The organism is Reichenbachiella ulvae (assembly GCF_025833875.1).
GTDB classification, from domain to species: Bacteria; Bacteroidota; Bacteroidia; order Cytophagales; family Cyclobacteriaceae; genus Reichenbachiella; species Reichenbachiella ulvae.
This window is the reverse complement of the sequence record NZ_JAOYOD010000001.1, coordinates 2,191,517-2,249,187: the sequence shown is the minus strand read 5'-3', so window position 1 is coordinate 2,249,187 and position 57,671 is coordinate 2,191,517. Positions and strand designations below refer to the sequence as shown.

The following is a 57,671-nucleotide window of genomic DNA, read 5'->3' as shown; positions in this document are numbered from 1 at the left end:
TTTATCCATCCGAAATAGGGTCAAATTGAGTCCTGATGGAAAAACAGTAGTGAGAGGACACCACAACAGTGAAGCCTATCTATGGGATACTAATTCTGGAAGAGTGAAACTGGAGCTGAAAGGACATGACAAGATGGTGGTCGATTATGTGTTCACGAAAGACTCCAGATTTGTATACACGGCTGGAGGAGATAGAGTGATTCGCCTATGGGATGTGCAGACGGGAGAGGAGCTGAGGCGATTTGAAGGTCACAGAGACCTTGTCTTCAATCTTGCTTTGAGTGAAGATGGTCATTCATTGGCGTCTGGTAGCTGGGATGGCTCAGCGATACTATGGGATACCGGAACGGGCGAAATTCTGAATCAATATCGATTCCCTAATAACTCACCTTACACGATGGCCTTCGCTTATCATGATCAGTATTTGCTGATTGGTACTTTGGACAAGAAGTTGCAATTGATAGAATTAGATTCAGGCGAACCCTTCATAAGTTACATCGGTCATACAGATGTGATCACTGATCTGGAAATTCGCGGAGAAGAAATTATCAGCTCTAGTCTTGATGGGATGATCAAAAAATGGGAACTGAAGACGGGTTTTCAATCTATGAAATTCAAGGGGCATACTGGTGCAGTGTATGATGTGTGCTATGATACGCATGGACTATATATGGCTTCAGGAGGATTGGATAAGGTCGTGCGTGTGTGGGACTTGAATACGGGTAAGGAACTAAAGCAATTGGAAGGGCATACTGGTGCGGTGACGGGCGTGCAATTCATCAATGACGATCGAGTTTTGGTGAGTAGCAGTCTGGACGGTACGACTCGATATTGGGACATGGAAAGCGGGATGGAGATAGTGTCGCATGTCTTTTTGGGCAGTAGAGACTGGTTGACAAAGTCCGCAAGAGGCTACTTTGATGCCACTGAGGCCGCTCGAGAAAATATTTTCTTCGTCAAGGGACTCAAGAGTTATTCCCTAGATCAGTTTTTCGAGGAGTTTTATCGGCCTGATATCATGAAGAAGTCTTTGGAGTTAGGGGCTGATATTCACTTTGATTCAGATCTGAAGCAAAAGTTATTGGATTTTCCTCCACCGTCTGTAGAGATTGTGTCACCCACGGGAGGAGAAAAGACAGATAAGGCTGAAATAGATGTAGTGGTAAAATTGACCAATCGTGGAGGTGGAATCGATGAGTTGAGACTTTTGCACAATGGAAAACGCGTACTGGGGCAGGATCGATCCTTGCCTGAAGAGTACAAGAATAAAAAGGCGATTTATAAACATGTGCCATTGACATTAGTGCCTGGGAGGAATGAGATAGCAGTGTCGGCCTTTAGCGAGGCACGAATAGAATCTGATATTATGACTCGTGAGATTACCTATGAAGGTACTGCGTCCAGTATTACTTGTCATGTCGTGGCTATAGGGATCAATACCTATAAAAATCCCATTCTAAATCTTAATTATGCAAAAGATGATGCTGAAGGCTTTGGAGAATTGATAAAGAAAAAAGGAAAGGATCTCTACGATGAAATAGCCTTCTATCCTCTGTATGATGAGGATGCTTCAAAAGAAAACATTCTGAAAGTACTGGATGAGGTTGCCGCGAAAGCTAAGTCCGAGGATGTATTAATTGTGTACTATGCCGGTCATGGCAGTACGGTCGAAGGGGATTTCTATTTTATTCCAACTGAGAATGTCAGATTGTATGATGCCAAGAAATTGAAGGCCAATGCAATATATGCAGGAGAGGTGCAGCAGAAATTGGCCAAGATTCCAGCTTTGAAGCAAATGGTCGTCATAGATGCTTGTCAGTCGGGTAGTTCGACGCAACTTTTGGCCTCTAGAGGAGCGCAGGAAGAAAAAGCCTTGGCTCAGCTATCCAGGAGTACAGGTGTTCATATTTTAGCGGCTTCCGGTAGCGAACAATTTGCCTCAGAATTTAAAGAACTTGGACATGGTTTGTTTACTTATGTGCTGTTGGAAGCGCTAAATGGAGGAGCAGACGGTGCTCCAAAAGATGGGAAAGTGACTATCTATGAATTGAAGTCTTATCTAGATGATCAGGTGCCCAGTTATTCTATCAAATTCAAAGGAAAACCTCAATTTCCTGTTACTTACTCTCAGGGGCAAGACTTTCCAATAGTGGTAGATTAAAACGAAATCTTCTGTCCTGGTTCGCTGAATACGGTGGCTTTAGGGAAGAAGCTGTTGATTTTTTCCAGTGTTTTTTCGTTGTCCTTATTGGGCAAATGCATGCCTGCTACTTTTTTGGCTTCTATATGTTTGTCAACGATTTCTGCTCCAAACAAATTGGTTAAAAACCAAAAAGGAACGATCGCCAAATCTATGTCTTCATAAATGAGTCTTAGATCATCAAAATAATCCACGTCCATTTGCGTGTCAGCCACATGTAGGATCTTTTTGTCTCCAATGGTGATCAAAAACATCTGGTTCTGAACTTTGGTAAAAGCTTTGCCCGCATGAAGCGTATAGGCGCTTTTTATTCCAATATCTTCTGTGTCGTTGATTTGCCAACCCTTAGTCCAGCGAGTGACGGCAATACGGTTTGCAATCGAATCATACAAATCTGTATTCAATTTCATGCTGTCGATAGCTTGCAAAGTAGCCACCATTTTAGCCTTTTTATTATTGAACATGAACCTTGCGAAACTTGGAGCATCAAAGTGATCAGGGTGTGCATGGGTGATCAAGGCAAGCTCTACATTTTTATATTCACCTCTACCAGCGATGATATCATCCATCACATCATAGTCGGGAGAATCAAAGCGTCCTGAGATGTCGTCAAATAGACCATCAATGATGATTTTTTTACCTTGATATTCAATCAGCATTCCTTCATTTCCTAAATAGGTCACAGTCTGTGAAAGAGCGGAATCAATTGAAAGAACCCAAAGTATTATGAACAGGATGGATTTTGAATAGCGCATTGTGCTAAGATATCTGGTATTTTCAATACAAATAAAGCCAAGTTTTTGTATTTTTTTATTTGTAACCAATCTAAATAAAAACTAGATTTGCTCCCGTATGCATCTAATACATCAAACAGTCAACGGGAAAATCTCTCAATCTGATAGCGAGAATTGCTATTATTTAACCTTTCATGAAAGGTCTTACAAGATGAATGTATGCTCATTTATTGCTTTTAAGACCAAATTGGATGCGTTTAATGTTGAGGAAATGCTGTTGTCGGATTTTGATGCTCATGATCTGGAGATCCTACCACTTTGCAACAAAGAACACTTTTTGCTGCTAAATCTGAATGAAATTATTGAAATGAAAGATCTTATTCAGGGTGCACTTGTGATGCTAGAGCTCAATAGTATCGTACATCATCGGATTCGTCGAGCAACTTTGATATAAAATCCACGTTATTTAAATCCAGTCGGTCCCCACGCCTCGTATATCTCTACCAACACGGTCAAACAGTTTGATTTGTTTGATTGAAGAATAGCAGAAATACAATGAGAAAAAGAAAAAGCCTAAAGCACCTGCTGCAATTGGGCGTAATGAACATTTTACTTGGAGGTATACTCTATATTTTTTGGATAGAGGATTTTCAATATCTCATGCCCAATAAAGAAGTTAATGCTTCTGAATGGGTCGCCCCAGAAATGTTATCTCAATGGGAGATTGAGTTGAATCGACCAGCCTATTTTCATTTTTACGATCCCAACTGCAAGTTTTCAAAAGTTAATCTAAAGCATCTTCAAGGGGTGTTTGAGCCCTTTCAAGGTAAAGTTGATTTTTTTCTGATTCTATTGGATGAAGATAAAAACACAATACAAAGTCAACGACTCCTACAAGAATTGTCTCATGACCTATCTGCTCGGATCATATATGATCCTAATGCTGAGTTTTCTCAGCTTTTGGGTGTGAATGCATTCCCAAATGCCTTGATACTAGATACAGACGGAAGACGCTACTTTCAAGGAAACTACACCCAGGGCATGAGCTTCTGTGGAAGCGACAATATTGACCAATCTGCCCCTTTAATTGCATTGGAATTTCAGTGCAAGAATAATCCCCCACCACTATTCCCAAGAATAAATGGCTATCAATGCGCCATCAATTAAAAATGCAGCACATATAAATAACCTAGAAAATGAGAGAAGAATTAGAAGAGGAGTTTGAAGCAATTAACAACAAGGCAGAATCGCTAAGTGTTTACATGATCGTATCACTTTTTCTATTTGGAGTGATACTTTCCTTTCACTATGATACCTGGACCTTAGGTTTAGGCTTAGGGGGATTAAGTCTTTTACTGTTTTTTGTGACCCGATTTTTTTATGGAGGTACGATACTTTATAGAATGGTGATCAGTGGAATCATGGCGTTTTATATGCTACAATACACTGCTCAAATGCATGGTCTTTTGGAGATGCATTTTTGGTTTTTCATATTACCTATGTTGTTGATCTTTTTCAGAGATTGGCGGTTGTATTTGCCTCTAGGCTTGATTGTATCCATACACCATTTCAGTGTATTCTTTTTGTATCTCAATGGACATGAAGAGTATCTCAATTATTTATTCGAAAATGGTCATGTATCTGTAATTGCATTTGTCTATCACATGATATTGGCAGTGTTGGGTATCGTGGTAAGTATGTGGATGTCCAACAGTCTGAGACAGGAAAGTGTGCAGAGAATTACTGCAAGTATCAGTGCAAATAAGCAATTAGGAGAAATTGACTTGATGTCACGTCAGGTGAATAAAATCGCGGCAGAGATCACGCAAACTGATGATGAGGAGAATGAAACCAAAAGTGCCAGTCAGATTTTGGCTCAGGTGTCGCAGGATTTGACAGGGGCCATTCATGGTCTGATCAATGAAACCAAAGAAGTGGTGGTGAAAGCTGGTATGGAAGGGGACCTGAATGCTAAAATGAGTATCCATGGTAAACGAGGCAACTGGCTGATGATGGCCGAATCGATCAACTCTCTATTGCAATCGGTATCTATTCCTATTGTCAGAGTGGGGGCTATCGCACGAAAAATGGCCGAGGGAGATTTGACCTTGCGCTACGACGAAGGAGCGGAAGGGGATATCAAAGAGTTTTCGGACAAGTTGAATGATGGGTTGGACAAATTGAATGAGTTGTTGTCTCAGGTGTTTGAAGAAATCCAGATGCTCAAATTTCAGGCAGGTCATATGATGAGATCGGGTAAAGAGATGAAAGGTTCTATCAACGAGATCGTAGGGGCGATTACTGAAATGAATAGCGGTACGTCTAAGCAATTGGATAGAATTGAAAGTCTTTCTGACCTCTTGGATCAAGCCAGAACTACTTCTAATGGCTTGCAAGGAAAGACTACTACTGTCATGGAGTCGGTCAGAGCTGGAAATGACCTCAGCGAAGATGGTAAAAAAGTGGCGAATGAGGTGGTTCAGGACATGGAGCGCATAGCCAACTACTCTAAGGAGACGAACCAATCGATACAGGTACTGGAGGAGCGATCTACTGAGATATCCCGGGTGCTTGGTATCATTACTGATATTTCTTCTCAGACCAACCTGCTGGCATTGAATGCAGCTATAGAGGCCGCACAGGCTGGGGATGCTGGTAGAGGCTTTGCTGTGGTGGCCGAAGAAATAAGAAAGTTGGCAGAAGGCTCTCGAAAGTCAGCTCAGGAAATCGAAACCCTGGTCAACGATGTACGAAGGGATACAGATCATGCCTCTAAAGTGATAGTAGAAATGGACAAAAGTGTGCAGAATGGCGTGAATTCAACTAAAAAGGCTGAAGCCGCCTTCCATCAGATTTCAGAGAGTTCTACTGCTTCGCTGGAAATGTCCGAAGAGATTCAAAAGGATTTTACTACTCAGTTGCAGCGAATGAATCGTGCGGTAGAAGATGTAGAATCGATCGTGGTGATCTCTCAGGAGACTGCTGCAGGTACTGAGCAAGTCAATAGTTCGGCTACCGAATTGTCCAATGGGATGAATAGCTACATCGAAACTACAGAGCAACTCAATCAGATGGCGACCGAATTGCATCAAAATATTGCAAAGTTTAAGCTGACTCAAAGAGCCAAAGAAGCCTATGAGCCGACTTTGAAACTGGCATAAGGCAAATTAGACTAGTTCTAAATATGACTCAAATGGAACCTATTTGGATGAAAATAGTTTCATTTGTTATAGTACATGCACTCAAAACCATAGAAAGATGAAGGATTTATTAAGACAAAGGGTTGTCGTTCAGGACAGCATCATGAAAAAATTGAATGCTCAGGTGAAACTGGAAGCTCAGTCATCTGCGGCTTACTTGGCCATGGCAGCATGGTGTGATCAAAATTCATTTGACAACTGTGCCAGCTTCTTCTATGAGCAAAGCAATGAAGAAAGAGAACACATGTTGAAGTTGTTTCACTACATCAGCGACATGGGTGGCATTGCTACTTCACCTACTATTTCTGAAGTTCAAAGTGATTTTTCTTCTTTGAAAGAAGTATTTGAAATTGCCTTGGAAAGTGAAATCAATGTAACAGAATCGATCAATCAGATCGTAGCTGATTGCAGAAAGGCGAATGATTTTGCTACTGAGAACTTCATGCAGTGGTATGTGAAAGAGCAGGTAGAAGAAGAGTTCGTGATAAGAAGAATTTTGGAATACTTCGAAATGTTAGGAGAGGATCCAAAATCATTGTTAATGATTGACGAAAGAGTAAAGTCGGTAACCTACGGGGAATAAGACTGAACTAATGATAAAATAGAAAAGGAGCTCTTGAGCTCCTTTTTTTATGCCTTAACCAGTCGCTTTAGCATCTTGATTTGTCCATAGTGCATGGCTTCATGCACGTTGTTGAACGCGATGGCATCTTCTACACTGTTGAGTGCAAACCTATAGCTGGTTTCATAGGAGTCGAAATTGTTGAAGACTCCTTTCTTAAAATCTTCGGATAACTCTTCAGGGAAATTTATTAAGTGGTCTTTTACCCAGTGGATCAGTTCTGTTGAAACTTCTTTGCTGGGTTGTGACCCTTTTCTGAAGCTTTCGATATAGTTGGTTTCTAATCTAAGAGGTAGACCGCTGCGTCCATAGATGAGTAAATGTGGAGTAACTACAACATGTGCTGCATTCCAGATGATATGGTTGTTGAAGCCTTCGGGGATTTGAAATAGTTGTTGCTCGCTACAATCTTCTAATTCTTTTAAGATATTATTTCGAGTACTTTTCAACAGGTCGATTTGTTCTTGCATGTTTGATATTTAAATATGTCTAGTTGACTAATGTATATTATTACGGATTAAGTGAGGGTTATGATTTACTAAATTGAAGTAAACCGAATATCATTTTTTGCTATTCATATCAAAAGCCTGTGGGAAAAATCGTCCATCCATTGGTGGGAAATATCCATTTTAAAGGCTGTGCCAGCGATGCACTTTTGTATTGTCAATAATGACAAGTACCAAAAACAAAAGTAAAATGGACACAGTAAACAATACAATCATTAATGTACCGACCAGAGAAGAGGTATCCGAAAAGAACCAGGCCATCTTCGATAACCTGAAAAAGGCCCTGGGTTTTGTTCCCAATCTATATGCGACTATTGCACACTCAGACCATGGGTTGGAGCGATACCTCAATTATCAGAATGCCAAGACCTCTTTGACTAACAAAGAGAAAGAGGTGATCAATCTGACAGTAAGCCAGGTAAATGGATGTGTGTATTGTCAGAGTGCACATTCGGTTATTGGTAAGATGAATGGATTTAGTGATGGGCAAATTTTGGACATCCGCAGAGGCAAAAGCGATGATGCGAAGCTGGATGCACTTGTGAAATTGACTGTTGATATCACTGAGAACAAGGGGCGAATCCAAGATGAGCATCTGGAAGAGTTCTTTGGTCAGGGTTACACCAAAGAGAATCTGATCGATCTCATTTTGCAAATCAGTGACAAGGTAGCGATGAATTATCTGCATAACCTGAGTCAGGTTTTTGTGGACTTTCCATTGGCGCCAGCACTTTAATCAACAGCGAAAGGAGAGGCGACATAGGGACTCTCCTTTCATCTATTTCTAGATAAAAAATTCATCAAATGGAACAAATAGAGAAGAGATTTCCTCTGCCCCCTTTTACAATAGAGACGGCTCGACAAAAGGTTCAAATGGCAGAAGACGCATGGAATAGTAAGAATCCCCAAAAAGTCTCTATGGCTTATACCTTGGATTCTGAGTGGCGCAATCGAACAGACTTTATTCAGGGTAGAGAAGAAATAATTGATTTTTTGACATCCAAATGGGGAAAAGAGCGTTCGTACCAATTGAAAAAGGAGCTATGGGGTTTTAGAGAAAACCGAATAGCGGTGACCTTCGAATATGAATACCATGATACCGAAGGACAATGGTTCAGGGCATATGGTAATGAAATGTGGGAGTTCGATGAGAATGGACTGATGAGAAAGCGCTATGCGAGTATCAATGACCTGCCAATAGAGGAACATGAAAGAAAATTGAAATAATAAGAGATGACGTCTGAGCCGAACCAAACCTTGGTAAATCCCCAAACGGGACATTTAGCTTTCAAAATTTATTCCATCGAAGGAAACAATCCTTTTGATCATCTTCAGCGCCTGAATTATTTTTCGCTGATTTGGATTCAGGAGGGTAGTGGAACTGCGAAAGTAGATTTTGCTTCTTATTCGATTGAGAAAGACACCTTGTTTTCATTGTCGCCCTATCAGCCATTCATGTTGGATGCAGAGGGTGGCATTAAGGCTTTGGTGATCCACTTTCATCCAGACTTTTTTTGTATTCACAAACATCAAAAGGAGGTAGCATGTGATGGAGTCTTGTTCAACAACATCTACAGTCCGCCCATGGTGCAGATCGATGAATCGGCTAAGGGGAATCTACAGATGATAATTGGGCAGATGAAGGAGGAAGTGCAAAACCAGGCATTGGCTCAGTATGAGTTGCTGGTGTCTTATCTGAAGATTTTTTTGATAACTGCCTCGCGCCTAAAGACAGAGCAATCAGATGAGGAGATGTCGGAGGTAGAAGGGGAGCAGCCATTTGTCCTCCAGAAACTGAAAGATTATATCAACGAGCATTACAAAACCAAGCATTCGGCTGGTGAGTATGCGGATATGCTCGCGATGAGTCCAAAGGCTCTGGCCAAATTGACAAAGACACACTTCAATAAGACCTTAAGTGATATGATTGCAGAGCGCATTGTTATTGAGGCTAAAAGAGAGCTATACTTAACCGACAAGACAGTGAAGGAGATTGCCTACGAATTGGGCTATGATGATGAATATTACTTCAGCCGTTTCTTTAAGAAGAAGGCAGAGGTGTCTCCTCAACTCTATCGAGAGACTCTAGGCTCTGCAAAAGCCAAAATGAACTAGCCCCTAAAGAAATTGAAAAATGAACGATAAGGAAAAACAAGAAATAATAGATAATAGCTGGGATATTCATAGCCAAGTAGAAAGCGCTTATCTGAATCATCCTGCTGGTGCAGGTGATGATGGGTGGTTGGAGAAGCAGCGCTTACTGATGGCTGATATGGCACTTCATCTGCTCCAGACTTCTTTGAAGCCTGGAGAAATTCGATTGGATAAGTTACGTAACAACCTACATGCAATCCTGACCATCGGGGATCCTTTCTTGCCCAAGGCTGAATTGAAGCAGGCCACGGAGAAGCTTTATTTGGACTAGCCTCATCTGATTTTTTTTATGTCGTATTTATCGAGTCTCTGCTTTAATAATATAGAGGTGTGGGGATTTTCATGTATTTTAGTTTGAGTCAGATCATGATAAATACAATTGTATATGAGTCTATTTAGTAAGTTCAAATGGGTTTTTAGTATTCTGTTGATTTTTGCTATTGTACTTGCCACCAACCTTGTGGATAAGGGCAACTTTGATAAGTTGAAATACTCGATTGAGACCATTTACAAAGATCGATTGGTAGCCAAGGGCTTGATTTTTGAATTGTCTTATTTGATTCAAGAGAAACAAATCGCTTTGTTAAAGTCGGATTCTCTTTTTTATCAACAACAGCGATTGGGTGTGAATGATGAGATCAAAGAGCTAATTGCAAAATTTGAGAAAACTGAACTCACCATTGATGAGTTTGAGATGTTTGAGGATTTCAGGGAGAATGTAAAAGAGGAATTGGAGCTGGAAAAACAGTTCATCGATTCTGGATTTGAGAATCGCGAACAATTATTAGATCAGATTTATCTCCTGCATGACAACCTCCATGAACTCTCCAAAATACAATTGAGTGAAGGCAAAAGGCAAATGTCTATGAGCCAAAAGACCATGGATACGATTGAACTATTTACTCAGATGGAAATCATATTCCTGATTGTCATTGCCATCATTGCACAGGTTATCGTCCTTTACAAGTCTTCGGCAAAACCTAATAAGTTAGAATAAAAATGAAGGTCTAACCGAAACTCCGATTAAACCTTCATCAATTCATTACATATCAAGAAGTAGCGCTTTATTCCAACCCCAGGCTTTTGATATAAGCCTGATTGTTGGATGGTCTACCGAGGAATTCTTCTACTGCCTCTTCGATATCCCTTTGATTGCCATTGGCGAGAATCAGTTTCCTGTATCGGATTCCAGTTTCAGTATCCCGAAGACCGTTTTTCTCAAACTCTGTGAACATGTCCTGTGCATATACCTCTGACCATAGATAGCCATACATATATACTGGGTGGGTGTTGATATGGATCCAGCTGGCTTGTGGATGGGTGCCTTCAATATGACGATCCATCACGCCCATTTCCTCATCTATATCCTTCCACAATTGATCGGTGTCCATGGGTGAATTGGGATCGAAACGATCATATAGATTCATGTCGTATTTGCAGTATCGGATGCTACGCTGTGCGCTTAACCCGGAGGATAGGTTTTTGGCTCTTTGTTTATTATCGAATAGCTTTTTTGGAAATACTTCACCTGTTTCGTAGTGGCGCGCAAATGAACTCAAAATGTCATAGTCCTCTATCCAGTTTTCGAATATCTGAGACATAGACTCTACGAAATCTGCTTTAGGATTATCCAGCGACCCATATTCTCCTTCATAAGCCATGCTATTGACTATATGACCAAATTCGTGGTACAAGGTGTTCATCTCGCTGAAAGTGAGCAATGAAGGAAGCTTGTCAGTAGGTTTGGTGAAATTGCCTAGTAGCATGGCCACAGGTACCTCATAGCCTTCAGGAGTTTGGTTGCCTGATATCAGAGGTACGCAGTAAAACCACGTCTCCTTGTTGGGTCTGGGGAATAGATCCAAATAGAATTGGCCTTTCAGGCTGTCGTTTTCAAATACCTCGTATATACTCACATCCTCGTGCCAGACAGAGGCATTCTCCACTTTCCTGAATTCGAGACCGAGTAGTTCCTGATAGAGTTCTAACATGCCCTTCAAGCTTGGATCAAGTGAAAAGTATTCACGCATTTTTTCGTGATCCACTTTGTATTCCGATTTCAGCAATTGATTGTGATAGTAGGACAGGTCCCATGGCTGAATAGGGCTGTCATCCCCGGGGGTATTTTGTTTAGAGTTTCTGTAGGTTTTCAGTACCTCCAGGTCTTGTACTGCTTTGGCCTTGGTTTCATCTGCCAGATCATTGATGAATGTCCACACGTTTTCTGGCGTTTTGGCCATTTTAGGTTTCAAACTATAAGTCGCATAGGATTCGGCTCCCATGAGCTGCGCCAGCTGGTGCCTTTTGCTAATCAAGGAGTCAAGAATCACCAGATTCTTGTCAGCCGCTATATTTGCTTTTTTGATCGCATAAGCTTTCCTTACCTCGCTCAGATCTGCATTGCCCATGATGCTGCTCGTGTTGGCATTGTTGACAGGGACGACATAGTTGCCACTGTCTGTTCTGAATTTTTCGATGAACATTTCGGGCAGACCAGCGATTTGATTTTCTTTCAGGATAATCACCTCATCCGCACTATTCATGTGGGTGGAATATTGAGTAGTGAGTTCGCTGATTTCAGCCGATAGCGTTTTGTATCGTGCCAGCTCCTGATCATTCAGTTTGACTCCAGATTGTTCGAATCTATTTATTACTTGATCCATTAGCCTAAATCTCGGTCCCTCGATGGCTTTTCCTTCTTCAGATTCTGCAAAGGATTGGAATTGATTGAAAAGCTCTTTGTCCGAGTATATTTCGGTTCTCAATGAATCTATTTTTAGATCTCCTGCGGACCCTTTGGCTCGGGTCAATGAATCAGTCGAAACCCAAAACATCATATGTGCAATGCTGGAGGTTTTGCCGAGCAAAGTAGAAATTTTATCAAAAGCGGCAAAGGTGTTTTCAAAGCTCAGCGGATCGGCTGATTTGATGTTTTCGATTCCTCGAATGGCTTGATCCATGGAAACAGCCACATATTCTTCTACATCATCTGCTGACACATCAGCATAGGCAATGGGTTCGTTGAGTGCTACATTGAATGGGTTGTCAGTGGACATTTCCAGCGCTGGCTTTTGCGTTTCGGTCGTGCAGCTTGCGCATATGGATATTACAAGGCAAAGGGATAATAATGTTCTCATTTTGTTGGATTTTGGGTTAATCTCAGCTGGTACTGAGGGAAGCTGCTAGTAAAAGTCAGCTTAGTTTTGAAGAGGAGAAAGTTAGTCGAAATGAAGCAATAAGAAAAGAATGTGAATAAGGGACGAGTTCTTTTGGTGTGGTGATTAGAAGATGTATGGTTTGTGGAGCCAGTACTACATGGTTCGTGTAGTTACAAGGTATTGATGTGTGGAGTTATAACTACAGAGTTCATGTAGCTACTACTACAGATACTGTGCAGTAGTAGCTACATGAACCAGGGAGAATTTGGGTGCTAATCTGGGGTATTTAACCTGCGCTGAATATAATAATTAAACGGCTTCTAATTTATTCCCAAGCAGCTCAGTCAGCTTAGTTAAGGTGTCTTTGAGTTGATGGATTTCTTCCGTTTTGACCTGCTCAGACCCAAATTGCTCTACGATTTTTTCAGGAATGCAAAGTGCTTCTTTTTGTAGTGCTTTCCCCTTTTTGGTCAGGGAGATCACTACACTGCGTTCGTCTTTTTCTGATCTTTTACGCTCCAAAAGCCCTTTCGCCTGCATCCGTTTGAGGATGGGGGTGAGGGTGTTGGACTCCAGATGGATCTGCTGGCTGATCTCGGATACTGTCCTTTGGTCTTGTTTCCAAAGGACGAGTAGCACGAGGTATTGCGGGTAGGTAATATCCAGCTGGCTCAATAGTGGCGTATAGAGTTTGGTCACCATCCGAGAGGCAGCATAAATAGGAAAGCAGATCTGGTTTTCGAGCCAGAGTGTCTCCGGATTCTTATTCATGACTCAGGGTTTCTTTGATGTACTTGTCTATTTTTTCTGGCTTGGTAGTGGGAGCGAAACGCTTGACTGGCTTACCTTGTGGGTCGATTAGGAATTTGGTGAAGTTCCATTTGATTCTACTCCCCAATACTCCTCCTAATTCCTTTTTGAGATAGCGGAATACAGGGTGAGCCCCATCTCCATTTACCTCTATCTTTTCCATCATAGGGAAAGTCACTCGATAGTTGATGCGACAGCCTTGCTCGATGGATTCCTTGCCTCCGGGTTCCTGATTACCAAATTGATTGCAAGGAAAACCTAGGATCACCAGGCCATCATCCTTGTATTTTTGATACAGGTTTTCTAATCCTTCGAACTGTGGCGTCAAGCCGCATTGGCTAGCAGTATTGACTACCAAAACCGCCTTGCCTTCATAGTCACTCATGTTGACTTTCTGTCCCTGCAGATTGGTTGCCTCTAATTCGTAAAATGGGGTGTTCATGATTGTTTATTGATTTTAAGTTTCAAATATTTTAATGCTCCTGTAGACCAAAGTGCCCACAGAACCAGCACCGGCTGGAAGAACAGTCGAATCAATCGTGCCCGGTCGGTGTCCAGACCAAAGGCATCTGTTCCGTTCATGTATTGGGCGATGTTGCCGGGAAAGATTAGTACATAAAATAGTGCCAATGCCAGACCGACATAGACGCGTTGTTTTTTCCAGAAGATCATAGCCAAGCCTAGACTGATCTCGGCTACTCCTGATAAGAGTACGACCATGTCCTTGCTCATGGGGACCCAGTTAGGTACCTGTGCCTGAAACTCTTCTCGCTGAAAAGTGAAGTGGCCGATAGCCGCCATGACCATGAATAGGCCGAGTACAATTCTCAGTACTTTTTGAAGCTTATTGGTTGTTATCAATTGAGCTGTCATATTTGTTTCGTTTACAATTAAATCGTGCGCGATATATATAACGTGGCATGAGCATCAAGGTTATGATATGATGAGATTATTTAGGCTTTAGTAATTAATAGCTGTTTTCGTCCATCTCTACTTTGCCCTTGAATGTCATGTAGACGAAGGTGGTGTAGCCCAAAACCAAAGGGGCACCTATAGCTACGATGATCATCATGATTTTCATAGACTTGTTAGAGGCGGCTGCTTCGTAGATGTCCAGGTTGTACTGAGGATCGATTGTCGAAAGTAGCATGTTGGGATACATCTCTATCGCTACCAGGACTAGCAGTAGGCTGATGGTCAATGATGAAAAAACAAAAGCCATCAAATACTTCTTCTTACTGGCCAGTCTAGGTACATTGGCAATGGCCAGGAAGGTAAGTAATGGAATAATGAATAGGGCAGGATTGGAGCGAAAATCGTCGGATAGGTGCGTCACGTACAGCAGGGTGTAGAGTGAAGTGATGCCAAAAGAGACGATGAAGAAGATCATGCCTTTCTTGAGGAGGAAGGTGAGCTTAACGAAAAGTCTGCCTTCGGTCTTTAGCAACAGGTAAATCGCACCATGCATCATGAAAAGCGAAAGGGAAGTAAAACCCGTCATGATGGCGTAAGGATTGAGGAATTCGAAGAAGCCATCTCCCTGATAGAGGTAGTTGGGGCCAATTTCGATCCCCAAGAGTATGTTGCCCAGAACTACGCCTAGTAAAAAGCCCAGCATGATACTCGATACGCTGTAGCAGATGTCCCAGCTTTGGCGCCAGCGTTTGCCAGGCTCCTTGCTTCTAAATTCAATGGCTATGGCTCTGAAAATGATGAAGACCAAAAAGAGCATAAAGGGAACATAGAGCGCCGAAAAGAAGGTGGCATACATGACGGGGAAACCAGCGAACAAAGCACCACCACCGATTACCAGCCAGACCTCATTGCCGTCCCATACAGGGCCTATGGCATTGAGTGCAATGCGTCGGCTTTCTTCTTTGCGAAGAAACAGATGCCATGCGCCTGCACCAAAGTCAAATCCATCTAAAATAGCATAGCCAGAAAAGAGCGCTCCGACTACCAGGAACCACCAAGTGGGATAATCCAGTCCTAAAAATGTTTCCATGAGCTTATTGTTTTGGGGTCAGTACGTTTGCGATTTCGTGAGTCAAGGGTCGATCCTCGGTCTCCTCTTCGTTGTAGGGGCCGTTTTTGATTTTCTTGTTCAGCAGGTAAATGAAAAGCACAAAGAGCAGCGCATATACCATAAAAAAGAGAATCAATGAAAAGAGGATCTGATTGGCGGTCACAGATTGAGAAAAGGCATCGGATGTGCGCAGGAGTCCATATACCACCCAGGGCTGACGGCCCATTTCTGCCGCAAACCAACCGACCTGATTCGCGATCTGCGGTAAGAATACGGCCCAGACAAAAGCCCAGAGCAACCAGCGTTGATCAAAGAGTTTTCCTCTCCACCAAAAGAAGCACGCCAATAAAGTAAGTCCAATCAAAGTCATGCCGATGGCAACCATGATGTGGTAAAATTGAAAGACGGCATTGACCTGTGGAGGTCTTTCATCCTCTGGGAAAGCATTGAGTCCAGTGACAGGTTCTTCAAAATCGTAATGCAGCAAGAAAGAGAGTCCTCCGGGTATTTTGACGCCTGTGACTTGTTGGGTTTCCTTGTCGACCCAGCCGAACAGGTACATGTCAGCAGGGGCCTTGGCTTCAAAGTGTCCCTCTAGTGCTGCTAGCTTAGCTGGCTGGTTGACGGCCACTCCATCAGCAGATCGGTGTCCCGTCATCAGCTGACCCAGGGAAAATACAGTAGCTACTATCAGGGCTATACGAAAGGCGCGTCTCGAAATATCTTCGTATCTCCCGCGGAGCAGGTAGTAGGCATGGACGCTCAATACCAAAAACGAACCTGCAAGAAAAGCACCCAACCACACATGCAGCAATCTATCGACACTGGATGGGTTGAATACCATGGCCCAAAAGTCTGTGATCTCAGCACGGGCATGCAGTCCCTCGCCTACGATGTGATAACCAGAGGGTGTTTGCTGCCAGCTGTTGGCTACTACGATCCAGATCGCAGAAAACATCGAGCCGAAGAAAACACCGATGGTCGAGACCAGATGCACCCAGGGTTTGACACGGTTCCAACCAAAGAGTAACACACCCAGAAAGCCACTTTCTAAGGCAAAGGCGAAAATCCCCTCTGCTGCAAGTGCACTTCCGAAGATATCGCCGACATAGCGGGAGTACACAGCCCAGTTGGTGCCGAACTCAAATTCCATCACGATACCTGTGACTACCCCGATACCGAATGTCAGGGCAAAAATCTTGGTCCAGAACTTGGCCAGCTGATGGTATTCCTTGTTTTTGGTGCGAATGTAGAGACTCTCGAATATGACCAGGATCAGGCCCAGTCCTATACTGAGAGGAGGGTAGATGTAGTGAAAGGCAACGGTGAATGCGAACTGAATCCGCGCGAGAATTTCGGTGTCCATGGGAGCTCGACAGGTTGTTTTTAATCAGGAGTAAAGGTAAGTGAAAATGGAAATGAGAAGGTAGGGTTTTGGGACTTTTGGTATAGATAGAAGTAAGAATGTCTGTATTGTCCAAACGCCAGGGCATTGGAGTAGGAAGTGGCAATTGTGCCACTCTCCAACTATGTCGAAGAATCAAATTGTGCTTGTTCTTAGTGTAGCAATGTTGAGCTGTTGAGCGTAATTCCTCTCTATAGTATTGCGAATGAGCGGGTTGATATATATCTTGAAACACCAAACCGTTAAACCTGTACCAGATCATGAAACTGATTGTTTCCTATCTTTTCTTAAACCAAGCCACGAACAATGAGTGATTTGCAAGAAGAAAAGGCCAAACTCGAAATTGAAAAGCTGAAGGTCGAGCTGGAGTTACTAGAGGCACAAAAGCCAGAGAAAGAACCACAAGCTCCGAAAAGAAGTATTGCCGTGTGGGCTCAAAATTCTTCCAAGGTGATTTTAACGCTGGTTTCGGTAATTGGCGGCATATGGGGATTGGTGATACCGATCAACGAGCTGGTACAGCAGCGACAGCAAGAAATGGAGTTTCGCTTGGATGGTGTGGTGCTCAAAGCCATGGGGCAATTGAGCACCGGCGATGAAAGTGAGAAGAACCAGGCCATACTTACCTTGAACTACTATGGTAAGGATGCCATACCCATTCTACTCTTTAGTCTGGAGGAGGAAGGAAGAAAGGGTGGAGATCCGGAGTTTGTGGAGATTCTGATCCAGACCATAGCTGATATCTATTACAATCTGGAAGAAAGTAAGCTGCGCGAACGTGTGCTGAACCGGATTCTCAAGGGTTTTCTTCAAGTTTCGTCTATAGAATTGTCCAAAGAAGATGCGGATGATGCCAATATAGATGCCGTGACTTATTACCTGCTGCTGATAGAGACACTCAAGCTGGTCGATGCAGATGAGAAACTGAAGGTGAGTGAAGCCTTAGAAGATTTTATTCATGTATGTGATGAAACTGAAGATTATGCCTTTATATCCCAACGAGCAGCCAACATCACTAAATAATCTCCAACCATGAACCGATACTTTATCATATGCTTGTTTTGGGTTTTCATGTTTTGCCATTTGGGTGTTGATCAATTGATGGCCCAGACTCATCCGCTTCTTTTTGTTTCGCTCGAAAAGGAATATAAAAAATCGCAATGCAGCTCCTGCGACGATATTAAGTCCATCGTGGATGACAGGATGGAGCAAGCGGTGGCCGAAGGAGTGCTGAGTAGCTTCCAGAAATACAACCTATGGAAACAAAGTTTCTTCCCCAAAACAGATACTCTTAATAAATATAATGTGCGCTTTGTCGTAACAGGGGTCCTCAAATATAAAGGCAATGAGGCCGTGATAGCTTTAAAAGTAGAAGACCAGAGGAAGGGCAAAGAGCTATATCAACCTTTTTTGAGCTCAAGTATACAATTGCTTCCAGGGGGCGAGATGAAGGGAGGACAGCTTCAGGAGTTGAATAAATGGATCAATCGCCTATTGGAGGAGTTGAACTACCTGAAAAGAAATGCTGATCTAAAGGAAAGTGTGCAATTGCATGAAATTGAACTCAAAGGAGTTGATGGAATGACGTTTTTTTATCTATCTAGTTTTCATGACAAGTTCATCAATCAACTCGATCAGGCACTCAACCGGAGCTATTACCTCTACATCAGCAAGGTGGATGCCGAAGAATGGAATGTATACATACACCCACAGGCGGTCGCGGATCAAGAAAATGTCAAAATCATGATAATGCTCAAAAACGAAGCGAATATTAGCTTTACGGATGAGCCTTTTGACTCCTCTAAATATGACGAAATCGTGGCTAAACTGGCACAGGAAATAGGAGTATTGTTAAACCAATAAGACCAAAACAATGAAAAAGGATTACTGGCTAATAGTAGCTGTCGTACTGATTTTATGCTCCGTAGAGATTCAGGCACAGGAAGCGTCCAAGGCAAAAATTCTCGTAGAGTCATTTGTCAGTCCCAGGCAGCAGAGCGATCAGACGAGAATACTGGGGGAGACCATCACACTGGGACTTAAAAACAGCATCAGCCTGGGCGGCCTCTATCGCTGCGATCAATCCAGTGGCAATCGTATGCAAAATAGCTATAGTTATAGCTATGATACCCTTCGCTATGATTATGTAATCAGAGGAGAATTTTTCGTCACGACCTACGATTTTTTTATCAAAACCTCCATAGTGCGAGTAGGGAGTACTACAGACATTATCGTAGATCAGACCTATTTGAGTCCCAAAACGGGTAAGCTAGAGGATGTATTGATGGTGGTGCACGAACTGTCCAAGGATATACAAAAGAAGATAGCGGTATTAGAAAAGGAAAAGAAATCGAAGGCAGCACAAACCGTGAAAGTAATCGGCGTGGTAGCCAGTAGTTCAAGCGATGCAAAGTCTAACAAGTTTTATCAAAAGACCCTGGATCAGGTCAATTATGTAGTGAGCCAGCGATTGCAGGACAATACAAAAATGCGCTTTAAAAAGTATGACGAACTATCCGCTTGCCAATTCAAGCCTTTCGATCCGGTAAAGTTAATTTTAGACCATCAGTTGAATGCTTTGATTCAATGTGAATACTCGCTGGACGAGGCATTGAACCTCACGCTAAAGGCCAAATTGTTTTTTGGTCCTGCCGAAAATGAGCAAACTGAAGTTTCGCTGGTTCCACTCAGCTTGAATCTGAATCAGGATGTAGAGTCAATCATTGCCAGTCATATAGAGAACAGTTTGGGGCTGATACTGACCGATGGGGGTCAGTGGAATGTAGAAGAAATCAATAAAAAATGGAGTCTGAAGCATTACAAACAAGAATATGAGCAATACATGGAAGCGGAGGCTTACAGCTCTGCAGTGGCGATAGCCCAAAAGGCAATAACAGAATATGGCAGAGATGCGGAGATAAATCGCCAGTTGGCCAATGCTCTGGTAGCCAACCGACAAGTCGAGCAGTCGATTCCTGTCTATACTAAAGCCACGGAGATCGATCCCAAAGATGAGCTAGCCTGGAGTGGGTTAGCAGATTCTTATTTTGCGATGGGCAACAACAAGAAAGCCTTGGAAGCCTATGAAAAGGCCATAAAATTAGATCCCGAAAATAAAGCGTATCTCTATAGTGTCGGACGCATTCTTTATTTTCAAGAACAATATGAAGAGGCCATCGAATATCTGGAAAAAGCCAACCTAAGGAGCTACGATGAGTTAATATACCTCGCCTCGGCTTACAACCATACCGGTAGCTATGACAAGGCAATAGATATCTATTACGAATTGTTCAGCGAGTATCCCAGTAGCGAAGAGATCAGAGATTCGTTTTTGGACACTTATCTGAGGAAGGCGGAGGATGACTTTCAACAACCAGAACCAGATTACAATGTGATCATCGCTTATCTTCAGGATGCCATAGCATACTTTGAAGACCCCAATGTCTACCAGTACCTGCTGGCTGCCTACAATCGCAGCATGCAGTTTGATGATGCCAGGGTGCTGATCGCTGAGGCCATAGAGGAGGGCTACCTGAAGCCTGAGGTGTATTTCTATCAGGCCAATGATCTGAGAGATATGAAAGATGAAAATGGCAACCATTCACTCCCACACCACGAACAAGCCATCTATTTCCTAAAAAAGTATCAGCAATATGACAACAAAGCCTATGTGAATCAACGCATCGGAGGGACATACTTTCGATTGCAGCAATATGATTCGGCCATAGTCTATTACAAAATAGCCCTGAAAAAGGACAATCGCCCGGGCAATTACCTGAATCTGGCAGAGCTACTGACCATGCAGGGGCAATATGAAGAGTCGAGTGACAACTGTCGGGCTGTACAGCAGACGAAGGGCCTGGGCAACGACGAAATCTCTAATGGCTACAGGGCGATTGCGCTTTACCTGATGGTCTGCAACTCCTACTTGTCGGGAGACAAAACCCCAGATTCACTCACACAGCTGGAGCAGCTGATGGATAGTCAACCACTGAAACTGCAATGGTCCTTTACTACTTTTCGACTTTGGCTGCACCAGAGCGATCAGGTGGATAAGAAAAGCGCCAAATACCTGGATGAGCTTTCCGAAAAGCTACAAGCCAGCAGTTATTGATAGCAAAGGGATAGACCAGAGTCGGGAGCCAGTAGTCTTCCTTTCTACTATCAGAACATGGGGCTCCTCATCGTATCTCAGGATAATCATTCTGATTTTCTCACTTGGAGTGACGATGTTTTTTTCGTGCCCAGCGCTTCTGAATTGAAGCGTTTTACTTACCTAAAGGGTTTGGGCACGAGACTTTCACTAGCGCACTCAGCGATTTCAGTAATTCTCTTTTGTCTGGTCTCTGGTCTTTTGGCGGAGTAGACCCAGTGCAGCAGGATCTTTTTGACGGACTTGCTGAGGCCCTCATAGTATGCCATCGCGTTCTGATTGTTCAACAGGGCATCTTCTAAATCCTCGGGCACTTCGAGCGCTTCGATAGGGTCCAAAAAAGTCCAGGAACCATTCTCTTTGGCCACCTTGATGCTTTCCAGTCCTGCATCAGCCATTAGATTGTTTTGGATGAGGTACTCTATCTTTTTCTTGTTGATCTTAGACCAATTACTGTTGGGTTTTCTTTTGCTGAAGTATTGCATGTAGCTTTCTTCATCGATGGTTTTTTTGGTACTATCGATCCATCCAAAGCACAGGGCTTCATCCACAGCATCGCTCCAGGTGATTGATGGGATGTTTGTGGACGTTTTGTAAAACACCACCCAAATTGATTGCGCAGATTGGTGGTGCTCTTCTAACCAGTTTCTCCACTCTGTTTGGTTTTTTGGGTAAAAGGTTTCGATTTCTTTGTTGGGCATGTAGTGATGGTTAATTAATCTCAGTCTACTGCTGATAAGAGTCATTGATAAAAGTATCTTCTTGTGAGCGTCTTTGCAAGTGAAAAGAATTACTCTTCGGTAGTATTTATTGTTCCAAAGTGGGGAGTTGAATGTTGAGTGCAGGGTGTTACGGTTGTCCAGTATCAAAAATATGGTTTGCCATTTTGCTCATAATCTCATTGAACTTGTTAGATCAATTTTTATCTTGCAATTCAAACAATGCTATTAAATTGAAAACCAACTTTCATTTCAGGGAGTATCTATTCATTTGGATGTTACTTTTCTTAATAGGGATTAACCTTTCATGTGAAGAAACTGAACCGGAAATTCCAATTCTACTTCTTCAAGAAATCTCCAATTTAGATGAGGATGGGGTTTTGGTCGAAGGGAAGATTAGTAATGTGTCTCACGAAGATATTTTGTCCTTTGGTGCTGTTTGGTCTTTTGATGAAGAGTTGCCTTCCCTTGCTAATGCGATCATTGATAGTTTAAAACCGGCAGAGTTCAGAGAGAAGGTTTCGTTTGAAATCAATACTCTCGCCAAGGACTCAACTTATCAGGTTCGATTGTTTGTTAAGACCAAGTCCAATGTGTTTTACAGCAATGCGCGTCAATTTTTAAGTTTAGGTTCTACACCACCGGAAATTTTAGATGTTGAGCCTAAGAAGGCATTCTTTAGAGATACGGTAATGATTCATGGGACTGATTTCGGGAAAGATCCGGAGGCAGTTGCGTTATTTTTTGGCAATACCAAAGCCCCTGTTTTATCACAAACTGACTCAACTATTCAGACGGTAGTTCCTATCCTATATATAGATAACCAGTATTTCAACTCAGGAGAACTTCCGATCAAAGTTTCTAAATACAACATTGAATCAGATGGTTTTAATGGATTTGATATTAAAGGTCCTGTGATAACCAAGGTGAACCAGAGAGAGGTATATGCGGGTTATACTTTTGAGATAGAAGGTGAGGGGTTTCATCCTGGTAAGACGGAGGTTTATGTAGGGGATGAGTTGATATACCAATCTGCCAGAAGTACTGAAAAAATAGTGGTTGAACTAGGAGGTTATGCAGATCATTTAGAAGGGGTACTCAAAGTAAAGGTGGGTCCTAAAGAAGTGGAGTCTGGAAACCTGAAAGTGCTTGCGCCAATGATTACTACAAGTTTGTTGAACAAAGAGGTTGGGCCTGGGGAGAAAATCACCTTAAAAGGCCAATATCTCGATAATGAATTTCTTGAGGTTTGGTTGGAATCGGCTACTTTTCCAATGATAGAGCAAGAAGCTGAATATATCGTTGTTGAGGTTCCAAGGGATCAATGTAAAGATTTCAACATGAAGGTTGAACTCAAAGGGGAAACAATCAAAAGAAAGACTTATATCAATTTAAGAAACACCACTCTCAGTAGTGAAATAAAGGTGTTGAAAAATGGAAATGCACAATTTGGTGTCTATTTTTCTATGGAGATTAACGATTTCTCTAGTGCTTCTTCGTATCAATTATTATTAAACAATCGACAAACATGGCCTTCCTGGAAAGCGCTTGATGATACAACATGGGAATTGATATTTAGTCTTCCGTATGATGCCATTAGTGCTGATGGTAATTATAGTTTGGAATTTACATCATGTAACTTTTGGCAAAAGATAGAGAACTTTTATCAGGCGCCTAAACCTGTAATAGACCCGATAGGTGTGTTACAATCTTTTGAATACTATGTGATTACTGGTCAGGGCCTAAACGCGCAATTAAGGAAGATCTATATAGACGGAGTTCAATTTGAGGTTAATCATAATCATCTCAATTATACCTATTACGGACTAAGGCTACCCTTTTTGGAAAATGGAACTCATAGGATCATGATGGAAGTACAAGGTCAGAGATCAGAAGAAGTGTTTTTTGAGGTGGATAATGCATGGATCAAATTAACAGATACCGAAAACTGTCAGCTCTTTGATAAATCCCTTTGTCATGTACGTCCTAATTTTTTTGTTAGTAATGACAAGCTGTATACTTCGTTTTCAAGTAATGGAGTAGATAATATGTTTCTGGAAGTGGATCTCAATACTGGTCATGACAGAGCTTTAGATGATTTACCTACCAGCGAATTAGGAGCAATGAATGGTTATGGTGATTATGGTTACTTGATCAGTGGAGGTGATTTTTACAGGTATGATATATTAAAGGATCAGTGGGAGCAGTTGGATAGTCCTGATGGAATTAGAGAAACCAGTAATCATCTGATGTCGAGTTTTATATCTAATGATAAATTGTTTTTGTTTGATATTGGGGGAACTAATCCGTCTACCTACTATTATTATGATTTGATCACTTTGGAATGGCACGAAATGAATAATGGGCCTTCGCATTCTACCACATCAAGTCCAATAAAGTTCTTCGTAGGGGATGGACAAGTTTACCTTTTTCAATATGAGCACTTTTTAGGTTTTGACCCAATCAACCTGCAAATGGACGGTACTAGCAAATGGTTCAGTTATGGTGGAATTGATACATATGATTTGCAAGGATATATTTACAATGGTGAATTATATATCCTGAATAACCATGGCAATTGGAAAATTGTTGACCTGACAGACTGGAGTATTAGGTATATAAATGGTCCCGTCAGTGGTAGTGATGTTAGATACGTAATTGATGGGGATTGGGCTTATGTTACAAGTGAAAATGAAATCTGGAAATATGACCTAACCAAACAATGAAAAGGCTGATTCAAATAGTAATAATTTTGGTTCTTGGCTCTACACTTTGTGAGGCTCAATATATCAACAGTAAAGTATTGCTGGGTGCTGAGGCAGTTTTGGCGAAACCGGTAGGTCCAAAAACTAGTGATGGATTTTCTTCCTTATTTGCCAATTATTCTAGCGGGATAGGTTACAGTGCTCAGGTTGAGGTGGAAACTTTACAACAATTATTCGTTGGGTTGGAGTTTACTCAAATAAATTTTGGGAATACTTTAGCTTCGGCAGAATATCTGATGAAGAATCCTTCCTCTCGATTTACCATGGTTTATGGATCGATTCGGTATTTTGTAAAATCCCCTTTGGTAAGTAAACTGAATTATTCTTTTTCTGCTTCGGGAGGTATGGTAAATCATGACTTGAGTATGGATAGATTAATTGTTTCTTCAGAACAAGAAGTAGAAGAGCCTACTGAGTATAAGGATAACAGCTGGGGAGGAAAGGTAGGCGCGATGATTTGCTATGATGTTCATCAGTCTATTCAAACATTTGCTGAGGTAGGGTATAGTTATATTCAGGCCGATCATGTTCTTTATGCAGATAAATCATTTCAGTCTCTATCACTTTCTTTAGGAATAAATGTTAAGTTATTCAAGAACAAATATTTCATGTATGAATAGGCTGCTGATGATTCCGATATTGTGTTTTTTGTCATACTATGCCTATTCTCAGGAATTGATAAGCAAGAATGGCGATCAGGCAAGAGATTTTGCTTTGTCACGTGATCTATCGCATATTGCCATAGCCTATCAGGATAGGATCGATTGGATTGACTTGTCTAACAAGAAGGTAAAGTCTAGTATCTCCAATCTGTCAGGCATTAATAAAGTTGTTTTTTCAATTGATCAGAGTGCGTTTTATGTAGCTAGTGATGACGGTGTTTATTTAGTAGACATAGATGCAGAGACAAACAAATTATTAATTCCCTTCAATGAAAAAATTACTGCGCTTCGAGTAGCCGATTTTGGGGTGCTAGCTATAGGGAGTCAGTCAGGAAAGGTAGCCTTTTATGATATTGAATCAGGTGAAAATATACATGAACAATCCCTTTCTGATATTGTGACTGCCGTATCCTATGATGGTTTAGATCAAAGTTTTTTTATAAGTGACCTCAGCGGAGTGGTTTACAAAATTGTTCCACTTGAAGGAAAGCTAATCTGGAAACACCAAATTAGTGGAGCGTGTTTTGATTTGGATGATAATTGGGATTATAATCGACTAATATTAGCTGGAGAAGCTGGAGCATTTGTCCTGAAAAATGCTCAATCGAAACCATTAGAATATGAATTAGAGCCAAAGTTGAAATGGGTGACTAGTATTTCTGCAGGAAACAAACAGGCATTTGCCGTAGGTTTTAGCTCGGGTGTTTTTAGGGTATATTCTGGATTTGGATATTATCAATCAAGTATAAAAGAATCGATCACAAATATCGAGTTGATTGAATATGAAGATGCTTCGTTATCGGTATTAGTGCAGACTTTGAGTGGAAAGTTAATAATGGTTTCAGCTAAGGATATGAAGCTTAAGACCTGATATGGCACTACTATCTTACCACGACGAAAAATTAATGGAAGCGGGATGCGACGAGGCAGGTCGCGGCTGCCTGGCTGGACCAGTCGTAGCGGCGGCTGTGATTGTACCTAAAGACTTTACGCATCCCATTCTGGATGATTCTAAAAAACTCACCGCGAAGAAAAGAGAAGCCTTGATTGACGAGATCAAATCTTCGTCCATTGCCTGGGGAATAGGAGTCGTGGATAATTTGGAGATCGACGAAATTAATATTCTGAACGCTTCCTTTTTGGCCATGCATCGCGCCATAGACCAATTGAAAGTGAGACCAGAAGCACTCCTGATAGATGGCAACCGTTTCAATCCCTATCAAGACATCCCATTTACGCCCATGATCAAAGGAGATGGAAGGTACTACTCCATCGCAGCAGCCTCTGTATTGGCAAAGACCTATCGTGATCAACTGATGAAAGAGTATGCAGAGACCTATCCGCACTATGGCTGGGAAGGGAATGCAGGCTATCCTACCAAAGCCCATCGAGCTGCAATCAAAGAACATGGAGTCACACCCTTGCATCGTCAGAGCTTCCGTTTGCTACCAGATCAGCTAGAGCTGTTTTAACGTGGCTCGTGCTACGGAAATGGTTGTTTGGTCGTGTTTTTCAGGCCTTTGGGCGAAAGCTTTAGCTAAAGTCTATGAGCTGCGTTACTTTAGATGTGTCTTATGAAAGTAGAATCCTCATAGATGTATGAATAGTTAAGGTCAACTACTCAAAATTAGTAAATAGGAGAGAAGCCCAATGGGCTTCTCTTTTTTTGTTGGGTTAAAGTGTTCCCCTCAATTCCTGTTCTCTTTCGATTGCCTCAAATAGTGCTTTGAAATTTCCTTTTCCAAAGGATTGCGCTCCCTTGCGCTGGATGATCTCAAAGAATACCGTAGGTCTGGGTTCTATGGGTTTGGTAAAGATCTGAAGCAGGTATCCTTCATCGTCCCGATCTATCAGGATTCCGAGTTTTTTCAAGGGTTCCAGATCCTCATCTATTTCTCCTACACGATCCAAAACCGTATCGTAATAGGTCGCAGGAACCGTCAAGAACTCTACCCCTCGGGCTTTCATAGCCGAGACTGTTTCGATGATGTTGTCGGTCGCTACTGCGATGTGCTGAACGCCAGGGGCGCCATAAAAGTCCAGGTATTCTTCTATCTGTGATTTTTTCTTTCCTTCTGCAGGTTCATTGATAGGGAATTTGATGCGTCCATTTCCGTTGCTCATTACCTTGCTCATTAGAGCAGTATAGTCAGTAGAGATGTCTTTGTCATCGAATGAGATCAATTGAGCAAAGCCCATCACATCTGCATAGAAATCCACCCACTGGTTCATCTCGCCCCAGCCGACATTGCCTACCATATGGTCAACATATTTCAGTCCAATGGGTTCAGGTTGGTATTCTGGTTCCCATTTGACATAGCCTGGCAAAAAAGTACCATTATAGTTTTTTCGCTCTACGAAATAGTGAACCGTTTCTCCATAAGTGTGAATCCCGGAAATCACGATTTCACCATGTGCATCCTTTCTGGTTTCTGGATTCATATAGGGCTTGGCACCTCTTTCTGTGGTCTGCTCAAATGAGTAGGTCGCATCATCCACCCAAAGGGCGACTGCCTTTACCCCATCTCCATGATCGTCTATGTGCTTACCGATGGCTGTTCCAGATTTCAGAGGTGATGTCAGAACCAGTCGTATTTTGTCCTGCACCAATACATAAGACTCAGCCTCCTTGTCTCCTGTGGATAGTCCTGAATAGGCCAAAGGTTGGAAGCCAAAGGCCGTTTGGTAGAAATGGGCGGCTTGTTTGGCATTGCCCACATATAATTCTATAAAGTCCGTGCCATTCAAGGGAAGGAAGTCTTCCGCTTCATCAAAGATCTTTTCTATTTCTTGAGTTTTCATGCTATTAGGGTTTCTTCTGTTTGAGGAATTAATTGGGATAATGAAAGTTCGAATGCAGTTTTAGTCAATTCCGTTTTGCTCGAATTTTCTTCATGCACCTTGATGAGTGCATTTTTGATCGTTCGAGAGGTGTCTTCAAAAATGGCCTGATCGGACATGTCTGCTTTCCCTTCCATAAAGTAGGCAAATACTCTAGCCATACCACAGTTGGCTATGAAGTCTGGAATGACTGATACTTTTTGGTCTGCATATTCGCTGATGGGGCCATAAAATATCTCCTGATCTGCAAATGGTACATTGGCACCAGCCGCGATCAGCTCCAGGCCTGAATTAAGCATCAAATCCAGATGATAGCGATTGACCAATCGTGAGGCTGCCGCTGGGATGAAAATGTCTGTATCCAGATGCCAGATTCGATTTTCCATTTCTTCAAATGGGATCAGATGAGGGTGATTCAATTGGTTTCCTTTTTTGTTGAGATAAAGCGCTATGATTTCTTCATGGCTAAATCCTGTTTCATTAATCAGACCACCTTCTTTGTCTATGATCCCAACAATCTTTGCGCCTCGGGAGCTGAGGTAATAGGCGGCTGCCGCTCCGACATTGCCCCAACCCTGAATCGTCACTCTTTTTCCTTTTAGCTCACCACCCCAGAGGTCATAGTGGTGCACCACACTCTCTGCGACCCCATAGCCTGTGATCATGTCGGCAATGGTGTATTTTCGATGAGGAGCAGGGGAGTAGTCGCCTTCCTCTATTACTTTGATTACACCATGTCTGAGCTGGCCGATTCGGTTGATTTTATCCGCTTCTCTGGGTTGGAAGTGCCCATTAAAAACACCCTCCTGTGGATGCCAAAGTCCATTGGTTTCAGTAATAGGAATCACTTCATGAATCTCGTCTACGTTAAGGTCTCCACCAGTGCCATAGTAATTTTTGAGTAGTGGAGCCACTGCGGCATACCAGCGCTGTAATACTTCGTTTTTTCTTGGATCTTTTGGATCAAAATTGATTCCAGATTTAGCCCCTCCAATTGGTGGTCCCGATATTGTGAATTTGATCTCCATGGTTTTGGCTAAGGATTCTACCTCGTTGCGATTGAGTCCCAATCTCATTCGGGTACCACCTCCTGCGGCTCCACCTCTTAGTGAATTGATGACTACCCATCCCTCAGCTTCTGTTTCTTTGTCATGCCATTCAAAAACTATCTCTGGCCTTTGCTTTTCAAATCGTTTTAATAATTCCTTCACTTCGATCCATTTTATGAAAGAATAAAAGTATAAATGACTTATATTTAAAATTCATTAATTCCTTGTTATGACTTGAAAATAGAATATTGTAACAAGTGATTGATTGAAATTAAACATTTATTCTTTTGAATGATTCAAAAACTATAACGGAGAGATTAATTTTCTAAAATGGCTTTATTAGACGAAGTAGATATCAAAATTTTGGACATCCTGCAAGAGGAGGGAAGGATTACCAACAAGGCACTGGCAGAACGAATGGGCTTGTCAACCACCCCGATTTTTGAAAGGATGAAAAGACTGGAAAGGGAAGGAGTGATTCGCCAATATGTGGCATTGCTGGATCAGCGAAAAATCGATAAGAAGTTGACGGTTTTTGTGTTCATTTCACTAAAGAACCACACGCGATCTTATTTGGATAAGTTCATTGAAGAAATCAATCTGTATCCAGATGTGCAAGAATGCTATCACATCGCAGGGGATTTTGATTATATGCTCAAAATTGTGAGTAAAGACATCGAATCCTTTCAGGCATTCATCCTATCCAAGCTTTCAGTCAATTCTAATATTGCCCATGTCAAAAGCCAGTTTGTGCTTTCAAAAAACAAGCATACGACGGCATTTAAAGTGAAATGATATGAAGACGAAAGAAATCAAGGGGTTCAAACATGTGGGGTATGATCCTCAGCGATTTGACGAGGCTGAGATGACGAATAGAAGTGAGGCTTACTATGCCTATCATGATTTGCGTAGAAGTGTGAGAGATATTTCGGATCGACCCTTTCCTAAAGAAATCCTTGAGAATATCATCAAAACAGCCTCAACTGCTCCGTCTGGTGCCCATAAGCAGCCATGGACTTTTTGTGTAGTACAGGATCCGGCGATCAAAAGTCAAATTAGAAAGGCTGCAGAGAAGGAAGAATACGAAAGCTATCAGAGTAGAATGAGCGATAGATGGTTGGATGACTTGAAGCCAATCGGGACAGATTGGGAAAAGCCATTTTTAGAAAAAGTACCTTATCTGGTGGTGCTTTTTAAAAGAGTATTTGAAAGAGATGAGGAAGGAAATAAGTCAAACAACTACTATGTGAACGAATCGGTGGGGATAGCCGCGGGTATGTTCATTTCGGCTGTTCATCATGCAGGCCTGGTTACCCTGACGCATACGCCAAGTCCTATGAATTTTCTGTCTGATATTCTCAAGAGACCAGATAATGAACGCGCGTTTTTGGTGCTCCCGGTTGGGTTTGCAGAAGAGGAAATTTATGTTCCCGATTTGAAGAGAAAGACCTTGTCAGAGGTATGTGTTTGGTATTAGAGCTGTTAAATGGCAGTTTCATTCCTCTAAACTTGCCTGTATTGCTTTGAAATAAGCTTTTTATGTGCTAGTTTGACTAAGTGGCAGAGCAGCATGAGTTGAAACATCTTATCAATCAAATCAACCTATCCAATGATAGGCTATGGTCCTATGACCGGGATTTGAAGTGCACGGTGGTCAACGAGCGAATGAGTTTAGATTACAAAATTGCTTTCGGTGAAGCCTTAAAGCCGGGTATGCATCTGTTAAAAAACGTTCCCGAGCCGCTTTATTCTCAATGGTTGCATAGATATCAATTGGCCTTTGAAGGCGAGGTACAGGTATTTGTGGACACATTCCAAATTGAAGGCGTACCTACACATGTACAGGTCACAATTGTTCCAATAATAGAAGAGGGTGAAGTGATCGGAGCTGCATGTACTTCACATGATATCACCGAGCAACGCAATGCGGAATTGCAAGTCCTTCAAAACCAGGCCTACCTCACCGCACAGATAGAGAATACAAGTAGCTCGATATGGTCAGTAGATAGGAATTACAAATTGTTAATCGCTAATTCTGTGATGACGAATAGCTTTGAACATTTATTTGGTGCTAGGCTTTATCCTGGTGTCGATATTCTGGAATCTTTTTCTGTACGACCCAAAGAGGAAAGAGACAATTGGAAAAAGAGATATGATAGGGCATTAAAAGGGGAAAGGTTTACAGTAAAAGATGATTTTGATTTTGGTGGGGAGTTTTTATACACTGAAACGTCATTCAATCCTATCGAAATAGAGGGAGAGATTGTAGGAGTGGCCTGTTTTGGTAGAAATATCACTGATTCGGTACTCGCGGAGATGGCTTTGAAAAAGGAAATTGAAATTAAGAACAAGTTCTTTTCTATCGTTGCTCATGACCTCAAAGGACCTGCTGGTAATATTATTGAGCTAGTAAAGATACTTAATTCAAAAGCGCTCAAATTGTCGGATGATCAAAGACAAGAGATTTTAGGTCATTTGGCTACTGCCTCCGAGGATGTTTACGAACTACTAGATAAACTTTTGGCTTGGGCATTGTCTCAGCAAAATATGCTAGCCATAGATAAGGAAACCCTGGATGTGCGAGATGTTGTGGAAGAAAGCATCAAAGCCTATCGACCGAGTGCTGATTCCAAGATTATTACAACTAAGATAAAGATCAAGGAGGGGTTAAAGGTTTTTGTTGATAAACGTGCATTTAGTAGTACGATTGCCAACCTCTACAATAATGCTATCAAGTTTACCAGGGAAATGGGGGAAATAACGATTTCTGCCATAGAGGAATCAGATCATTTCTTGTTGACGGTCAAGGATAATGGTGTTGGGATGGAGGAAGAGACAGCCAGTCGTATTTTTGATGAAGCAAGTATGATGTCTAACCCGGGTACCAAACAAGAAAAAGGTACTGGATTAGGCCTGATCCTTTGTCAGGAATTTGTTAAGCTCAATGGGGGTGAAATTTGGGTTAAAAGTGAACAGGGAAAGGGTAGTGAATTTAATTTTACTATTCCAAAGATTTAGTCAAAATCCTCATCTGTAAGTTCATCCACTGATTTTTCTTCTATTGGTTTGGCTGGTCGATAGATTTCAAATTCTACTCTTCGATTCAATTTTTGATCTGCTTGCGTTTTTTCCTCTACTATGGGTTTGTCACTACCAAAGCCCTGTGCCTCAACACGATCTCCGGCCACCCCTCCAAAGACTACAATATAGTCTCGAATGGTGTTGGCTCTGTCAACAGACAGCTTCATGTTGAAATCCTCGGTTCCGTATTTATCTGTATGCCCTGAGATTCGGAGAAAAAAGTCTGGATTGTCATACATGAAGTTTACAATCTTATTCAGGTCTCCATACATTTCACTTTTGAGATCGGCTAAACCAGGATCAAACTCGATGGATTCGAATTTCACACGACTGGCTATGTGGTCTGTTACTTCATCGAATCTAGCAGGACCATCCAGATAGAACATTTCTTCTATTCTAAAGAATTCATCGCCCTGAATCACCAAAAGGTAGTTTCGATTATTAATCAATTCGAATTCAAATGAGCCATCGGGTTTCAGGTATCTTGGAGATACTTCTACACCTTCGTCCAGATCAATTACCGATACGATTCCTGTAAAAGGTTTTCCGGTATGAGCATCTGTCAGGGAGCCACTTACCTCGGTCAATGCTTCAGGTTGGGCTTCCATGGGGAGAGGGAAGGAATAAAGGTCTAACTTGTTAAGATCATGGGTAGCAGATCGTGAATAGTACAGGTCTTTGGACTGAGAATCTATCGTAAAGTAAAACTCACTCCCTCGTCCATTAACCAAGGGTCCAATATTGATGGGTTCGCTCCAGAGACCGTCTTTGTGGTAGGATTTGTAGATATCGAATTCTCCGAATTTGTAAAGCTGACCATTCGAACTAAAGAACAAAACCTCATACTCCGGATGATAGAATGGGCTGACTTCATTTTTTCGGGTATTGATGACCGGCCCAAGGTTTTGGGCAGCAGTCCAGTTTCCATTGTCGTCCTTAAATGTGAAATAAATGTCCGAAAGACCAAATCCACCAATCCTATCCGATGCAAAAAACAGGGTGTCCTCGGTATGAGAAAGGGAAGGATGAGAGTCCCAGCTGATACTGTTCACATTTACACCCAGATTTCTGATATTGGACCAACTACTGTCCTGATCCATGGTAGCGACGAAGAGGTCGCAATCACCCAAACCCATAGGAGATTCGCATCTTGAGAAATAAAGCGTTTTGCCATCCTTGCTAAGACAGGCTGAACCTTCATTGTAGTGGGTGTTGATTTCCTCCATTTCCTTGCTCAACTCCCAATAGCCATCTACTTTTTGGCTGATAAATAAGTCCTCATTCTTTTTGAAATCAAGTCCCACTCGTCTTTCATTTCTTTTGGAGGTGAATAGCAATACTTCATTACCAAGTGCAATGGTAGGAGCATAGTCTGCATGTCGTGAATTGATTTTTCTCCCCATATTCAGAAGAACTCCACGAGGAGGTCTAATTGTATCGATGGCTTTTCTGTGTTCGACCAGTTTGTAATAGTAGTCGAGCGGTACAAAGTTTTCGGTTTCTTGTGTGTTGAGCGAGTCGTAGTAGAGCTCCAGTTCGCGAATGTCTATACCTTGATGGTGATGTCGCAGTACCAATTTATAAAGCGAGGTTGCCTGCTCTTCTGTCCCATAAATCTCTGTCAATTTGGCCAGTCGCCAGATCCAGTAAGTGTCAACATAAAAATTTCTTATCCCGAATTTTTTAACATATTCTTGAAGCGCCGGATAGAGGTTGACCCAGTCTCGTTTGGCTTCCAGTTTTTGGATATTTTGAAGTTCGGTTTTGTTGTAGTATTCCCTGATTCGATTGACGTTGGGGAAATTGTAAATATTGAATTCCCATTCCGAACTAAGAGTGTCTACGGCGATAATAGCCTCGTTTTCCTTCTTTTTTTTGTTTGATTGAGCTTGAAGCCCATGGGTCAAACTCAACAAAAAGAGAAGAGTGAAAGCAAGAAGTGATGATGATTTATTTACGATAGTCAGGAAACTATACACCCGTTTTTGATTATAAATATTCTTATATTCTTCAATATATTAATAGCTGGAATTCAAAAGTAATGCAGTCAATCTTCTTAACGAATCAATTACCTGATTAAATATAATTACTTTGGCATACCGATTGCAACTTATGTGTATCTTTAAAATAAGGCAAGAAATATAGGTTTCATGCCAGAGTGACAGGCAAGTGAAGTAATTTATGGCACAAGATAATATGTTTTCTACGAGTTTACTTTCAGATCTTTCTGAGGATGAGTCTGATATGATCCCATTGGATCTGACAGGCGATGATTCAGAAGTGAGTCAGGAGGATTTACCAGAGGATTTACCCATACTCCCGCTTAAAAATGCGGTCCTTTTCCCAGGAGTAGTGATACCAATTACTGTGGGAAGACAAAAATCCATCAGGCTCGTGAAAAAAGCCTATAGATCCAATAAAATAATAGGCGTTACTGCTCAGAAGAACCCTAATGCGGAGGATCCAAAAGAAAAGGAAATCTACAAAACAGGAACTGTTGCGAAGATTCTGAAAATGTTGGTTCTCCCTGATGGCAATACGACTATCATCATACAAGGCAAAAAGCGAATCAGCATTGATCAGATCGTGCAGGAGAATCCATACCTGACGGCTAAAGTGAAGGTGCTGGAGGAGAAGTTCGATGGAGCCGAAGATAGCCACATGACGGCCATCATCCATTCTTTGAAGGATGCTGCCAAGAAGATATTAAAGTTGAATCCTGAAATTCCTAAGGAGGCTCAGGTGGCACTAGAAAGTATCGACAGTTTTAGTTTTCTGACGCATTTCTTATGTTCCAATATCAACTCTGCGGTAAAGGATAAGCAGAAACTACTTGAGATCCATGACGGGACTCAGAGAGCTGAAGAGCTCCTGAAATACATGTTGAAGGATATTCAGGTGTTAGAGCTAAAGCATGAGATCCAGAATAAGGTAAATGTAGATATCGATCAACAGCAGCGTGACTATTACCTACGCCAGCAGATGAAAGTCTTGCAAGACGAGTTGGGACAGGGGAGTCCTGAGCAGGAGTTAGAAGACCTGAGAGCTAAAGGATCGAAAAAGGATTGGCCTAAAGAGGTAGCTGACCATTTTCAGAAGGAAATGGATAAAATATTGCGAATGAATCCTATGGCCGCAGAATACCCTGTGGCAATGAACTATGCTGAATTGCTGGTAGAGCTGCCATGGAATGAAATGTCAGAGGATAACTTTGACCTGAAAAGGGCGAAAAAGATACTCGATCAGGATCATTTCGGTATGGAGAAAGTCAAAGACAGAATCATAGAGTATTTGGCTGTCCGTAAGTTGAAAAATGATTTGAAAGGACCAATCCTCTGCTTATTTGGCCCTCCTGGTGTGGGGAAGACTTCTCTTGGGAAATCTATTGCTAAGGCGCTGAATAGAGAATATGTGAGAATGTCTCTTGGGGGAGTTCATGATGAAGCCGAGATCAGGGGTCATAGAAAAACTTACATCGGTGCTATGCCGGGTAAGGTGATTCAGAATATCAACAAGGCAAAGTACTCGAATCCCGTGTTTGTTTTGGACGAAATTGATAAGCTTTCTTCTGACTTTAGAGGGGACCCTTCTTCCGCGTTGCTGGAGGTGTTAGATCCTGAGCAAAATAATGCCTTTAAGGACAATTTCCTGGAAGTAGAATATGACCTATCCAATGTGCTTTTCATCGCAACGGCCAATTCTCTGGATACGATCCAGCCTGCATTGAGAGATAGGATGGAGATCATTGAGATCAATGGTTATACCATTGAAGAGAAGATAGAAATAGCGAAGAAGCATTTGGTACCGAAACAATTGAAAGAACATGGTCTTAAGGCTGCTGATCTTTCTATTGACAAGAAGGCTTTGTTTAAAGTGATCGACGATTACACGCGCGAATCAGGAGTTAGAAACCTGGAGCGAAAGATTGGTAGCTTGGTTAGAGATGCTGCTAAGTCGATTGCGATGGAGGAGGAGTATAACCAGAAGTTGGACGAGGAAGAAGTACGAAGAATTCTGGGTGCTGAAGTTTTTGATAAGGAACTGTATCAAAACAATAAATTGGCCGGTGTAGTTACTGGTTTGGCCTGGACTGCAGTGGGTGGAGAAATTTTATTCATAGAGTCTAGCTTGAGTAAAGGAAAGGGTAAATTGACGCTTTCTGGACAGCTAGGAGACGTGATGAAAGAATCTGCCATGACGGCATTGTCTTACCTCAAATCAAATGCTGAGCAGCTGGAGATCGATCACAAGACCTTTGAGAATTATGATCTGCATGTGCACGTTCCTGCTGGTGCTGTGCCGAAAGATGGTCCTTCTGCGGGTATTACCATGTTGACTTCATTGGCTTCTATTTTTACTCAGAGAAAAGTGAAGAACAAACTGGCGATGACAGGTGAGATCACCTTGCGAGGAAAGGTGTTGCCAGTGGGTGGAATCAAAGAGAAAATTCTTGCGGCCAAACGTGCCGGGATTAAAGAGATCATTCTTTGTAATCGAAACAAGAAGGATATCGACGAGATCGATGATCGTTATTTGAAGGGCGTTTCATTCCACTTTGTAGATACAGTAGACGAGGTGTTGGAAATTGCACTTTTGCCTCAAAAAGTGCAGAATGCCCTCAAATTTGAATTCTCACAAAATTAATTTTGTTGATGCAACGGAAACTTATTCTCCTTCTCTCGTATGGATAGTTGGAGAATAAGTTTCGCTCATTTAGTTAGGTTTTAATTAAAGTAAATAAGAATAGGATGTTATCAAAGGATCAATATTTGACTCCCAAAGAGATAGTTTCAGAATTAGATAAGTACATCATCGGCCAAAAAGACGCCAAAAGAAATGTTGCCATCGCCTTGAGAAACAGATGGAGAAGGATGAATGTGAAAACTGATATACAGGGAGAGATTGTGCCTAATAACATTCTAATGATTGGAGCTACAGGTGTGGGTAAAACGGAAATTGCTCGTCGTTTGGCTAAGATCGCTGACGCCCCATTTGTGAAAGTAGAGGCATCAAAGTTCACTGAAGTAGGATATGTCGGGCGTGATGTAGAAAGCATGGTTCGTGATCTGGTTGAGCAATCGGTATCATTGGTAAAGCAAGCCAAGAAAGAGGCTGTAAAAGAAAAGGCCGAAGAAATAGTAGAAGGTATCATCCTGGATGCCTTGATTCCGCCTGTGAGAAAAGCAACTCCATCTGCCACTGTGGTGGATAGTAATTCCACTATTGTAGATGACGAAGAACTCAATGAGAAAACCAGAGAGCGATTCAGAGAGAAGATTAGAAACCGAGAGCTCGAGGATAGGAAAATTGACATCAGTGTCAAGCAAAATAGCACTCCAGGGGTAGGAATGATCGGTGGTGGTCAAATGGATGAATCATCTATGATGAATATCCAGGAGATGATCGGAAATATGATGCCGAAAAAGACCAAAAAGAGAAAGGTGACTATCGAAGATGCCAGGAAGCTGCTGATGGAGGAAGAATCTTCCCGACTGATCGACATGGATGAGGTCAAAGATGAGGCCATCGCCAAAGCTGAAAATACAGGTATTATCTTCATAGATGAAGTAGATAAAATAGCCGTCGGAGCTTCAAAAAAGGGAGGTCCTGATGTCAGTAGGGAAGGGGTACAAAGAGATTTGCTTCCGATCGTAGAAGGGTCTGCTGTGAATACAAAATATGGGGTGATCAATACGGACCACATTCTATTCATAGCTGCTGGGGCTTTTCATTTTGCCAAACCATCAGATTTGATCCCGGAACTTCAGGGGCGTTTCCCGATACGTGTAGAATTAGAGAATTTGACTCAAGCGGATTTTATTCGCATTCTGAATGAGCCAAAAAATGCGTTGACCAAACAATATGCCGCCTTGATAGGGGCAGAAGATGTGCAAATTTCCTTTAGTCCTGAGGCTGTGGAAGAGATAGCATCTATTGCTTTTGAGATCAATGCCGAGATTGAAAACATTGGTGCAAGACGACTACATACTGTGATGAGTCGATTGTTGAATGATATATTGTTTGATATTCCGGATGTCATCGGGCCCAATGCGAATATTCTTATTGATAGAGAAATGGTTCAGGAGAAGTTGAGTGGAATGGTGGAGAATAGGGATTTGAGTCAGTTTATCTTATAATCTTTACTAACACACCCAACTACCTATGCTTGTCAAATATCGCATACCACTTAAATACCTTCTAAGATTTGTCTATTTGGATGCTGCCATAGTGTTCATGGTATCCATGTTCGTTTTCTTCTTTGTGAGGAAGGTGGATTTTCCCATCATACCTCTGGGGATTCCGACTTTTATGGGTACAGCTATATCGTTATTGTTGGCCTTTAAACTAGGTCAGAGTTACGATCGTTGGTGGGAGGCCAGGAAAGTATGGGGTGCAATTGTCAATGATTCCCGTTCACTTGTTCTGCAGGCACTTAATTTTCACAAAGAGGGTAAATGTGAGCAGACAGAACGAATAGCCATGAGGCAAGCTGCGTTCGCACACAGTTTAGGACAGTCGCTTAGAGAACAGTCGGCTGTCAAAGGAATAGAAGGGTTTGTGAGTTCGGAAGAACTGACTCGTGTCTCTAAACACAAGAACGTTCCCTTGGCATTGATGAATGAGCACAGCCGTGATTTGAAGCAAATGCTTGAGTCGGGTAAGGTGAATGAATATCAGCAGATCCAGATTGATCAGACATTGGTTAATTTGGTTTCCAGTATGGGAAAGGCTGAAAGGATAAAGAATACTGTGTTCCCTACCTCCTACAGACTCTTTCTTCATGTATTTATCTACGTTTTTATCGTGTTGCTGGCTATTGCTTTGGCAGAGATCGATAGACTATGGGAGATCCCAATGTTGGTCTCTATTTCCTTGCCATTTTTCATGTTAGAGAAAACAGCGGCTTATCTTCAAGATCCATTTGAAAACCGCCCCACAGATACTTCGATGACATCTATTGCCAAGACGATTGAAATTAATTTGAAGCAATTGCTGGATCGAGAAGATTTACCAGACCCTGAGCCAGTTCAGGAATTTTATGTTATGTGACCATTTCCAGGTTTAAGATTGCCATTCATTAATATTTTTCTCTCTACTATTCTGAGTCTTCAAGGGAGAATGTTAAATTCGGTTTATGAGCGATAGAAAATTGATTCTTTATGTCAGTATGAGCCTAGATGGATATCTAGCTACTGATGACGATGACCTGACTTGGTTAGAAACCGTAGAGCGCGCAGGGGAGGACTATGGTTATGCGGAATTGATGGATACGGTAGACACTTATATAGTCGGAAGAAAGACCTACGAGAAGATACTTGATATAGCAGGTGCACTTCCACAGGCTGAGAAAATGGAGTGTTATGTGATCACTCGTCAGGAATTGCTCCCAGAAAAGAATGTGATCTTCTATAATGATGACATAGAGCACCTTGTGGAAGAACTAAAGAAAGAAGAAGGTAAGAATATAGTGTGTGATGGAGGGGCTGACCTTATCAAGGTAATGATGGAAAAGCGCCTGATAGACGAATTTATTATTTCGATCATTCCATTGGTTTTAGGAGAGGGGAAACGCCTTTTTAAAGGAGGGGTACCCTATCAGGATTTAGCCTTAATCGACTCTAAGAGTTTCGATTCGGGGTTGGTTCAGTTGCATTATGTAAGGGTTGATTCTAAGTAGACCTATTGTTTTTCTACATAGATCACTTTCTTAGTTTCAAAAAACTCCTCTTCGAAGAATTCAGTTAGTTCAAAAGTTTTAAAGCGTAGCTTGGATTCGGCCATTTCTTCCTTAAGGTCACCTCCTTTTAGGTAGAGAATACCATTTTTCTTTTCGTGAATCGATTCCTTTTTGAACTTGCCTTTGGTCCATTGATAGAAAGGCTTCATTCGCGTCACCGCACGACTTACGATGAAGTCGAATTGTTCATCTACTTGTTCAGCTCTGCCATGAATCCCTTTGACATTGGATAGACCCAGAGCCGTTGCTACTTCATTCACAACCTTTATTTTCTTGCCGATGCTATCTACCAATACGAATTGAGTCTCTGGGAAAAGAATGGCCAATGGGATTCCTGGAAAGCCACCGCCAGTCCCAATATCTAAAACTGATGATCCAGGAAGGAAGGATAGCACTTTGGCAATGCCTAATGAATGCAATACATGTCTCAAGTAAAGCTCATCGATATCCTTTCGGGACACTACGTTGATTTTGCTATTCCAGTCTTTGTACAGTGGCTCCAACTGGGCAAACTTTCCCTTTTGCTCATCATTGAGATCAGGGAAGTACTTTAGAATAAGTTCTGACATGATTTAGATGTGCTGCTTTTTGTCTTTTACCAGATCATACATCAATTCTCTGGCTCTATGCAGCTGTGCTTTTACTGTGCCTAAAGGTGCGTCTAGTGTCTTGGCTATTTCGTCGTAAGATAGCTCGTCGAAATATCTCAAGCGTACAAGCCTCTGATATTTGGGAGGTAGCTTAGTCACAAACATTTGTACCAACTCAATTTTTTGTCCCTTGATTGTTTCATCTTGGGGATTTAGGTTGTTGTCTTCTACATCGATGGTTACAGACTCACCCCCATCATCGGTAAAAGAAGTGTCTAAACTGAAGGTCTTCAGTTTTTTCTTTCTGATAAAGTCGATGGTATTGTTGGTAGCAATTCTGAACAGCCATGTACTGAAAGTGTAGTCTTTTTTGAATTTATGGAGGTTTTTGAAAGCCTTGGCAAAGGCTTCAATAGTCAAATCCTCTGCATCATCCGTGTTTCTGATCATTTTCAGAATCATATGATACACAGGACGTTTGTATCTCTCCATCAATTCGGCGAATGCTTGCTCATCGCCTTCATTGATCGCGTGATCTATTAATTTAAAATCTTTTAGTGCTTTTTCGGAAAATTGCTTTTTTACTTCCATTTAACCTTCTTAGTGAATATCGCGATAGTCCCTGTGATCGTAACGAACAATACGTAAAATAAATCAAGAACCGGTACTAGCCAACTATTCATACGATCTCCAATCTTTTTGGATGTGAAATAATTCAGATTAGATAAGAATACCCATCTAAACAGAAGTACACCTGCCGGAATTTCATATTGTTGGGTCTGTGTGGCTAAAATAATCAAAGACAACCAAAACACGAGGTTGCTGAGGCTTTGAAGTCCCAAAAGAATCTTGTCTTTCAGTCTGTAATACTTACTGACGCTCAAATGTCTAAGTTTTTGACGATAATAAGCTGACCAGGAATTTTTTGGTTCAGAACGGGTCAAACTTGTCTCTCCAATCACCACTTTGGTGTTTTTCTTTCGCGCCAGTTGATTAACCAATAGGTCGTCATCTCCACCAGTTACATGTTGGAATTTGTTGAAGCCTTTGTTTTCCAGGAATTTAGCTTTGCGATAAGCCAAGTTTCTTCCAACCGCCATGTATGGATTGCCCGCCATGGCCCAACCAAGGTAATTCTGTGCAGTAAGAAGTGTTTCGTAGCGAATGAATTGCCCCAGAAACCCTTTGCTACTTTCATAGGTGGAGGCTCCAATGACAAAATCCGTATCAGCAGTAAAGCCATCGGTCATTTCTTTGATCCATTGATCAGAAGCAGGTGTGCAATCCGCATCGGTCAGTAGCAGGATGTCATTTTTAGCTGCCTTGATTCCTAGGGTGATGGCGTATTTCTTGGCATTGATATGGTCATGTACTTGATTGACTCTTACATTTTTGATTTTCTCAGATTGCCTTTCGAGCATGTAATCATAAGTGTCATCATCGGATCTATCATCTACTATGATGATTTCAAAGTTAGGGTGCTGCTGTTTTTCGAGTAATGGAATCAGACTTTTGAGATTCTCTAGTTCGTTGTGTGCACATACGATAACTGATACACCTTCCTGATTTGAAGATTTCTTTGAAGAGCGATAAGTTCCGATTTTGATCCAGGCTACCAACCAATAAATGGTCAGGATGCCTGTAGAAGAAAGTAAAATGTATAAGAAAATTTCCGTCATAGCTGATCCATACTCAAGAGTTGCAAATATGCAGCAGGAGGTGAACTTAATATGAGAAATCCACATATTTTTGCGCCTCTATGGAATTCAAACTAGAAACAACTGATCCAAAATCAAAGGCAAGAGCCGGAAAAATTGTTACTGATCATGGGGAGATCGAAACCCCGATCTTCATGCCAGTAGGAACCGCCGGTACGGTAAAGGCTGTGCATCAGCGAGAACTGAAAGAAGATGTCAAGGCAGAAATCATTTTAGGTAATACCTATCACTTGTATTTGAGACCAGGACTGGATGTGATTGAAGCGGCCGGAGGCTTACACAAGTTCAATGGCTTTGACAGACCGATGCTGACAGATAGTGGAGGCTATCAGGTGTATTCTCTCAAGCATAGAAGAAAGATAACAGAAGAGGGCGTGAAGTTTCAGTCTCATATCGATGGCTCAAAGCACAATTTCACGCCTGAAGGTGTAATGGATATACAGCGAACCATAGGCGCTGATATCATCATGGCCTTTGATGAATGTACGCCTTATCCATGTGATAGGAAGTACGCCAGAGAGTCGATGGAAATGACGCATCGCTGGCTCAAGCGTTGCTGTGATCGATTTGATTCGACAGAGCCTAAATATGGCTACAGTCAAACGCTTTTTCCTATTGTTCAAGGAAGTACTTACCATGACCTAAGAGAGAAATCTGCAGAGACCATTGCTTCATTTGGAAGAGAAGGGAACGCTATCGGTGGCTTGTCTGTAGGGGAGCCTGCTGAGATGATGTATGAGTCTACAGATTTGGTTTGCAGTATCCTGCCACAGGATAAGCCGAGGTATTTGATGGGAGTAGGGACGCCGGAAAATATTTTGGAATGTATAGCGCTTGGTGTAGATATGTTCGATTGTGTGATGCCTACCCGAAACGCCAGACATGGTCTGATCTATACCTCCGAGGGGATCATCAACATCAAGAATAAAAAATGGGAAAAAGACTTTTCTCCTTTGGATCCTAATCTGGGGGGCTATGTAGATACTGCTTACAGCAAGGCCTATGTAAGACATCTGATTCATAGCAATGAGTTTTTAGCATCTCAGATCGCCAGTATTCATAATTTGGCTTTTTATTTGTGGCTGGTCAAAGAGGCCCGAAAACACATACAGGCAGGAGATTTTGCGGTCTGGAAAAATACTATATTGCCAAAAATTTCATCAAGACTTTAGTGCCAGTGAAAATTAAGCTTCTCGATAAATACATCTTCAAAAAATTCATTTCGACCTTCGTGTTTGTGGTGGCCCTTTTGGTCATTGTGATCATGGTGATTGACTTTACAGAGAAGAATGAGAAGTTTATCAAGAACGATGTGCCAACGGACTTGATCTTCTACTATTATCTCAGTTTTATGCCGTGGATAGCCAATCTGATTGCACCTATCACGGTATTTATCGCTACAGTATTGGTGACGGCTGGTATGGCCGCAAAAACTGAAATTGTAGCCATGTTAGCTGGTGGAATTAGTTTTAGACGCTTGTTGCTGCCTTTCTTTGTTGGGTCATTGTTGATAGCGGCGACCACATTCTATGTCAACGGCTGGATGATTCCGAACTCGAATAAATATCGGATCGCATTCGAAGTAGAATATTTAAAGAAGCCCTTTTATTTCAATGAAAGGGATATTCATTTTAAGATCGGACCAGAACAGTACCTCTATCTTCAGCGCTACAATAACCGATCAGAAGTTGGCTATAAGGTAACCCTGGAAGAAATCATAGGGACAGAACTAAAGCAAAAACTTGAGGCCAGGAAGATGACCTGGGATGATTCGTTAGAAAGATGGCAGTTCAAAGATTGGGAATTAAGAACCATCCATGAGTTTGGCGAAACTTTTACGAAGGGAGATGAAATAGATACGGTGCTCAGTATCACTCCGGAAGACTTTGATAATAAGTACCAGCTTAATGAGACCATGAATCTGGATGAGCTCAATGAATACATTGCGTTGCTCAGGGAACGAGGAGCTGATGATGTCGGCGTTTATGAGATCGAAAAATACATTCGCTATATGCTTCCCTTTACGGCCATCATTTTGACCTTTATGGGGGTGTCAGTATCTGCGGAAAAATCCACTAGAGGAGGTGCAGGCTTTAAGATCGCTTTGGGCTTTTTGATTGCCTTCGTTTTCATCATCATGTTTATTCTGGTCAAGGCCATAGCTGAAGCGGGTTCTATGAATCCCTTGTTTGCGATATGGATTCCTAATATTATTGGAACCGTCATTACGCTGATACTTTATCGATTCGTACCCAAATGACAAAGAGCCCATCTACTCTCCAGGCCTATCTTCAGCTACATTTGATTGTGCTGATCTGGGGTGCAACAGCCATTTTAGGGAAATTAATCTCTATTTCTCCGTATGGAGTAGTTCTGTTTCGAACCACCATTGCGGCATTCGGTATCTTTTGCATCATTTGGTTTCAGAAGATTGATTATAGATTGCCCAGGAAGGAGATTGCTAAAATTGCAGGGACAGGCATACTGATTGGATTGCATTGGATCACCTTTTTTCTCGCTGCTAGATTGTCTAATATATCGATTTGCCTGGCGGGTATTGCAACCACTTCCTTATGGACGAGTTTCATCGATCCATTAGTAAACAAAAGAAGAATTAAATTTTACGAGCCTGTTTTGGGAATGCTTTCAGTAGTTGGGATCATCTTAGTGTTTAATGCTTCCTTTGATCAGTTTTTGGGGCTTAGTGTGGCTATCTTATCTGCCATCTTAGCTTCTACCTTTACTGTGATTAATGGTCGTTTGATTGCGACGAAAAATCACTATACCATCTCGATGTATGAAATGATGGGGGCGGCTGTTATTACTGCACTTATTATTCCTGTGGTCATGGTCTTAGATGGAAGCGATCTTTCTATGCATGTAGGGATTCAGGAATGGGATTGGGCTTACATCTCTTTTTTAAGCTTGGTTTGTACGGTGTTTGCCTACTCATTGGGGGTGAAGCTAATGAAACAACTGACTGCCTTCTCTATTAATCTTACGATCAATCTTGAGCCAGTTTATGGGATTTTGATGGCGCTTTTGATCTTCAAAGAAGATGAACATATGGATTCTGGTTTCTATGTTGGTACAGCTATAATTATCGTTTCTGTTTTGTTGTATCCGTTGGTAAGACGCTGGGCCAGACACCGTAACATGGATTCGGAAGTGCTGCAATAGTTTCAGTATTTCTACTTAAGCTGCGCTATCGCAGGATTAATAGATTGGTAAATAGCACTGGTCTAAGATTTGTTCAAGTTCGTCGAAGAAACAATTTGAAAGTCAAGAAAAAATTGCTACTTTATGGTACAAATTCCAAAAATCAGACTGACCTAATATCTTCAAAACCATCTCTTTCAACTGGGGATGGTTTTTTGTTTTTATTCAAATCAGGATTTCCCTTTGGAGTCCTCACTAAATAACCCAATCATTTTTTATTTCTCTAGTCCTAAAATAAATAACCCACACAACACGAGTGTCGCATGGGTAATATATTAGGATGGTTTGTTCTTAATTCTTCTGTGGATGCGGCAAGATTAAACTCATTTTTCTATCTACACAAGTAAGTGTTTAGTTTTTGCACTATTTCTTTAAAAAATTTAAATATTCACAAAAACTATAACGGCATATTCCGATTATCTCACTTTAATAGAGTTAATCTTTCAGAATCCCAACCTTGATATAAGAAGGATTGGTTCCCGACCTGCCTATAAAATGCTTAGCTACAACAAAATCCTTCTCTTCAGCTTCGAATATATTGTCCACATAGGTCTGAGGATTGATGTCTATTAAAGGGAACCAGCTGCTTTGTATCTGAACCATCAGTCGGTGGCCTTTTTTGAAAGTATGCAAGACGTCTTGTAGTTCTAATTCGATTTCAGCTTCCTCTTTCGCCACGAAGGGCTCAGGTTTTTCGTAGCTATTTCTGAATCTTCCTCTGATGGCTTCACTTCTGACCATCTGCTGATAGCCACCCATAGGTTTGTCTGGTTGGTGAGGAAATGCCGCTAAGGAGTCTGGGTAAACATCAATGATCTTGACGACCCAGTCTGCGGCGCTTTGATCCGTTTTAACTACCAGTTTAGCAGTAATAGGGCCTGCTAGTGTCAAATCTTCACTAAGTTCTTCGGTCATATAGGTGATGACATCCTTACGATCCTGAACAAAGCGCTGATCTTCTACCATATATTCTTTAGGAATCCTCAGGTTTGGATATTGGGTGAAAGGTACGGGATTGGTCGGGTCACTTGTGAAAATATCCGCTCCATACTCATTTGCCTGAGGTGGGGTATAGCTCAATTCATTTTGCTGCTTGAAATAAAGCTTGCTGTATTGCAGGTTGACAGGAGGCCATTGATCGAATTTCCTCCATTGGTTGGTTCCCGTTTCGAACATGATGGCTTCTGCCAGATCAGCTTCTCCCTCACCTTTGAGATAGTGGTTGAAGAAAGGGGTAATCACTTCATTATTGAAAAAGGTAGCGGTTTTCTCTCCGAAATACACATCGCCCAGATAGTCTCCTTCCGTTCTTCGCCATGCTCCGTGACTCCATGGTCCCATGATGATCGTATTATTGATCTTAGGGTTGTTTTCTTCAACCGTCTGGTAGATGTTAAGCGGGCCATAGAGATCTTCTGCATCGTACCATCCACCCACTGTCAGCACTGCGCAGTTGATGTTGTTCAAGTGGGGTAAGATGTTTTTTTCTTGCCAAAATACATCATAGTTAGGGTGGGCAGCCATTTCATTCCAAAAAGGAATTTGATCCAAAAGATGTTTTGAATTGGCTTTCGAAAGAGGCGTTATGTCTTTGTAGAAAGCATAGCCATCCTCTGTTCCAAAATCGAAGCGAGGTGCCCATTCAGTCGTTAGGCTATCCCTTGGAACACCAAAAAAGCTAAAAAATCCAAAAGCATGAGAAGGGAAAAAGGCACCATGGTGATGAAAATCGTCAAAGAACCAGTCCGCGATAGGGGCTTGCGGTGAAACAGCCTTCAAGGCGGGGTGAGAATCGATCATTCCGGCTGCAGTGTAGAATCCAGGGTAGGAAATGCCCCACTGACCTACGTTTCCATTGTTGTCTGTGTTGGTAATTAGCCATTCGATGGTATCGAAGGTGTCCGTGCTTTCGTTGACTCTTCGGTTATTGACTATTCCATTATGGGGAGTCATGTTAACGAACTCGCCTTCAGACATGAACTTACCCCTTACATCCTGATAGACGAAAATGTATTTGTCTTTAACCAAGTCCATATTAGGGCCGAGATCTTTTCGATAGTCTGTTGGCTCAGTTCCATAAGGTTTCACGGAATAGGGAGTACGAAAGAGGATAATTGGATAATCGCCTTTTTCCTTGGGTGTGTAGATGGCAGTGAACAATTTGATGCCATCCCGCATCTCGATGTAGACTTCTTCCTTGTCGTAGTTCTGAACTACATACAAAGAATCCTCACTGCTTCTTACGGGTGAATAGCTTTCTTTTTCGTTCTCACAAGAAAAGAAAAGGAAGGAAAAGAAAATGAAGCTAGCGAGGATGTGGTTGAAATGCTTATTCATATTTGCTGGGTTTATGCGATTAATGTTTTGCCTAGGTAATAGCCGATGCCTGCTGCCAATAGTCCAAAAATCAGGCTGCCACCCATATATGCCAATGCGGTTCCATGTTGATGATCCATGACGAGGCGAAGGTTTTCTACTCCGAAGGTTGAGAAAGTGGTAAAGCCACCACAAAAGCCGGTAGTGAGCAGGAGGAAATATTCTTTTTCTAATTTGCTCGTGGTGTGCATCAGAAAGCCTAGGATGAAGCATCCGAGTATATTCACTGCTAAAGTGCCGGAGGGAGTGAAGCCAGGAAAGTATTTTAGTACCCAATGGGAAATCAAATAGCGGCCCACACTGCCTAAAAAACCACCCATTCCGACAAATAGAGCTGCTTTGATCATGCCTGTAGTTTTTTAAGTTTTTTCTTCATGTAGCGAAGCACCTTATCGAATTCGGTGTTTTCCTGTTTGCTCAAACCTAACTGTTGGCCAGATTTCAGTTTCCAGATCACTTCCTCGTATTGTCCTCCATAGGTTTTGATGGTGGTATGGCTCCATTTTTCGATGTCCCTGGATTCAAATCGGGTTTTCTTGAAGCGGAAAGGCATGTTAAATTCGAACTTTTCTTTCTTAATAGAAACGATTTTGATTCCTGTCAGGATTTTGATCAGTACGATCAGCCCAATAGGACCAGAGGTGTATACTAGGATGTACCACCCCATTTGACTTTCTTCACTCATTAGCTGATATAGACCCCAAGCAAAGAGGCCAAAGGCAATGCATAGAAAAACGGAAATGGAAAAAAGTGTAGCTGTTTTTGGCTTAGATACGATCATTCAATTTTCAATTCGGCAGTAAAATTATGAATGTGATCGGTTATTTGCTCGAAAAACACGGCAAATTCTTTTTCTAAAAGGGCATAGTCCTCTATCAGATTTTTGGTGGCGCGATCCATGCCTGATTCGAAGGGCGTGCGCACTGACATTCCGTCTAGTGCCGATTTTAATCCTTCCACATATTGGTAATTGTAGAGCCAATTGCCTTTGGACATATGGTAGAGCAGGTAGTAGGCCTTCTCCGGTATGATATCCCTATTCGCCTCAAAAAGCTCGTAATATCGCTGCGTGTAGTCTTTCAGGTTTTCTTTGGAGTACTTGTGCCAATTCTTTGCCAATAGATGATCGTAGTACATGTCCATGATCACGCCAGAATAATGTCGATATTCTGACAAACGCCTTTTTCCTTGTTTTACGATGGGGTGATGGTCTGTAAATCGGTCGATTTCGCGATGGATAATGATGCCTTTTTGGATTTCGCCCTCATAGTCGTAAAGTTTTTTGCCTTTCACAAAATCTGCGATGACGTTGCCTATGGCTATTTTTTCCTTGCCGAAGGAAAGGTATATGTGAGCGAGGTAATTCATTTCTGTTGTTAATATAAAGCTTTTACATGGTTTGGTTATATTTGTCTTAACTCATATAACCAGATCATTATGTCAAACATCCACCTAAACATACTCATACAACTGGCGAAAGCCGATGGTGTCATAGTGCAAGAAGAGATCGATATGATTCATGAGGTGGGTAGGGCCAATGGAATGACTGATGAAGAAATCCGCGAATGCTATGAGCAAGAGATGGATTTGGATAACCTAAGTAGTCTCTCTGATGACGAAAAATATGAGTTGATCTACTCCATTGTTCAATTGATGAAGATCGATGGTAAACTCTACAATGAAGAGATCAAATACTGTGCAAAAATGGCTGCTAAGCTAGGATACGAAGAAAGTGTTTTGTTTGAGCTGATGCTGAAAATCTATGCCGATCCGGATCTATGTGCAGATAAAGAGGCATTGAAGAAGCACATTCAAGAATTTTTGATTTCCTGATTACTCTCATTCGATTTTAAGGGTGAAATAACTTTCTTTCATCGATACAAAAGGAAGCTGGAGTGTTTTGGCTTGGTTTTCCCAATCTAGAATCTGATAAAAGGAATTGCTCTGTGAAAAGACCATCGAGTCATATTCATATTTGCTTCTTAGCCTTTCGAGTTTTTTAACCGCATTATTCTGAATGACCAGATAGTCACATTTCAGTCTATCGTTGAATTGAAGATCTTTGGATTCTTCGCTAATGAACAATAGGCGTTTTTTTTGAATTACCATGGGGTGTAAACCCATATTGGATAGGCTGTCCTGATTTTTGATTGTAATGGGATTTTGCAAGGGAGGTAGATGGGACGCCAGTCGATTGGGGTGGAGTTGGTATTCCATGAGGGATCGGTCCTGTATACTGTCCAGGGTATAGAGCTGAGCCTTTAACCCCTGAATATGGTCAATGGCTTGATTGTCTCTGGTATGATAGAATACCAATTCATGCTTTTTGTTTTGGAGGTAAAGATTGCGGATATCCAGACTGCTAAAGGTGATAAGACATAGGAAAACAGCTACGAACCACTTCAGCTTTTTGAATTCCAAAAAGGCAAAGAATAATACTATTGATAGGTATAATAATAAGGTTTGAGCTTCACTCAAATACAACCAATCCAGCAAACTGCCCGGGATCATCTGGACACACTCGATCAGCCAGTTGACGAGTCGAATGGTATAGCTGAGCAACAAGCCGGGCCAGGGGGTGGCGTAGATACTATCTGCAAGGAGCAAGAAGATGCCCTCGCCCATGATGACAAAAGCTGCAGGGATAACAAAGAGATTCGATACCAGGAAGTAGCTGGGGAACTGATGGAAGTAATAAATGCTGATCGGGGCTGTGGCAATCTGTGCCGCGATGGATACGGAAGTAATGGTCCAGATTTTATCCCCCAGCCAGCTATTGGGGCTCCAGAGTGGGTAGATAATGTCAAAAATGTAAACGATACCAATCACTGCCAGATAAGACAGCTGGAAACCCACTGCAAAGAGCTGATTTGGATTGATGAATAGGAGTATAAAAGCCGATAGCGCTATGGAATTGTATATGCTGGATTGCCGATTCAGTGCTTTTGCCAAAATGATGATGCTAAACATGGTGACTGCACGAAGGATCGAGGGAGAAAAACCAGTGAGCAAAGCATAGAGCCAGAGAATGACTATGCTGAGAATGGGCAAGACCACTTCCCTAACTACTGCTGTTTTAATGGGCTTGAAAAATAGGGCGAGCAGATAATAAATCACTCCAACATGTAAGCCAGATACAGCCAGAACATGCATGGCGCCTACAGAAGCATAAGAGGCCTTAGTCTCAGGATCCAGGCGGTCTTTGATGCCGAGTAGTAAGGCTAGGGCGATTCCCTGTTCTTCCTGTCTCGGGACTGCTTTTTCGATCAGTGCTTCGAAATATGTCCTGATGCGATAGGTAGCTGTCAACAGCGGATTAGCACATTGGGAATTCATGATTTCTATCTCCTGAGATTGGCAAAACTGCTGGAAGTAGATCTTCTGCAAGGACATGTAGTGGGCATAGTCGAATTCATGTGGGTTGCTAGGACCGTTGATTCGGAAAGGCTTGCCAGTGACTTCAATCAAATCACCATACTGCAGTGGGGGAGTGGTGTGCTCACCTTTTTCGATATACAGCTGGATTTTCTGATGGATGGCAGTGAGGCTAGTGTCTTGTAGAGCGTGAATGGTTTCGATCTGATAGATGTAGTATTTGGTCTTGTTTTGAGGGTAAGACTTTACCACTGCGCTGTATTTTTCCGTCTTTCGGAAATGCTTTTCAGCTGCAACTGTATCATTTTGGTTATAGACTGAAAATCTGATGGCTCCAATGAGTACAATTAATAAAAGCGCTATAGCGCCTATTGTTAGACTCGCCTTGTTGCGGATAAAAGGATAGATGCTGAAAAGAGTCAGAAAGACTATAGTCAATAGAGCTATGGTCCAGCCAGTAGGAACAATCGCAAAATGAGCGTTGATCAGAATGCCTAATATGAGGCAAGCGGTAATTCTGAGAAATGGGAAGCGTGACCAAGGCAGCATAGCATGTCCAATTTTGAAATGCTGCTGCTATGAAGATAGTAAATCTTTAGGATTATTCCTTGTCGCTGTGCTTGTCGTATGCTTCGATGATGTTTTTGACCAATTCGTGACGAACGACATCTTTCCCGTCCAAAGTAACAAAACCAATGCCTTTCACATCTTTCAGGATTCGAATGGCTTCTTTCAACCCCGACTTTTGTTTGGTCGGTAGGTCGATCTGAGACATGTCTCCAGTGATGATCACTTTAGAATCAGGTCCCATACGCGTCATAAACATTTTGATCTGCATGGGAGTGGTGTTTTGCGCCTCATCCAGCAGGATAAATGCATTGTTGAGCGTACGTCCTCTCATGTAGGCCAAGGGAGCGATTTCGATCACGCCATTCTCCATGTAGTAGCGGAGTTTTTCTGAAGGGATCATGTCATTGAGCGCATCGTAGATGGGTCTCAAATAAGGATCGATTTTCTCTTTCAAATCACCTGGAAGAAAACCCAGGTTTTCACCCGCTTCCACCGCTGGGCGGGTGATGATGATTTTTTTGACCTGTCTGTCCTTCAACGCCTTGACAGCCATGGCTACAGATATGTAAGTTTTACCTGTACCGGCAGGTCCAATGGCAAAAACCAAATCGTTTTTGCGTGAGCTTAGTACCAGCTTTTGTTGATTCTGAGACTTAGGAGCGATTTTGACTCCTCGTGTGCCAAAGACCAATATGTCTTTTTCGTCCTGACCAAAAACATCCTCTTCGCTATTGATGAAAGAAGTGATATTGTTTTTGCTGATTTTGCCGAATTTGTGATAGTGATCTACCAGTGCATTCAGGATTTCGTTGATCTTTTTGATCTCGGGAGTAGCCCCCTGAATTCTGATTTCATTGCCTCTCGAGATGATCTTCGACTTAGGAAATGCAGCTGCTAATTCGTCAATATTTTCATTCTCGATACCGAGGAATTCGGCGAGTGGAATGTTCTCAAGGGTTATAGTTTTTTCTACCAAATGAAATACCTAATTTGCGGTCAAATTCTATTTTTGTTAGACAAAATAAACAATTTTTTTCCATTTCGCTTCTATGGCCATCGTAACTTTTATTTCTGATTTCGGGCTTTCGGATCATTACGTGGCAGCAGTCAAAGCAAGCCTACTTTCTACCCAGCCAGATCTGACGATAGTCGACATTACTCATCAGATAGAGGTAGGAGATGTAGGACATGCGGCGCATACCTTGTCCTCTGTTTTTAGAGACTTCCCTCCGGGCACGGTTCATCTAGTGGCTGTGTCTGATAGTAACGCGAGGCGTCCTAGGTCGATTGCCATCGAGCTGGAGGGACACTACTTTGTGGGTGAGGATTCGGGGATTTTTACCCTGCTTTCCGAACAGCCTCCGACGCAGATGGTAGAGCTAAGTATAGAAGTGAACACCTTTGGAGCCAAGCAGGTCTTCGGGCCCATTGCAGCTAAGATAGCAGCAGGGAGCCAACTAGAAGAAGTGGGGCAGCCCATCACGGCCATCAAGCGTTTTATGCTGAGTCACTCTAAGGCGACCAAGCAGCAGATAGCCGGGAACATCACACGCATCGATCATTATGGTAACCTGGTCACCAATATCATGAAACAGGATTTTGAGGCCATCATGAAGATCAATAACTATTGTCCTTATGAGGTGAATTTCCGCAGAGAGAAGATCGGTATCATCCATGACAATTATTTTGATGTTGGGCCAGGGGAGTGCTTTGTGATTTTTGATTCGACAGGTCGATTGCAAATTGGTGTGCTGCAGGGCAATGGTTCGCAGCTCTTGGGCCTATTGGTGAATGACCAGGTGTTTATAGACTTTAAATTATGATTACCAGAATTGTAAAACTGACGATCCAAACGGATCGGGTAGCAGATTTTGTGGCATTATTCACGACTTACCAGTCGGACATTGCACGATTTCCGGGCTGTCAAAGAGTAGAGTTGTTGGCAGATGTGGAGGAGAGAAATGTCTTCGTGACCCTGAGTGAATGGGAATCGGCAGAGGCGCTTAATGCTTATAGGAAATCAGAATTGTTTGGGAAGGTGTGGCCGGCTACTAAGCTGCTATTTGCTGCGAAACCAGAGGCTCGATCTTTCGAACGAAAAATAAATTAACTGATTTTGTAGATCGTATTGTGATAATAAAAAACTTTAAATATGTTTGCATCCCTTTTGAGAGAGAGGGTGCCGAATCCGCAAAAAAGATGACCACAATTAATCATCAAATGGATATGCCCAGGTGGCGGAATTGGTAGACGCGTTGGTCTCAAACACCAATGTCATTGGCGTGCCGGTTCGAGTCCGGCCCTGGGTACGAATTAGAAAATAAACCCTTGTAAATCAATGATTTGCGAGGGTTTTTTCTTTTGGGTCACGGAATAGGTCACGGTTTTTCTGCATTGACTTTAAATTAAATAGTCTTTCAATATTCAATTTTTATGTATTAAAATGTGAATCTCTATTTTAGAAGAATTCATAAATTTTAAAACTACATAAAATGATTAACAGCGTTGTAAATTTAACGATAGGCCTTTCTGCTAATATTAGCAATTCAATTAAAAGACAAAGATTCGAACACCAGTTTAAAACAAACCGACTCAACTTGTATACTTACTTATTTGTTTTTGGTAGGTATCAGAATGGTTATGAGGATTTGTTCTATCCTGACAAGAACAACTGGAAAGTGTACCTAAAGAAAATTAAAAGTTCAGATCCACGTTCTTTACTGGATTTTGTTGATCAGTTGATAATTACCAAGAAAGAAATTCAACGAAGATTGGATGTTGGAGGGAAGCAAATTCGATTAATCAATTTAGAGTATAATAGAATTATAGATATTCTCATTGAAAAGTGTAGGTTGAGATTGAATTCCTTAGATCGTTCTAATATTAATAGTTACCAAGATTTGGTTACATCAGCTGCTCGAAATTTGGCTAATGGTCAGTGGGGTTTTGCCTCATTAACAAGTATTGGACATTTAGAACAACATATGACTATTTCCTATTGGGAGCTACTAGAAATAATAGATCCTTATGATCATACCCCAATAGTTAGGACAGGGTTTGTTCGGTTTTAAGTTCTACAATAGTGTTTAATATTCCTTTCATTAACAATAAAACCCAAAAATGATCTGCACATTAGGCGGCCTGTTTTTGGGTGGTTTGATAGAGATCAATCGGTCTCTGATCCTCGATACTTGTATGCCTTCTTTCCATGTTGTAGTAGTTGAAGTATTCCGCTACAAGTAGGTACAGATCCATACCGTCCTTAGGTGGATTGAGGTACAGCTTTTCATACTTTACACTTCTCCACAACCGCTCAATAAAGGCATTATCAATAGCTCTTCCTTTTCCGTCCATACTCAACTTGATGTCTTGACTCAAGACGAAATTGGCGAAGACTTCTGAGGTAAACTGTGAGCCTTGATCGGTATTAATAATCTCAGGCTTTCCATGCGTCTCTATGGCCTCTTCTAGACACCGTTGGCACCATTCTGCATCCATGGAGTTAGATACTGACCAATTGACCACATACCTACTGTAGAGGTCAATAATGGCTGTCAAATACATGAACCCTTTCTTTATGGGGATGTAGGTGATGTCCATTGCCCAGACCTGATTGGGGCGCTCCACTGTCAGGTTACGAAGTAGATAAGGATACACCTTGTGGGCTTTATGACGTCTGGACGTATGTTTTCCTGGCATCACAGCTTGTAAACCCATCACCCGGTAATAGAGGCGCTCGATCCTATTCTTGCTCACAAGCATCCCTTTGTCTTTGGTCAGCCAAGTATGCATCCTGCCCGCTCCCTTGAACGGGTGGTGCAGCTAATGCTCGTCAATCATGCGTATTAGCTTTAAGTTCAATTCTGACTCCCCTTTGGGCTTATAATAAATCCCTGAACGGTGTATGGACAGCAGTTTGCACTGCTTTGACATACTCAATTGACCCTTGCCTATCATTGATCGCCGTTCAGGCAATGGTCTTACCGCAAGGCGTCTTTTAAAAAATCATTTTCCACTTTTAGCTGACCGATAGTCTTGAGCAATTGATCCTTTTCATCGTCAGCTTGCGACTTCTTGCTCTTGCCCTTTTTCTCGAAAACGCCCTCTGCATTGGCTAAAAACTCTCTTTTCCAGAGGTTGATTTGCTGAGGGGCCAGTTCATATTTCTGTGCCAGCTCTGCAACGGTTGATTGCTCTTTGATGGCTTCTAAAACCACCTTTGTCTTGAATTTTGATGTGTACTTCTTGCGTGTCATATCAGTAAATTTAGTTGTCATTTCTGAACTAAACTCACTGTCCCATTTTTTGGGGTATGATCACTCAAGAGATCGTCGGTTGGAGCTCGATCTTCCATCTTTGAAAATGAATAAGTTATATTTATTTGCGTGCTTATTGGAGGTTAATCTTAAAAATTGATTTCACTTAACCTCTCAATTAGTGTATAATATTTCAAATTCTAAAAATGGTTCTTCGTTCGTTAAATCTATTGTGGGAATTAAAATACATTCTGTGGTTTGATGTTTTTCTCTCTTGTGCTCAGAATTACCTAAGGAAGAATGGAAATAAAGAATTCATATCCAAGCTGAAGGGGTATGAATGATAATATTTAGGTTGCTGAATAATAGGTGATTAGCTTTTCAAAAAAAGGATAAAGCCCAAATTAGCTTACAAAGCTTTTTCGGGGTTATCCAACTAACAAAAACAGACAATTCCTCACAGAACATCGAATTTTCACCTGCCATGCCAAGGAAGGGCCGAAAAAGCCTGCCTATGAAATGTGTTTGACTTACATTTTAAAATATTCAAAAGGAAGATCAAGTATTGAACCGGTTTTTATATTTCACTAGCCCAATAGAATAGTAGACATTTGTTAATGTTTTTATTTGAACTTATTAGTTGAGTAACTTCCCTTTGAAGTCAATAAGGGACTGTTCAATATGTTTTCTCATTTCTTTTTCGGCACGTTCTTGATCCCGGTTTTCCAAAGCTTCTATAATAGAAAGGTGCTCGGTTAATGTTTCTTTTGGTTCACGAATCAATCCTGCTTGAAAAGCCTTCAAGTGGATATTGCTAAGCATCTCCAAGTGCGAAAGCGTTTGATTGCCACTCCACTCCAGTATATAGGCATGAAAAGCGCGATCCGCAGATGCATAGTCTTCCATGCTTATCTTTTTCTGACCAATAAATTCTGAAAAACAATCTTTCAGTGTTTGGATCTGTTGTTGGGTGATGTTTCTTGCTGTGAGTCGAGCCGAAAGTCCCTCTAGTACTGCCCGGCATTCGAATACATCGATCAGGTCATTGATGTTGGTAGACTTCACGTACATGCCTCGTCTGGGGATGCTTTCGACGAGCATCTCTGTCTCTAGTCGCTGGAGTGCCTTTAGCAGCGGACTTCTGCTCACTCCCAGTTCAGCGGCTATTTTCTCCTGTGTTATTTTTTGACCTGGCTGTAGTTCCTGATCAAAGATTTTTTGCTTTACTGCGGCGTATATGCGATCTACTAGTTCTAAATGTTCCACGTATCGAGAGGATGAAATTCAGCTTGCAAGATAAACAAAATCCATTTTTCTGTTATTGAATTATGTATTCAAAAAACAAAAAGTTAACCTTGTAGGATCAGAAGGATTGTGCCAAAGGTGCAGTTTTCGCTAGCCGAAATATTAAAAGAATGTTGGATATATCTAAATATAAGGTTCACGACCTTACGCACACATTGGGTGAACACATCGCCGGGTACGCTGATGAGCCTGCCCGCAAGCTTGAGGTAGATGGCTGGAATGCTAAGACGCTGACCATTTATTCGCATGCAGGTACGCATATGGATGCTCCTCTACACTTTGGGGTGAGCGACACTACAGTAGATGAGCTCCATCCTTCCAAGTTGATGGCCAAGGCCTGGATTTTGGATGTGGACATTCATGACGCAAGTCAGCTAATCGATGGGAAGGATTTCGAAGGACAGCTGGAGAAGGTACAGCGTGGAGATAGTATTCTGGT

Annotated in this window: 56 protein-coding genes and 1 tRNA gene (2 of these 57 running past the window's edge); 33 read left to right on the top strand and 24 right to left on the bottom strand. The window is 41.8% G+C overall.

Going from position 1 to position 57,671, the window contains the following annotated elements; all coding sequences use genetic code 11:
- A protein-coding gene (locus N7U62_RS08820) for a caspase family protein (protein WP_264137598.1) crosses the window boundary here: on the top strand, positions 1–2,161 show its 3' portion. 1,046 nt of this gene lie to the left of the window's left edge; only the last 2,161 of its 3,207 coding nucleotides appear in the window; its start codon lies off the left edge, out of view; its stop codon occupies positions 2,159–2,161.
- Here the strand turns inward: N7U62_RS08820 and N7U62_RS08815 are convergent.
- Complete coding sequence (locus N7U62_RS08815; protein ID WP_264137597.1) at positions 2,158–2,955, bottom strand: MBL fold metallo-hydrolase; 798 nt, start codon at positions 2,953–2,955, stop codon at positions 2,158–2,160. The two genes, N7U62_RS08820 and N7U62_RS08815, sit on opposite strands and share 4 nt — an antisense overlap.
- A 190-nt stretch (positions 2,956–3,145) precedes the next feature.
- Between N7U62_RS08815 and N7U62_RS08810 the strand changes: the two genes are divergently transcribed.
- From N7U62_RS08810 to N7U62_RS08795, 4 genes are all read left to right on the top strand, one after another.
- The gene (locus tag N7U62_RS08810) at positions 3,146–3,388 is read left to right on the top strand and encodes a hypothetical protein (RefSeq protein WP_264137596.1); all 243 of its coding nucleotides are present in this window, start codon (positions 3,146–3,148) and stop codon (positions 3,386–3,388) included.
- A 101-nt stretch (positions 3,389–3,489) separates the two neighbouring features.
- Positions 3,490–4,101 (top strand): peroxiredoxin family protein, encoded by a 612-nt coding sequence (locus N7U62_RS08805; RefSeq protein ID WP_264137595.1) that lies wholly within the window; start codon positions 3,490–3,492, stop codon positions 4,099–4,101.
- A 29-nt stretch (positions 4,102–4,130) separates the two neighbouring features.
- Positions 4,131–6,095, top strand: coding sequence for a methyl-accepting chemotaxis protein (locus N7U62_RS08800; RefSeq protein ID WP_264137594.1), 1,965 nt, complete (start codon positions 4,131–4,133; stop codon positions 6,093–6,095).
- Positions 6,096–6,192: 97 nt separating this feature from the next.
- A complete protein-coding gene (locus tag N7U62_RS08795; RefSeq protein WP_264137593.1) occupies positions 6,193–6,717 on the top strand; it encodes a ferritin in 525 nt (174 codons plus the stop codon).
- A 47-nt stretch (positions 6,718–6,764) separates the two neighbouring features.
- Here N7U62_RS08795 and N7U62_RS08790 read toward each other — a convergent pair whose 3' ends face one another.
- Complete coding sequence (locus tag N7U62_RS08790; RefSeq protein ID WP_264137592.1) at positions 6,765–7,226, bottom strand: DinB family protein; 462 nt, start codon at positions 7,224–7,226, stop codon at positions 6,765–6,767.
- A 226-nt stretch (positions 7,227–7,452) separates the two neighbouring features.
- Between N7U62_RS08790 and N7U62_RS08785 the strand changes: the two genes are divergently transcribed.
- From N7U62_RS08785 to N7U62_RS08765, 5 genes are all read left to right on the top strand, one after another.
- Positions 7,453–7,998: a carboxymuconolactone decarboxylase family protein gene (locus N7U62_RS08785; protein ID WP_264137591.1), complete on the top strand. Its 546-nt coding sequence runs from the start codon at positions 7,453–7,455 to the stop codon at positions 7,996–7,998.
- 68 nt (positions 7,999–8,066) lie between these two features.
- Entirely contained in the window at positions 8,067–8,489 is a 423-nt protein-coding gene (locus tag N7U62_RS08780) for a nuclear transport factor 2 family protein (RefSeq protein WP_264137590.1), read from the top strand.
- Between the two features lie 6 nt (positions 8,490–8,495).
- Positions 8,496–9,377 (top strand): helix-turn-helix domain-containing protein, encoded by an 882-nt coding sequence (locus N7U62_RS08775; protein ID WP_264137589.1) that lies wholly within the window; start codon positions 8,496–8,498, stop codon positions 9,375–9,377.
- A gap of 19 nt (positions 9,378–9,396) precedes the next feature.
- A complete protein-coding gene (locus N7U62_RS08770; protein ID WP_264137588.1) occupies positions 9,397–9,687 on the top strand; it encodes a hypothetical protein in 291 nt (96 codons plus the stop codon).
- Positions 9,688–9,801: 114 nt separating this feature from the next.
- Positions 9,802–10,413, top strand: coding sequence for an MCP four helix bundle domain-containing protein (locus tag N7U62_RS08765; RefSeq protein WP_264137587.1), 612 nt, complete (start codon positions 9,802–9,804; stop codon positions 10,411–10,413).
- Between the two features lie 67 nt (positions 10,414–10,480).
- Here N7U62_RS08765 and N7U62_RS08760 read toward each other — a convergent pair whose 3' ends face one another.
- The 6 genes from N7U62_RS08760 to N7U62_RS08735 all read right to left on the bottom strand — a co-directional run bounded on the left by N7U62_RS08760 (position 10,481) and on the right by N7U62_RS08735 (position 16,776).
- The gene (locus N7U62_RS08760; RefSeq protein WP_264137586.1) at positions 10,481–12,553 is read right to left on the bottom strand and encodes a M3 family metallopeptidase; all 2,073 of its coding nucleotides are present in this window, start codon (positions 12,551–12,553) and stop codon (positions 10,481–10,483) included.
- Positions 12,554–12,883: 330 nt separating this feature from the next.
- Positions 12,884–13,345, bottom strand: coding sequence for a MarR family winged helix-turn-helix transcriptional regulator (locus tag N7U62_RS08755; protein ID WP_264137585.1), 462 nt, complete (start codon positions 13,343–13,345; stop codon positions 12,884–12,886).
- Positions 13,338–13,826: a glutathione peroxidase gene (locus N7U62_RS08750; protein ID WP_264137584.1), complete on the bottom strand. Its 489-nt coding sequence runs from the start codon at positions 13,824–13,826 to the stop codon at positions 13,338–13,340. The genes N7U62_RS08755 and N7U62_RS08750 overlap by 8 nt, the downstream gene beginning before the upstream one ends.
- On the bottom strand, positions 13,823–14,257 hold the full coding sequence (locus tag N7U62_RS08745; protein WP_264137583.1) for a DoxX family protein: 435 nt from the start codon (positions 14,255–14,257) through the stop codon (positions 13,823–13,825). The genes N7U62_RS08750 and N7U62_RS08745 overlap by 4 nt, the downstream gene beginning before the upstream one ends.
- Positions 14,258–14,351: 94 nt before the next feature.
- Positions 14,352–15,389 carry a cytochrome d ubiquinol oxidase subunit II gene (cydB, locus tag N7U62_RS08740; RefSeq protein WP_264137582.1) on the bottom strand — a complete coding sequence of 346 codons (1,038 nt, stop codon included), beginning with the start codon at positions 15,387–15,389 and terminating at the stop codon, positions 14,352–14,354.
- A 4-nt stretch (positions 15,390–15,393) separates the two neighbouring features.
- On the bottom strand, positions 15,394–16,776 hold the full coding sequence (locus tag N7U62_RS08735; RefSeq protein ID WP_264137581.1) for a cytochrome ubiquinol oxidase subunit I: 1,383 nt from the start codon (positions 16,774–16,776) through the stop codon (positions 15,394–15,396).
- Between the two features lie 345 nt (positions 16,777–17,121).
- On the opposite strand from N7U62_RS08735, the gene N7U62_RS08730 reads away from it, so the two are divergent.
- The 3 genes from N7U62_RS08730 to N7U62_RS08720 are packed head-to-tail and all read left to right on the top strand — an operon-like array spanning position 17,122 to position 20,929.
- Entirely contained in the window at positions 17,122–17,838 is a 717-nt protein-coding gene (locus N7U62_RS08730) for a hypothetical protein (protein ID WP_264137580.1), read from the top strand.
- A 9-nt stretch (positions 17,839–17,847) separates the two neighbouring features.
- On the top strand, positions 17,848–18,678 hold the full coding sequence (locus tag N7U62_RS08725; RefSeq protein WP_264137579.1) for a hypothetical protein: 831 nt from the start codon (positions 17,848–17,850) through the stop codon (positions 18,676–18,678).
- Positions 18,679–18,688: 10 nt separating this feature from the next.
- A complete protein-coding gene (locus tag N7U62_RS08720) occupies positions 18,689–20,929 on the top strand; it encodes a tetratricopeptide repeat protein (RefSeq protein ID WP_264137578.1) in 2,241 nt (746 codons plus the stop codon).
- A 158-nt stretch (positions 20,930–21,087) separates the two neighbouring features.
- Here the strand turns inward: N7U62_RS08720 and N7U62_RS08715 are convergent, their stop codons facing one another.
- On the bottom strand, positions 21,088–21,669 hold the full coding sequence (locus N7U62_RS08715; RefSeq protein ID WP_264137576.1) for a YdeI/OmpD-associated family protein: 582 nt from the start codon (positions 21,667–21,669) through the stop codon (positions 21,088–21,090).
- A gap of 251 nt (positions 21,670–21,920) precedes the next feature.
- Between N7U62_RS08715 and N7U62_RS08710 the strand changes: the two genes are divergently transcribed.
- From N7U62_RS08710 to rnhB, 4 genes are read left to right on the top strand one after another with little or no spacing between them, the layout of a single operon-like run.
- Positions 21,921–24,413 carry an IPT/TIG domain-containing protein gene (locus N7U62_RS08710; RefSeq protein WP_264137575.1) on the top strand — a complete coding sequence of 831 codons (2,493 nt, stop codon included), beginning with the start codon at positions 21,921–21,923 and terminating at the stop codon, positions 24,411–24,413.
- Positions 24,410–25,072: a hypothetical protein gene (locus N7U62_RS08705; RefSeq protein ID WP_264137573.1), complete on the top strand. Its 663-nt coding sequence runs from the start codon at positions 24,410–24,412 to the stop codon at positions 25,070–25,072. The genes N7U62_RS08710 and N7U62_RS08705 overlap by 4 nt, the downstream gene beginning before the upstream one ends.
- The gene (locus N7U62_RS08700) at positions 25,065–25,985 is read left to right on the top strand and encodes a WD40 repeat domain-containing protein (RefSeq protein WP_264137571.1); all 921 of its coding nucleotides are present in this window, start codon (positions 25,065–25,067) and stop codon (positions 25,983–25,985) included. The genes N7U62_RS08705 and N7U62_RS08700 overlap by 8 nt, the downstream gene beginning before the upstream one ends.
- A gap of 1 nt (position 25,986) precedes the next feature.
- A complete protein-coding gene (gene rnhB / locus N7U62_RS08695) occupies positions 25,987–26,586 on the top strand; it encodes a ribonuclease HII (protein ID WP_264137570.1) in 600 nt (199 codons plus the stop codon).
- Positions 26,587–26,788: 202 nt separating this feature from the next.
- Here the strand turns inward: rnhB and hppD are convergent, their stop codons facing one another.
- Both hppD and N7U62_RS08685 read right to left on the bottom strand, forming a co-directional pair.
- Complete coding sequence (gene hppD / locus N7U62_RS08690; RefSeq protein WP_264137568.1) at positions 26,789–27,916, bottom strand: 4-hydroxyphenylpyruvate dioxygenase; 1,128 nt, start codon at positions 27,914–27,916, stop codon at positions 26,789–26,791.
- Positions 27,913–29,166 carry a Glu/Leu/Phe/Val dehydrogenase dimerization domain-containing protein gene (locus N7U62_RS08685; protein WP_264137567.1) on the bottom strand — a complete coding sequence of 418 codons (1,254 nt, stop codon included), beginning with the start codon at positions 29,164–29,166 and terminating at the stop codon, positions 27,913–27,915. The genes hppD and N7U62_RS08685 overlap by 4 nt, the downstream gene beginning before the upstream one ends.
- Positions 29,167–29,334: 168 nt before the next feature.
- Here N7U62_RS08685 and N7U62_RS08680 point away from each other — a divergent pair, with 168 nt between their 5' ends.
- The 3 genes from N7U62_RS08680 (at position 29,335) to N7U62_RS08670 (ending at position 32,022) form a co-directional block, all read left to right on the top strand.
- Positions 29,335–29,799 carry an Lrp/AsnC family transcriptional regulator gene (locus tag N7U62_RS08680; RefSeq protein WP_264137565.1) on the top strand — a complete coding sequence of 155 codons (465 nt, stop codon included), beginning with the start codon at positions 29,335–29,337 and terminating at the stop codon, positions 29,797–29,799.
- Between the two features lies 1 nt (position 29,800).
- On the top strand, positions 29,801–30,481 hold the full coding sequence (locus tag N7U62_RS08675; RefSeq protein ID WP_264137563.1) for a nitroreductase family protein: 681 nt from the start codon (positions 29,801–29,803) through the stop codon (positions 30,479–30,481).
- 80 nt (positions 30,482–30,561) lie between these two features.
- Positions 30,562–32,022, top strand: a complete 1,461-nt coding sequence (locus N7U62_RS08670; RefSeq protein ID WP_264137562.1) for a sensor histidine kinase — start codon at positions 30,562–30,564, stop codon at positions 32,020–32,022.
- Here the strand turns inward: N7U62_RS08670 and N7U62_RS08665 are convergent.
- Entirely contained in the window at positions 32,019–34,001 is a 1,983-nt protein-coding gene (locus N7U62_RS08665; protein WP_264137561.1) for an OmpA family protein, read from the bottom strand. The genes N7U62_RS08670 and N7U62_RS08665 overlap by 4 nt on opposite strands.
- Before the next feature lie 265 nt (positions 34,002–34,266).
- Between N7U62_RS08665 and lon the strand changes: the two genes are divergently transcribed.
- From lon to N7U62_RS08645, 4 genes are all read left to right on the top strand, one after another.
- Positions 34,267–36,729, top strand: a complete 2,463-nt coding sequence (gene lon, locus N7U62_RS08660) for an endopeptidase La (protein WP_264137560.1) — start codon at positions 34,267–34,269, stop codon at positions 36,727–36,729.
- Positions 36,730–36,833: 104 nt separating this feature from the next.
- A complete protein-coding gene (gene hslU / locus N7U62_RS08655) occupies positions 36,834–38,222 on the top strand; it encodes an ATP-dependent protease ATPase subunit HslU (protein ID WP_264137558.1) in 1,389 nt (462 codons plus the stop codon).
- Between the two features lie 25 nt (positions 38,223–38,247).
- Positions 38,248–39,135, top strand: coding sequence for a bestrophin family protein (locus N7U62_RS08650; RefSeq protein ID WP_264137556.1), 888 nt, complete (start codon positions 38,248–38,250; stop codon positions 39,133–39,135).
- Between the two features lie 85 nt (positions 39,136–39,220).
- The gene (locus N7U62_RS08645; protein ID WP_264137554.1) at positions 39,221–39,763 is read left to right on the top strand and encodes a dihydrofolate reductase family protein; all 543 of its coding nucleotides are present in this window, start codon (positions 39,221–39,223) and stop codon (positions 39,761–39,763) included.
- A gap of 2 nt (positions 39,764–39,765) precedes the next feature.
- Here N7U62_RS08645 and rsmG read toward each other — a convergent pair whose 3' ends face one another.
- The 3 genes from rsmG to N7U62_RS08630 are packed head-to-tail and all read right to left on the bottom strand — an operon-like array spanning position 39,766 to position 42,092.
- Positions 39,766–40,392 (bottom strand): 16S rRNA (guanine(527)-N(7))-methyltransferase RsmG, encoded by a 627-nt coding sequence (gene rsmG, locus N7U62_RS08640; RefSeq protein ID WP_264137552.1) that lies wholly within the window; start codon positions 40,390–40,392, stop codon positions 39,766–39,768.
- A gap of 3 nt (positions 40,393–40,395) precedes the next feature.
- Entirely contained in the window at positions 40,396–41,004 is a 609-nt protein-coding gene (locus N7U62_RS08635; protein WP_264137551.1) for an RNA polymerase sigma factor, read from the bottom strand.
- On the bottom strand, positions 40,995–42,092 hold the full coding sequence (locus N7U62_RS08630; protein ID WP_264137550.1) for a glycosyltransferase: 1,098 nt from the start codon (positions 42,090–42,092) through the stop codon (positions 40,995–40,997). The genes N7U62_RS08635 and N7U62_RS08630 overlap by 10 nt, the downstream gene beginning before the upstream one ends.
- An 80-nt stretch (positions 42,093–42,172) precedes the next feature.
- Between N7U62_RS08630 and tgt the strand changes: the two genes are divergently transcribed.
- From tgt to N7U62_RS08615, 3 genes are read left to right on the top strand one after another with little or no spacing between them, the layout of a single operon-like run.
- The gene (tgt, locus tag N7U62_RS08625) at positions 42,173–43,303 is read left to right on the top strand and encodes a tRNA guanosine(34) transglycosylase Tgt (protein ID WP_264137549.1); all 1,131 of its coding nucleotides are present in this window, start codon (positions 42,173–42,175) and stop codon (positions 43,301–43,303) included.
- A gap of 5 nt (positions 43,304–43,308) precedes the next feature.
- Complete coding sequence (locus N7U62_RS08620) at positions 43,309–44,391, top strand: LptF/LptG family permease (RefSeq protein ID WP_318840665.1); 1,083 nt, start codon at positions 43,309–43,311, stop codon at positions 44,389–44,391.
- On the top strand, positions 44,388–45,311 hold the full coding sequence (locus tag N7U62_RS08615; RefSeq protein WP_264137547.1) for a DMT family transporter: 924 nt from the start codon (positions 44,388–44,390) through the stop codon (positions 45,309–45,311). The genes N7U62_RS08620 and N7U62_RS08615 overlap by 4 nt, the downstream gene beginning before the upstream one ends.
- A 474-nt stretch (positions 45,312–45,785) precedes the next feature.
- Here N7U62_RS08615 and N7U62_RS08610 read toward each other — a convergent pair whose 3' ends face one another.
- The 4 genes from N7U62_RS08610 to N7U62_RS08595 form a co-directional block, all read right to left on the bottom strand.
- Entirely contained in the window at positions 45,786–47,687 is a 1,902-nt protein-coding gene (locus N7U62_RS08610) for a CocE/NonD family hydrolase (RefSeq protein WP_264137546.1), read from the bottom strand.
- Between the two features lie 11 nt (positions 47,688–47,698).
- Positions 47,699–48,073, bottom strand: coding sequence for a fluoride efflux transporter CrcB (gene crcB / locus N7U62_RS08605; protein WP_264137545.1), 375 nt, complete (start codon positions 48,071–48,073; stop codon positions 47,699–47,701).
- Complete coding sequence (locus tag N7U62_RS08600) at positions 48,070–48,411, bottom strand: hypothetical protein (RefSeq protein WP_264137544.1); 342 nt, start codon at positions 48,409–48,411, stop codon at positions 48,070–48,072. Before N7U62_RS08600 ends, crcB begins: the two co-directional genes overlap by 4 nt.
- 92 nt (positions 48,412–48,503) lie before the next feature.
- The gene (locus tag N7U62_RS08595) at positions 48,504–49,094 is read right to left on the bottom strand and encodes an acyl carrier protein phosphodiesterase (RefSeq protein WP_264137542.1); all 591 of its coding nucleotides are present in this window, start codon (positions 49,092–49,094) and stop codon (positions 48,504–48,506) included.
- 69 nt (positions 49,095–49,163) lie between these two features.
- On the opposite strand from N7U62_RS08595, the gene N7U62_RS08590 reads away from it, so the two are divergent.
- A complete protein-coding gene (locus N7U62_RS08590) occupies positions 49,164–49,559 on the top strand; it encodes a tellurite resistance TerB family protein (protein ID WP_264137540.1) in 396 nt (131 codons plus the stop codon).
- Between the two features lie 6 nt (positions 49,560–49,565).
- Here N7U62_RS08590 and N7U62_RS08585 read toward each other — a convergent pair whose 3' ends face one another.
- Positions 49,566–51,650, bottom strand: a complete 2,085-nt coding sequence (locus tag N7U62_RS08585) for a ComEC/Rec2 family competence protein (protein ID WP_264137538.1) — start codon at positions 51,648–51,650, stop codon at positions 49,566–49,568.
- A 52-nt stretch (positions 51,651–51,702) separates the two neighbouring features.
- Positions 51,703–52,647 carry a PhoH family protein gene (locus N7U62_RS08580; RefSeq protein ID WP_264137536.1) on the bottom strand — a complete coding sequence of 315 codons (945 nt, stop codon included), beginning with the start codon at positions 52,645–52,647 and terminating at the stop codon, positions 51,703–51,705.
- A 73-nt stretch (positions 52,648–52,720) separates the two neighbouring features.
- Between N7U62_RS08580 and N7U62_RS08575 the strand changes: the two genes are divergently transcribed.
- The 4 genes from N7U62_RS08575 to N7U62_RS08560 all read left to right on the top strand — a co-directional run bounded on the left by N7U62_RS08575 (position 52,721) and on the right by N7U62_RS08560 (position 54,742).
- Entirely contained in the window at positions 52,721–53,494 is a 774-nt protein-coding gene (locus N7U62_RS08575; protein ID WP_264137535.1) for an SAM hydrolase/SAM-dependent halogenase family protein, read from the top strand.
- Entirely contained in the window at positions 53,491–53,781 is a 291-nt protein-coding gene (locus tag N7U62_RS08570) for a putative quinol monooxygenase (RefSeq protein ID WP_264137534.1), read from the top strand. The genes N7U62_RS08575 and N7U62_RS08570 overlap by 4 nt, the downstream gene beginning before the upstream one ends.
- 118 nt (positions 53,782–53,899) lie before the next feature.
- A tRNA-Leu gene (locus N7U62_RS08565) sits at positions 53,900–53,980 on the top strand.
- A 183-nt stretch (positions 53,981–54,163) separates the two neighbouring features.
- On the top strand, positions 54,164–54,742 hold the full coding sequence (locus N7U62_RS08560; RefSeq protein WP_264137533.1) for a hypothetical protein: 579 nt from the start codon (positions 54,164–54,166) through the stop codon (positions 54,740–54,742).
- A 61-nt stretch (positions 54,743–54,803) separates the two neighbouring features.
- Here the strand turns inward: N7U62_RS08560 and N7U62_RS08555 are convergent, their stop codons facing one another.
- From N7U62_RS08555 to N7U62_RS08545, 3 genes are all read right to left on the bottom strand, one after another.
- A complete protein-coding gene (locus N7U62_RS08555) occupies positions 54,804–55,493 on the bottom strand; it encodes an IS3 family transposase (RefSeq protein WP_264140423.1) in 690 nt (229 codons plus the stop codon).
- A 158-nt stretch (positions 55,494–55,651) separates the two neighbouring features.
- Entirely contained in the window at positions 55,652–55,927 is a 276-nt protein-coding gene (locus N7U62_RS08550; protein ID WP_264137532.1) for a transposase, read from the bottom strand.
- A gap of 636 nt (positions 55,928–56,563) precedes the next feature.
- Complete coding sequence (locus tag N7U62_RS08545) at positions 56,564–57,193, bottom strand: GntR family transcriptional regulator (protein ID WP_264137531.1); 630 nt, start codon at positions 57,191–57,193, stop codon at positions 56,564–56,566.
- Positions 57,194–57,342: 149 nt separating this feature from the next.
- On the opposite strand from N7U62_RS08545, the gene N7U62_RS08540 reads away from it, so the two are divergent.
- Positions 57,343–57,671: the 5' portion of a cyclase family protein gene (locus N7U62_RS08540; protein WP_264137530.1), read on the top strand. 322 nt of this gene lie beyond the right edge of the window; the window shows 329 of its 651 coding nt (coding positions 1–329); the start codon lies at positions 57,343–57,345; the stop codon falls past the right edge of the window.

Bases quoted from the DNA above. Each gene is read 5' to 3' on its own strand.
- N7U62_RS08815 (WP_264137597.1), bottom strand. From the start codon at position 2,955: ATGCGCTATTCAAAATCCATCCTGTTCATAATACTTTGGGTTCTTTCA.
- N7U62_RS08810 (WP_264137596.1), top strand. From the start codon at position 3,146: ATGAATGTATGCTCATTTATTGCTTTTAAGACCAAATTGGATGCGTTT.
- N7U62_RS08805 (WP_264137595.1), top strand. From the start codon at position 3,490: ATGAGAAAAAGAAAAAGCCTAAAGCACCTGCTGCAATTGGGCGTAATG.
- N7U62_RS08800 (WP_264137594.1), top strand. From the start codon at position 4,131: ATGAGAGAAGAATTAGAAGAGGAGTTTGAAGCAATTAACAACAAGGCA.
- N7U62_RS08795 (WP_264137593.1), top strand. From the start codon at position 6,193: ATGAAGGATTTATTAAGACAAAGGGTTGTCGTTCAGGACAGCATCATG.
- N7U62_RS08790 (WP_264137592.1), bottom strand. From the start codon at position 7,226: ATGCAAGAACAAATCGACCTGTTGAAAAGTACTCGAAATAATATCTTA.
- N7U62_RS08785 (WP_264137591.1), top strand. From the start codon at position 7,453: ATGGACACAGTAAACAATACAATCATTAATGTACCGACCAGAGAAGAG.
- N7U62_RS08780 (WP_264137590.1), top strand. From the start codon at position 8,067: ATGGAACAAATAGAGAAGAGATTTCCTCTGCCCCCTTTTACAATAGAG.
- N7U62_RS08775 (WP_264137589.1), top strand. From the start codon at position 8,496: ATGACGTCTGAGCCGAACCAAACCTTGGTAAATCCCCAAACGGGACAT.
- N7U62_RS08770 (WP_264137588.1), top strand. From the start codon at position 9,397: ATGAACGATAAGGAAAAACAAGAAATAATAGATAATAGCTGGGATATT.
- N7U62_RS08765 (WP_264137587.1), top strand. From the start codon at position 9,802: ATGAGTCTATTTAGTAAGTTCAAATGGGTTTTTAGTATTCTGTTGATT.
- N7U62_RS08760 (WP_264137586.1), bottom strand. From the start codon at position 12,553: ATGAGAACATTATTATCCCTTTGCCTTGTAATATCCATATGCGCAAGC.
- N7U62_RS08755 (WP_264137585.1), bottom strand. From the start codon at position 13,345: ATGAATAAGAATCCGGAGACACTCTGGCTCGAAAACCAGATCTGCTTT.
- N7U62_RS08750 (WP_264137584.1), bottom strand. From the start codon at position 13,826: ATGAACACCCCATTTTACGAATTAGAGGCAACCAATCTGCAGGGACAG.
- N7U62_RS08745 (WP_264137583.1), bottom strand. From the start codon at position 14,257: ATGACAGCTCAATTGATAACAACCAATAAGCTTCAAAAAGTACTGAGA.
- cydB (WP_264137582.1), bottom strand. From the start codon at position 15,389: ATGGAAACATTTTTAGGACTGGATTATCCCACTTGGTGGTTCCTGGTA.
- N7U62_RS08735 (WP_264137581.1), bottom strand. From the start codon at position 16,776: ATGGACACCGAAATTCTCGCGCGGATTCAGTTCGCATTCACCGTTGCC.
- N7U62_RS08730 (WP_264137580.1), top strand. From the start codon at position 17,122: ATGAGTGATTTGCAAGAAGAAAAGGCCAAACTCGAAATTGAAAAGCTG.
- N7U62_RS08725 (WP_264137579.1), top strand. From the start codon at position 17,848: ATGAACCGATACTTTATCATATGCTTGTTTTGGGTTTTCATGTTTTGC.
- N7U62_RS08720 (WP_264137578.1), top strand. From the start codon at position 18,689: ATGAAAAAGGATTACTGGCTAATAGTAGCTGTCGTACTGATTTTATGC.
- N7U62_RS08715 (WP_264137576.1), bottom strand. From the start codon at position 21,669: ATGCCCAACAAAGAAATCGAAACCTTTTACCCAAAAAACCAAACAGAG.
- N7U62_RS08705 (WP_264137573.1), top strand. From the start codon at position 24,410: ATGAAAAGGCTGATTCAAATAGTAATAATTTTGGTTCTTGGCTCTACA.
- N7U62_RS08700 (WP_264137571.1), top strand. From the start codon at position 25,065: ATGAATAGGCTGCTGATGATTCCGATATTGTGTTTTTTGTCATACTAT.
- rnhB (WP_264137570.1), top strand. From the start codon at position 25,987: ATGGCACTACTATCTTACCACGACGAAAAATTAATGGAAGCGGGATGC.
- hppD (WP_264137568.1), bottom strand. From the start codon at position 27,916: ATGAAAACTCAAGAAATAGAAAAGATCTTTGATGAAGCGGAAGACTTC.
- N7U62_RS08680 (WP_264137565.1), top strand. From the start codon at position 29,335: ATGGCTTTATTAGACGAAGTAGATATCAAAATTTTGGACATCCTGCAA.
- N7U62_RS08675 (WP_264137563.1), top strand. From the start codon at position 29,801: ATGAAGACGAAAGAAATCAAGGGGTTCAAACATGTGGGGTATGATCCT.
- lon (WP_264137560.1), top strand. From the start codon at position 34,267: ATGGCACAAGATAATATGTTTTCTACGAGTTTACTTTCAGATCTTTCT.
- hslU (WP_264137558.1), top strand. From the start codon at position 36,834: ATGTTATCAAAGGATCAATATTTGACTCCCAAAGAGATAGTTTCAGAA.
- N7U62_RS08650 (WP_264137556.1), top strand. From the start codon at position 38,248: ATGCTTGTCAAATATCGCATACCACTTAAATACCTTCTAAGATTTGTC.
- N7U62_RS08645 (WP_264137554.1), top strand. From the start codon at position 39,221: ATGAGCGATAGAAAATTGATTCTTTATGTCAGTATGAGCCTAGATGGA.
- rsmG (WP_264137552.1), bottom strand. From the start codon at position 40,392: ATGTCAGAACTTATTCTAAAGTACTTCCCTGATCTCAATGATGAGCAA.
- N7U62_RS08635 (WP_264137551.1), bottom strand. From the start codon at position 41,004: ATGGAAGTAAAAAAGCAATTTTCCGAAAAAGCACTAAAAGATTTTAAA.
- N7U62_RS08630 (WP_264137550.1), bottom strand. From the start codon at position 42,092: ATGACGGAAATTTTCTTATACATTTTACTTTCTTCTACAGGCATCCTG.
- tgt (WP_264137549.1), top strand. From the start codon at position 42,173: ATGGAATTCAAACTAGAAACAACTGATCCAAAATCAAAGGCAAGAGCC.
- N7U62_RS08615 (WP_264137547.1), top strand. From the start codon at position 44,388: ATGACAAAGAGCCCATCTACTCTCCAGGCCTATCTTCAGCTACATTTG.
- N7U62_RS08610 (WP_264137546.1), bottom strand. From the start codon at position 47,687: ATGAATAAGCATTTCAACCACATCCTCGCTAGCTTCATTTTCTTTTCC.
- crcB (WP_264137545.1), bottom strand. From the start codon at position 48,073: ATGATCAAAGCAGCTCTATTTGTCGGAATGGGTGGTTTTTTAGGCAGT.
- N7U62_RS08600 (WP_264137544.1), bottom strand. From the start codon at position 48,411: ATGAGTGAAGAAAGTCAAATGGGGTGGTACATCCTAGTATACACCTCT.
- N7U62_RS08595 (WP_264137542.1), bottom strand. From the start codon at position 49,094: ATGAATTACCTCGCTCACATATACCTTTCCTTCGGCAAGGAAAAAATA.
- N7U62_RS08590 (WP_264137540.1), top strand. From the start codon at position 49,164: ATGTCAAACATCCACCTAAACATACTCATACAACTGGCGAAAGCCGAT.
- N7U62_RS08585 (WP_264137538.1), bottom strand. From the start codon at position 51,650: ATGCTGCCTTGGTCACGCTTCCCATTTCTCAGAATTACCGCTTGCCTC.
- N7U62_RS08575 (WP_264137535.1), top strand. From the start codon at position 52,721: ATGGCCATCGTAACTTTTATTTCTGATTTCGGGCTTTCGGATCATTAC.
- N7U62_RS08570 (WP_264137534.1), top strand. From the start codon at position 53,491: ATGATTACCAGAATTGTAAAACTGACGATCCAAACGGATCGGGTAGCA.
- N7U62_RS08560 (WP_264137533.1), top strand. From the start codon at position 54,164: ATGATTAACAGCGTTGTAAATTTAACGATAGGCCTTTCTGCTAATATT.
- N7U62_RS08550 (WP_264137532.1), bottom strand. From the start codon at position 55,927: ATGACACGCAAGAAGTACACATCAAAATTCAAGACAAAGGTGGTTTTA.